The following is a 57,671-nucleotide window of genomic DNA, read 5'->3' as shown; positions in this document are numbered from 1 at the left end:
AGCACCTGTCGGATGGTTTATACCACTCACTCCGGACAATACAACGATTCAGATAATGTTCGAGTGGCATTCTGACCCATGCACTCAGTTTGAGGGATGGTACATTGATGATGTTACACTTATGGCACAGTGTGGCGGAATGCAGCCGTTGGTGTGGCAGGAATATAAGCCTGTAGATGAGGCAATGTATCTTGGGGCATTCAATGAAACAGCGTTCCAGAAGCAGGTCCAGTTTATGTTGCCATTCACGCCAAAGGACGATACGACATACTTCTTTGAGGTGTATTCAGAACTTATAGACGACGATGATGTAGATGGACACTATGATTTTGAGGGAGATAACGAGTTTACGACGCAAAATATCACATGGCTCGGCATACCCGATACACCAGAGGGATGGTTTATTGATCCAATGACCGGGGCACGCTACTGGAATCCAAAGAATGGTGTCAATGAGAGTGTTTACTTCGGTGATTGGCATGATGGTGCAGGTATCAGTGTATACTTCGGAGCAGATGGCAATGAGATAGTGCAGATAGAAAAGACCACTGAATGCATAGATGTACCAATTTCTTATGTCGTTGCCAATGAGGGAACAATAGAAGAGCCAATACCATACCAGATAGAAGTGCACAAAACGGCAGTTGAAAATGTCTTCTACGATGATTATGAGCAGGGAGATACCGATTATTACCTCGACCAGGGATATGAGATAGGTTACTTTGCCAATCCCAATTGTGTCCTGCCGCATGTAGAAACAGAGATGCTTGCCCACTCCGGAACAAATGCATGGTACTTCGGTGATGCGGTCTGTCCCGACCAGAATGAAGGTTACTACGGCAGCAATATGTACTGTGCTTTCAGAACACCGGAAATAGACATGAATGAGTATATCGGTGTGACGACAACGCACCTTAACTATTGGGTAAACTTCAATATCAACAATGAGTTAGGTCCAAGTCCAGGTTATACAGGCCACTTCGATCCAGGATACTCTGATAAGTGGTACTTCGGTGTTATAACTGATGCAGGCATCTATTTGTTCCTCTCAAGTACAGCTACATCCGGAACCAGTGGTGGCTGGCTTCCAGTTGAAAGCACTAACACCCCAGGAGAAATTTCGGGTTACAATGCAGTACATCCAGGTAACCCATGGTATCCAATTATCATTACTGCGGGACCGGAAACCACTGAACCTGACCTTATGACGTGGCTCAGAAGCATTGGATACGATGCTGATGGGAAGATAGCATTCTTCTGGGCAATGGCAACCGGTGACGCAAACAACAACTATCCTGATGAGCCGTGGAGCGGATTGTATGTCGATGATGTCCAGCTCTGGGGAGCCGGTCTGGGAGAAACAATATGGAGCAGCGATATGATGTATGAAACCCTCGAACCCGGTGAACAATCCGACGAGCTGACCATTCTGTGGAACGCTTGCGACTATTGCGATTATACCCCTGTAGTTAAAACACACGTTGAAGACGACTGGAATACGCACTTCAAGGGAGATCCAGACCTTGGATACATGTACAACGATGAGGCACAGGGCAGTAATCTGTACATTTACACGGAACTTTATGATGAAGACTTTGAAGGCGGCGGTTGGATGGGTGATGTAGGTGAATTCGGATCGGAATGGAGCACTCATGATAATACATTTGGCGAGCCGGGACAGTGGGTTATTTGCGATGACGGCGCTCCGGGATGGCAGTTGAATCATTTCCTTTATACTGGTGACGGAGATGACTCATATGAAAACTCGTACGATAATAACAGGAACGACCTCGTTGTGCCTGCGGATGGAGACGGTATTTTGGCATTTGACTTAACTGATATGGTAATGGCACAATTGAGATTTGACCTGTGGAATGAAATAGAAACCGACTGGGATTATCTGACACTTGAAATCAGCAACGATTCAGGCGATAACTGGTGGACGATCGCTCACTGGAACAACGTGACTAATTATGGATACAACATGGAGGAATGGGTACACTATGACATGGAACTGTTCAACGGAACCGATTACATAGTAGCATACAATCTGTATGTACCCGCATGTCCGTACATTGATCCGTACCCACCTTGTGAGTACTTTATAAACATATCTTATGTCAACGTGAGCATAACAGAGGACATGCATTTCCGCTTCCACTTCATGAGCGACAGTGGTTACGCGTACAAGGGTGCATACATAGACAATATTGAACTCGTCAGCCTGACCAACGAAACAGTTCCATACGATGGTACTGACCAGCCTTGGAGATGGACAGAAGAAGTCCTGTTCGAAGATGACTTCGAGGATGGCATGGGCAAGTGGCATACTCTTGAACCGTGGACGGGAAGCATGTGGCACGTATCGGATACATGCAGTTATCCAGATGATGACGAGCATTGTGCAGCCAACTTTGATCCATATACATACAGCAGCTACAACAAGCAGCTGTACCCGGCGCAGTGTAACCTTAGTGGTTGGGGATTGCCACCAGCATACTGGCACTACACTACCGCAATGTACTTTGGCTATGACAGCAGCTACATGAACTATCGTAACAATGCAGACGATAAGCTCATACTGGACCTAGACCTCTCAGGTGTCTACCAGGCATGGCTGAGGTTCTATACCAATTACACAGTGATAGCGACAGGTGACTTCCTGTATGTGGAAGTAAGCACTGACGGCGGAGAAACATGGAATACAATAGCGACATACCAGGGTGATTCCGGCGGATGGGTTGCTCAGTCAGCATTACCGGCGCTTGGATACACGTATAACTATGGTATCAGTCTGACGCCATTCACCGGTGGCGAAGCTTTGATACGATGGAGACTTGTATCCGATGAAACAGATGTTGGTGCGATACAGATAGACGATATCTTAGTAACAGGCAAGAGAGACACAGAAGCTCCGGTGACAACAGCAATTGTAAATCCACCAGAACCTGATGGATGCAATGGCTGGTATACAAGTGATGTCACAGTAACGTTGACCGCAGTTGACCGCGAGATGGGAACAACATACTACAGCATAGATGGCGGAACATGGCTTACATATACAGGACCAATCACGATAGGCATTGATGGCGAGCATACCATAAGCTACTACAGCGTTGATGCAGTCGGCAACGAGGAAACAGCCAAGTCGGTATCGTTCAAGATAGACAAGACAGCACCAACTGGAAGCATAACTTCACCAGAAGCTGGGTATATATACTTCTTCGGAAGACAGATCATGCCAAGGATACTCGACAAGAGCAAGGCACTGATAATCGGTGGATTGACTGCTACAGCGACAGCAAGCGATGCAACATCTGGCGTTGGATATGTAACCTTCAGCACCAGCAAGGGAAGCGTAGAAGATGCAGTAAGCCCATATGAATACAACCTACCGTTCTACTTCCCATTCGGAACCGATACATTGACAGTAACAGTAACGGACAAGGCATGCAACACAGCCAATGCAGGCTCAGTAGACTACATAAAGATACTGTAAAACACAACAACACCCTTTCCCCTTTTTTATTTTTTTAATTTATGTTTTTTTAGAATGCAGGCATTTCCAAGTCGGCGGGTGATAAACATGTTTTATAATTAGATGTTATCTTACCCGTATTTAAATCTCCTCTCATAATCTTTATGGGGGAACCACTCCAAAATAAGGTTTACAATCACTACTTTATCTGCCACAATCGTATAAATTAGCCTCCATGCATTAGGAAGGTCATATTTCCATAAATTGTTTATTCTGTATTCCCTGACATATTTTTTTTGGCCACAATCTCTTAGGGATTTTAATTCCACATCCCAAATCTTTTTTTAAATCGTTTATCGCTCTTCCAATTAATCTATAGAGATTTTTGTCCTCCGTTTTACCTTCCTTTAATTTTTCATATTCTCGTTCTAATTCTGGCGTGATAAAAGAAACATAGATTTCTCTGTTATTCATCGTAGTTTAGTCCCAGATGACAAAATCTCCTTCACTATCTCTGGATTCCAAATCCATACTATTCTTCTATCACTATCTATGAGAATTTTCCCAGAATCCTCAAGGTAATCAATTATTAAAGAAAATGTTTGGTACATTACCTTTTTTGGCAATGCTTTCCAAAGCTCTGTTTTCCTTGGATAATCCATAGTCTTTATACAAAACGTAAATTGTGGCAGCGATAAAAAGGGAATGGAACTAAAGTCATTGAAATTGTTGAAACATGTCAATCGATACACTTAAAAAGTAATTTAATATATTGATTATCAAGGTGCAAAAATGCATGTGAAAAAATGTAAGAAAGCTTCTTTTGCAGTTGTGCTTACTTCAATATTAATCTTGACTTTTTTTTTATCTCCATCCCTAGCCACGGACGGAAATACTCCACCCAGCGTCGATTTTCACTGGGAGCCAATCGATGACCTTAAGACCAATCAGGAAATAAATTTTTATGACGATAGCGTTGATGAAGACGGAGAAATAATTGCATGGGAGTGGAGTTTCGGTGATGAGACATATGCAATAATACAAAATCCCACTCATGCATACTCAAATGATGGAATATATACAGTTACACTTACAGTCATCGACAACAACGGCTCAACGAACTCTACTTCAAAGCACATAACCATTCACAACCGCCCCCCGGTGGCAGATGCAGGTCCAGACCAAGTTGTTAACAATACGCTGGTTTCATTTGACGGTACAGGCTCAAATGACCCAGATGGAACCATCGTTACCTACAAATGGTATTTTGGGGATGGAGGAAGTGCAACAGGTGCTGTTGTCACACACAACTATAGTCAGGACGGAATTTACACCGCCACTCTAAATGTTACTGATAACGATGGGGCAAAAGATGAGGATACCTGCCAGATTACCATAGATACAGTTGCGCCAAAAACCAACATTTCTATTGGCGGCACAAAAGGGGATGATGGGTGGTACATCAGCAATGTCACTATCACCCTCCTGCCGAGCGATGCAACATCTGGAGTTGACAAAACGTACTATTTACTAAATAATGGTACGTGGAAGACTTACACCACCCAATTTGTCATTTCCAATGAAGGGAAAAACATCCTGAAATATTACTCCATTGATGAGGCAGGGAATGTAGAGGCAGTTAACATAATCACTATAAAAATAGATAAAACATCCCCTACCATAACCATTACAACGCCGACGAAGGGGTATATTCATTTCTTTGGAAGGTCTATCATGCCTACACTGGGAAATAAAACAATTATTATCGGAAGAATAACCGTTGAAGCTAATGTAACTGATACGCATTCAGGAATAAAAGATGTTAAATTTTACATAGACGATCACATGAAATACAACACCTCAGAACCGCCATATACTTGGAGATGGGGAATGGCATTTGGAAGGCACAATCTAAAAATCAAGGTGTTTGACAATGCGGGTCACAATGCTAGTGACGAAGTTGATGTAACAATATTCAGTATCCTTCCAGGCAGGAATGATAATGTCTATACCCAGGACGATGTACCGTCAGACCTTAAATTTTCATAGGCTGCCATCAAATAACCAAATTTTTAATAGTAAATGCATTATTCCATGGAAGGGCCCGTGGGGTAGCTTGGTATCCTTGTGGCTTCGGGCAACCTTTATAACCTGATTTGGGAGAAGGTTAGAAAAAGCCATTGACTCGAGTTCAAATCTCGACGGGCCCATGCAATATTTTTTTAAATCGCTTTTGGATAAGCATTGGAGCGGGCGTGATCTAGCGGTCAAGATTCAAGCTTCCCAAGCTTGCTGCCCGGGTTCGAATCACAACTTGTTTGGCAAGTTGCATTTCCAGGCAAGTGTGCTCGGAAATCCCGGCGCCCGCATTTTTTATATCATTACATTTGAAGCACTGAAATACCGAAAAGACCTTAAATACAAAAGATATAACTTCACATGAAAAAATTTGTATTAATTATGATTTCCATCCTTGTTCTAGCAAGTTTGATAAATGTTAATGGAATTGCTACAGGAGTAGGTGTTGAGATAGTGGAGCCGGAAGATGGCACTGTTTTTCACCAAAGAAATGTTTCAATTCGTTGTGTAGCCAGTGCATGCTGCGGTGACACACTAGCAGAGTATGGATGGACATGGAGATGGGATAATGGGAGTTACAGTGAATCCAGTCCAATCAATGATAAAACAAATTTTTCCTTTTACATAAATATATCTCTTTACCCAGGATGGAATAAAGTCGATGTTTATGTAGCGAGCACCAGCCTTGGTGTAAAAGGATTTGATAATATAACCTTGTATTATGACGGACCGCTAGCAAATGCGAACGGGCCCTATAAAGGAAGGGCCGGAAAAATTATAAATTTCCATGGGTCTGCATATGGGGGGCATAGGCCCTATCAATGGCATTGGGATTTTGGGGATGGGGAGCAGCAGTAATGAGCAAAATCCATCATATACTTACGCAAATATGGGAAGATATGAAGTAACCTTGACTGTAACTGACAGCATGGGATACAGTGATACAAATTATACGTGGACCCTGGCAGACAAGGAAGATAATAATCCGCCAGATGTTGAAATAACCACGCCGTCTGGAGGAATCTATCTCAAAGATAGGAAAATTTTACCGTTTTTCATGCCAATAATCATTTGGGGAATAACGATAGAAGCAGAAGCATCGGATGCTGAAACAGGTATAGCAGCTGTTGCATTTTATTTTGATGACGAGCTACAATTTAATGATACTGTAGCCCCTTATACATGGCCGCTTAATGAATATGCTGGGGGTATGCACGAAATAAAGGTGATAGCATACGATCTTGCAATGAATTTTGCTGTAGATTCAACAAAAATAGTTACTTTATGACTTTTGTACTTATAACCTGCTTCTACTCCTACAAAATAAATAGGTTACTGATAAAAACGGCGGCAACACTGCTTAAGTAATCATAAAAATTTTTAATACAGGTGATGAATACAACTTCATGGATTACAGAAAGCTTATGGCTGGTATGATACTAATCATTCCATTTTTCTACATATACGGCTTATCCATTTTATCATTATCAATACCTATTGGTAATGGATCGTTTATAACCCCGTCAACGATATTCTTCTCCCTTGTCATGAACCTGGTGGTGATGGCTGGCTCCTCCATGCTCTGCATTTATGTATTGTACGGGGGCGGATTGAAGGCAATCGCTCGAAGACTTTATTTTAGAAAGGAAAGGGCATTCCAATCAGTAATGGTGGGAATTTTTACGGCAGTAATATTCCTTTTCATAATCACTGCTTTTGTCTACTTTTTGCAAGCCATGGGATATGGGACCGAGAATGAGCTGGCCGAAAAAATAGTTGAAAATATTAATCTTCCCCTATTATTCGCCATTCCTTTCCTGTCAGCGCTGAGCGAAGAGACTTTCTTTCGGGCGTTTATCCAGATGAGGACGGCAAAATATGGCCAGCCTTTTGCAATATTCCTTTCTTCATTGCTATTCGGCCTTGCCCACATGTCATATAAAAATCCCCTTCAAATTGCCATTCCATTCCTGCTGGGCATTGCCCTGGGCTATATAATGATGAAAAATGAAAATATCCTGGCCCCGTTTTCTGCCCATTTTGCGTTCAATTTCGTTCAGCTTGCAGCAGCATTTTCCATGTAGCACTTAGAAAAAATGATAAGCAGTATTGATAACAATGAATGCGCTTGTTTTGGGCGGAGGGAAGATGGGCCTGGCCATCGCGTATGACCTTATAAGAAGTGATGTCGAGCGAGGAATGCATTAAAAACATGCTACAGCTTTCCGGTAAAGTTGATTTTGTGCACGTTGATGCGGGCAATTCAAGATGCAATGAAGAATGGCTTTAATTACGGTATAGCAAAAACGGCGATAAAATGCAAAACGAATTTCTGTGACCTTGGCGGAAACATTGAAATTGTGGGGAAAGAGATTTCCCTGCATGATCGTACCGGACTGCGGGCTCGCTCCCGGCATGACCAATATACTGTCCTCGTATCTCATCAAAAAATCACATGCTCAAGAAATGCATATCAGGATGGGGGGACTTCCGCAGAAGTTGAATCCCTTACATATTGTTTCCGGGGTTTGAAGAGCTGGAAGCTTTTTATACGTCCGGAGGCGCATCAACCCTGCCGGAAACATAGAGAGTTGGATTACAAGACCATACGCTATTCAGGTCATTGTGATAAAATCAGATTTTTGAAGGACACGGGCTTTTTTGACTGCATGGCCAGGCAATTCTGGAAAAGGCATTGAATAAAAAGACAAGGGACGTTGTTCTGGCAAGAGGGGATAGAACTGCCGGGATAGACATGGTTGCGGCATTTCTGCCATGATGAGAATGACCGGCTTTCCAACTTCTGTTATAGCCCAGTGGGGACATAGAAGAAAAGGGCTCTCTGCCCCCTGAGAGATGCGTGCCACCAGTATACGCATCAAAGAAAGTTAAGTGCGGTCATCAAAATTTCCCTTACTTTTCCCACCAGGTAGAGAGAGCCCGTTATGCATATCATGTCATTTTCATCTGCCATCTCTTTCGCCTTTTTTATGGCATGACGAACATTTTTTGTTTTAATGCATTTTCTCCCATCTTTTTCAAGCATGATGGCAAGTTTGTTTGCATCTGCCGCCCTCTCTCCCCCTATGCTTGTAGCTATGATAAGTCCTTCTGGAAGGAATTTTATTATTGAACGCACATCCTTATCTTTCATGACTCCGAATACGATGAAAAGGCGGTTGTAATCAAAATCTTTTATTGACTCATTTAATGATTTCATTGCTTCCGGATTGTGCGCCCCGTCCAGCAAAAATTGCCCTATCCTCTCCATTCTTCCCGGCAATCTTGCTTTTTTAATCCCTTTTACTATGCTTTTTTTTCCGATGCCGAGCAGCTCCGCAATTTTGACAGCTATAGCAATATTTTCTCCCTGAAACATGCCGTCCAGGTGTGTTTCAATTTCATATTGTCTGTTGCTTTTAATTAAAAACTTTCTCGGAGATATGCGCTCCCATTTTACATCTCTGCCAATTGCATATAGTAAAACGTTGCACTCTTCAGCCTTTTTCTTTATGACATCCAGTGCTATCCCACGGCATGCTGTAATCACTGCATCGCCTTTTATAATCCCCGCTTTTTCAGATGCTATCGCCCCGATATTTTTTCCCAAGTAATGTCCATGCTCCATGGAAACGTTTGTTATCGCGGTTATGGAAGCATTGACAATGTTTGTGGCATCATACCCGCCGCCCATCCCCACTTCCAGGACGGCAAAATCGACCTTCCCTCTAAAGTATATCAGTGCTATGGCAGTCATGGCTTCAAAAAATGTAAGCCCTTCATCTCTCTTCATCAGCATGCCGGCAATTTCGGACATTTCCTCATCACTTATTTCCTTGCTATTGATAGTTATGCGTTCATTGATTCTTTCGATATGGGGGGACAAATAAATTCCGACCCTATAACCCTCTTCTTGCAAAATCCTTCCGATAAACTGGCATACCGAACCCTTCCCATTAGTCCCTCCAACGTGTATAACTTTATAATTTAAAGGAAATGCGGCCATCACTTTTTCCATTCTTTCCAGCCCGAGATTTATCCCCCTGCCCTTCAATTTTTCCAGCCATTTTATTGCATCCGGTGCCATTAAAATCCTTCCGAATACAGGACGTCGGGCAGTGCATATTTCATCCAGGAATCACCCGGCAAAATTCTCACTCTCCTGCCTTCTATTTCAAGCCTGCCCTGCTCAAATAAATCGATACTTCTGGGCAATAATTGATGCTCCACGTTGAGTATGCGTTTCGCAAGTTCATTTCTGTCATCATGTCCATGAACACGGACAGCAGCCTGTAGTATGATTGGTCCGTGGTCGGGCTTTTCATCAATGAAATGCGTTGTGCATCCAGTTATTTTCACCCCGTACTCAAGAGCATCCCCCTGCCCATTCGTTCCTTTAAACGAAGGAAGCAGTGCTGGATGAATGTTTATAATCCGTCCGTACCATTCCCGGATAAATTGCGGGCAAAGTATTCGCATGTAGCCAGCTCCAACAGCAAGCCCCACTCCTTTTTCGCTGAATATTTTGTTTATCTCTCCTTCATGCCTTTTTTTATCTGATGCATCTGAAAAATAAGCATCTATTCCATGCTTTTTCGCTCTTTCAAGTGCAAATGCGTTTTTATTGTCGCTTACAACAGCGACAACTTCAGCATTTATTCTGCGTTGCTCGCATGCATCAATAATGGCCTGCAGATTCGTTCCCCCGCCAGATGCAAGAATGCCCACTTTCAGCATGATGGTAAATCGTTAAAAGATATAAGGATTTAACTGATTTTGATGGGCATCATCCCGTTCATAAAGATTTATAATATATCTCCTTCATGTCTTCGGGAGTAGCAGAACGGGGATTTATCTTCACTAAATGGCTTTTACGTGCATCTTCCACAAATATATCTATCATATCCTTCTCAACTCCAATGTCAGCAAGCCCAAGATTCATGTCTACTTTATCCAGAAGATTTTTCACTCCCCGCACGCTCTTCCGGGCAGCTTCTTCCATCGGTAATTTGTCTATCTCTTCTCCCAACAGCCGGGCAATTCTCGCAAATTTTTCCGGGCAGGCAGGATATGTGAATTCCATATATGCCATAGATAGGGCAGCCAATCCTTCTCCATGCGATATGCCAAGGTGACCGCTTACGGGATGCTCCAGTGCATGCAGCAATGTAGTTCTGCTACCGTCTATTGCCATCCCGGCCAAAGTGCTTGCCAATGCCATTTTTTCTCTGCCATCTATATCACTGCCATTTCTGTAGGCATTTTCTATATTTTTTGCTACTAGATTCATTGCTTCTTTTGCATATAGCTCGCTAAAGGGTGTGGATATCTTCGAAACATAGGATTCGAGCCCGTGGAAGAAAGCATCTATGCCGGTTGATGCAGTAAGTCTAGGGGGCATAGTTTTCATCAGGGATGGATCTACTATTGACGCAACCGGATATGTGTATCGATATCCCCGCCCATGTTTTTCTTTTGTTTCCGGGTTTGTCAGCACAAAATATCTGTCAGCTTCACTTCCTGTGCCAGCAGTAGTGGCAATTTCTATTACAGGTATTGCCCCTGTCGGCTCTTCGCCCGAATAAAAACTGGAAATCGGTAGATTGTTTGATGCGGATATTGATATCGCTTTTGCTGCATCCATGGCACTTCCGCCTCCAAGTCCTATAACTATGTCGCATTTCCTTGCCATGCTCGCTCCTCTATCCACTGTCGTGTATGAAGGGTTGGGCTCCACTTCATCAAAAATATCTGTCTCCACTCCCGAGATGTTGAGATAGTGCAAAAGTCTATCCAGGGCACCGCTTTCTTTCATGCTGTGCCTGCCTGTAACAATCAAAGCTTTATTTCCGTATTTTTTCGCAAGACCACCAACTTTTTCCAGAGTTCCAGTACCAAAATACAATTCAACTGGATTATAATGCCCAAATATTTTCATAGCCTATTAATTATTTTTACAATATAAGTAGATAACGGATGGCATGTTTTATCACCATAATCCTATTTTTCCAGCATTTTCCAGACTTTCTCGTCCTTTTTGGTCCGGTACCGTAGAATCTTCAGCATCGAGAATCCTGCCTTTATGAGGCGAATGTCGAACCTCGATATGAATTTGCGAAGTTCATTTGCAATATACAACGGTCTGAAGTAGAAGTTTTTGTATGCAAGATTTTTCCAGTGTATCAGCTCTTCTCTTGTAAAATTTCCAAGCCCCTTCCTGCAATCACTTTCCACTAGATATTCGTCCTCCCCGATTTTCCCGCCCTTCAAAGCTCTCTCCCACAGTTCCGAGCCGGGCATGTACCGGAGTATGAAAAACTCAGCCATGTCAAGGGGAAGGGAGGACGCAAACTTTATGGTGTTTTTGATTTCTTTTTCTGTTTCGATAGGTGCACCAATTATGAAATTCCCTATGGTGAAAAATCCTGTTTTGTTACTAATATCGACAGCTCTCCTTATCTGATCAAGTGTTATGTCTTTGCGGTAAAAATCAAGTATCTCCTGATTTCCAGATTCGAGCCCGAACGATATGAGCCTCACCCCTGCATCCCACATTTTTGAATATACTCTCTCATCCGCAGAATCCACCCTTGCCCCGTTGACCAGCAGTGTCAGTTCGATCCCCCTTTCCATTATCATGTCCATTATCGTGTCAACTTTTCTCATGTCGCTGGTGAAGTTGTCATCTGCTATTATCACGTTTTCATACCCCCTTTCATAGAGCATCTCGATTTCTCCAACCACGTTCTCCGCATTCCTCTTTCTGTAAATTCCCATGTAAAGCAACCGCCTGCTGCAGAAGCTGCATCTTCTCGGGCACCCCCTGCTGGCAAGCACAGCTGTTGTCTTGCCCTTGAAAAGTTTGAAGCCATAGGAACTGCCATAGTCGTATTTTTTCACCAGATCATGAGCAGGAAAAGGAATGGAATTCAGGTCATCTATAATTTCCGCCTTCTTTCCCACATGTATTCCATCATTTTCTCTGTAGTACACCCCCCGCCCCTCCTCCGCTCCCTGCTTTCCCTCCAGGATTTTTGTCACATCCAGAATACTGTTTTCGGCTTCTCCCACCACGGCAATGTCTGCATTTATTTCCTTCAGGGATGCATGCGGATAGAGTGTCGGATGGGGTCCTCCCATCACAATAGGTATGGAAGAATCGATGTCTCTGATCATACCAACGATTTTCCTTGAATTGTTCAGCGCAAATGTGGGCACCGTGATTCCTATGGCATCTGTATTTCTAATTTCATTCTTTATCGCCTCGCCCGGGTTTTCCTCTCCGCGGATATCTATAACCTTTGCTTCGTGCCCGTTATCCCTCAGCACTGAGGAGAGGTAGAGGATACCAAGAGTGGGTGCATACATGAAAGATTTCTCACCGTCATCAAGAGAAAAAGAATCTGTTGTAGGATACAGAAAAAGGAATTTCATATAGTAGTTAATTATATTCTTTCGATATAAGTAAGTATCGGCATATTCTGCCGTGTCGAATAAATCATAGCACTGACATCAGTCTTTCAAAGTGAGAAATGGGATGCCGTAAGTATCTAATAAAAAGAGGGCAGGTACAAGCCCCTGGATTATCTGGCTATTACTTTTACTGTAAGCGTGTTTCTGGTGCGTTAGGCATAGGGGCAAGAATTGAATGATGGGCATTCTCCCATCAACAAGCATAAGCCTTATAAACAATGCTATATTATCAGCCAGGATGAAAAAGAGCAATCCGCAGATTACAGAACTGGTCAGTTACCTTTATGCATCGGCAGAAAAGCACAATGCGGGCATATGGAAGGCTATTGCAAAAAGGCTTGAGAAATCGTCCCGCAGCAGGGCCGAGATAAATGTTGGCAAGATAATGAAGCACATAAATAAAGGAGAGATAGCCCTTATTCCCGGAAAAGTGCTTGGGGATGGGGAGGCAGGAAAATTTGAAGTAGCTGCCCTTGGCTTTTCTGGACAGGCGAGAAAAAAGATTGAGAATGCAGGAGGCAAGTGCTATTCCATTAAGGAAATAGTGGAGAAAAATCCTGCGGGAAAAAACATTCGTATTCTTGGTGGTTAAATGGCGGCGATAATAGATGCAAGTGGGGCATCCCTTGGCAGGCTTTCATCCGTTCTGGCAAAACGTCTGCTAGAAGGAGAAGAAATTGCGGTGGTGAATGCGGAGAAGGCAATAATTGTTGGCAGTAAAGACGAGATAGAGAAGAGATATAGGAAAAAAAGAGAAGTCGGAGGGACGAAGAGAAAGGGCCCGTTTTTCTCCAGAATGCCCGACAAAATTTTGAAAAGGACGGTAAGGGGAATGCTCCCGTACCAACGGCCAAGAGGCAGAAAAGCATATAAAAATCTGAAGACATACATAGGTGTGCCCGAGGAATTTGAGAAAGAAAAATTTGAGAAAATTAAATCAGGAAGTTCATCACGCTGTATTACTCTCAAAGAACTTTCGGAATATCTGGGGGTGTCATGGTAAAAGCAGTGATTCAGTCCGGCAAAAGAAAAAGCTCTATTGCAAGGGCAGTGGCAAGGAAGGGAAAAGGCGTGGTCAGAATAAACAGCATCAACCTCAATGCCTGTCAATCCAAGTTTGTGAGGGACTTCATGGCAGAACCGGTGAAGATGGCAGAAAAATACATGGACAAAATTGATATAAACGTAATCGTGGAAGGTGGCGGCCCAATGGGCCAGGCGGAGGCCGCAAGAACAGCCATTGCGAAAGCCATAGTGAATTATACAGACAGCGAGGAACTAAAAAAGATGTTCATGGAATATGACCGCACGCTTCTTGTGAGCGATACCCGCCGCAAGGAACCCAAGAAGCAGCTTGGGCGAGGGGCCAGAAAGAAAAGGCAAAAATCGTATAGATAAAATGATAATACCTATAAGATGTTTCACATGTGGAAAAGTGCTCGGTTCCCTATTTGAGGGATACAAGGAAAGAGTATATATCAATGGGGAAGAGCCGGAGAAGGTGCTGGACGATCTGGGCATCAAAAGGTACTGTTGCAGAAGAACTATAATATCTCATCCTGTTACAGTTAAAAACGGCAGGGTGGAAGAACTTATAGACGAATCGGCCAGATACGAATGATTTTATTATCAAGTGCACTTTCTTACGTTGGTGCTACAAAGTGGGCGTGTGGCCTAGCTAGGATATGGCGCTGGCCTTCTAAGCCAGCAATCGTGGGTTCGAACTGCAACTTGTTTGATAAGTTGTGCGAAAATCCCACCACGCCCGCTTATTTTGGCATGAAATTTTTAATGAATGGCAATTTTTTTTCTCATCAGCGTTTCCTGCACCATCCCCCTTAGGCCGCTAAAGCCCATGCTTCTCGGGATGACCTTTTTTGCTCCTGCCTCAAGCATCTGAGATGCCCATATCGGACTGGAAAATGCGGTAAAGCCGTATATAACAGCCCAGGGATCAATCTTCATTATCCGTTTTATTGCCTCTATGCCGTCTATGCCCGGCAGCTTTAAATCCATGATGACCAGATCAGGCCTTCTTCCCGCATCAAACATGTTTTCATACATCTTGACCCCATCCTCGCCGGTGAATGCTTGATATACTTTTACGTTTAGCGGAGATAGATACACCTTTATCAATTCCTGTATCGGCTCCTCATCATCCACCGCCAATACCCTTTTTTTCATTTCATTCAGCCCCAATTTGATAGCTTTTTGCTAACAAAGTGTATTGATATAATTATATTTAAAACTTTCTTTTATTTTCGATTTTTGCAATTTTATGAGCCAAAATTAATATATTCTCCTCTATTTTCTATTTGCTCCGGGCCCATGGTCTAGCTGGTTATGACGTCGCCCTCACACGGCGGAGATCCGGGGTTCAAACCCCCGTGGGCCCATTTCTCTAATTGCAACTATATTTTCATTCTTTGGTTCTATTGATTAAGGGAAGTATGTTCTCTAACTTTTCATCCTTGAAGTAGCAAATCATATTCCCTATATCCTTTTTTAGTATGTCTGCCTTGTTAGTTTGTTTATCTTGGTCTTCTTCACTTGTTCATTCTCTATAAATCTAATCATAAAAGTTATAAAGGAAAGTTTAATTCACCCCTCATGATAAAAGAATTTACTTCTTCATCAGGAGACATAACGATAAAGATAGATCATGACAAATGTAACGGTACCGGAAAGTGCATCGAAGATTGTCCCGTGGATGTGTACGAGCTGGTGGACGGGAAGGCAGTGGCGTCGAAAATTGATGACTGCATCGAATGCTGTGTATGCATTGAGTCCTGTCCCAATAACGCCATTGAACACAGCTCCTGCTGAACGTAATACCCCTGGTTGTTTCACTCGGCCATGGGGCTATCACAAATTATATATTCAGTGGATTATTACTTGTTAAATTATAAGGTGTTGAAATGAAACCACAGATGGCATATGATAGGGCTATTACTGTCTTCTCGCCGGACGGCAGATTATTTCAGGTAGAATATGCAAGAGAGGCGGTGAAACGGGGCACAACAACGGTCGGGCTAAAATTCACGGATGGAGTCGCCCTGATAGTTGACAGAAGGATAACATCAAAACTTGTCGAACCATCGTCCATAGAAAAAATATTCATGATAGATGAGCATGTTGGCTGTGCTACCTCAGGCTTAGTGGCGGATGCACGTGTCTTGGTTGACAGGGCAAGGATAGAGGCCCAGATAAATCGTATAACGTACGACGAAAAAATCCAGATAAAAGCACTGGTTAAAAAAATATGCGATTTTAAGCAGACATATACACAGTACGGAGGAGTCCGGCCATTCGGTACAGCTCTCATTATAAGTGGCATTGATAACGACCATCCTCGTCTTTTTGCCACGGATCCTTCCGGGGCAATGATGGAATATAAGGCAACTGCCGAAGGTAACGGAAGAGATATAGCAATAGAATTCCTTGAAAAGAAATATGAAATGACCGGAAAAGAAGAGGCTATTGTGCTCGGGATAGAAGCATTATATGAAGCAACTGATAAAAAACTTGGGAAGAGTGCTGTCGAGGTAGGTATTGTCACTAAAAAGGAGAATTTCAGGATTCTCTCGGAAAAGGAATGTGAAAAATATTTTTTAAAGGTGGTAGGTAAATAATGGTCTCGTTAGAAGATGCAGTAGTCGCACGATATGAAAAAAAGGGAATACATTTCGAGATATTGGTAGACCCTAAGGCTGCAGAAGATTTTTTGGATGGCAGGGACATAAATTTATCGGAAAACCTGGCCACAGACCTTGTTTTTAAAGATGCCAATAAAGGAACAAAAGCATCAGAGGAGTCAATAAGCGAGGTGTTTGGCACAACCGACATTAACAGCATAGCGAAGATAATCGTAAAGGAAGGAAAGATTCAGCTAACCACAAGCCAGAGGAGGGAGATGCAGGAAAGAAAAAAGAAAAAAATAATTGATACCATAGCTCGCAATTCAATGAATCCACAGACAAAACTACCCCATCCGAAGGATAGGATAGAGTTGGCAATCGAGGAAGCCGGCGTACATATAGATCCTTTTAAGCCGGTGGATGTACAAATTAAAGATATTATCAATGCAATCCGCCCGATAATCCCCATATCGATTGAAAATGTGGAAATAGAAGTGAAAATACAGGGTAAGTATGCAGGCAGGGCATACGGGGAAGTAAAGTCGTTCGGGACCATACTAAAAGAAGAATGGCTGCCTGACGGCTCCTGGAAATGTAGGATAGAAATTCCGGCGGGAATGCAGACGGAGTTTTATGATAAACTCAACAACATGACAAAAGGTGATGTGGAAACAAAAATTTGTAAATAATTTTGGAGGAAGTAGCATGGAAAGAAAAATAGTTATACCCGGAACTTTGTTAGGAAAAATAGACGGCAATAAGCAGGGAAGAGGTACGTTTAGGGAGGGGAAAAATATATATTCTTCTCGACTCGGCATTCTGGAAGAGAAGTCAGGATATCTCAATGTCATTTCTCTCTCCGGCGTGTACGACCCATCCGTGGGGGATACAGTTATAGGAGTAATAAAAGAAGCATCAAAAATGAGCTGGATGGCGGACATAAACGCCCCGTATCCGGCGTTGCTGCGAGCTGATGAAGTTCCGTGGAGAGTGGAATTCGGTGAAGCCTCCCATTTTTTGAACACGGGTGAGGTCATCATAGCAGACGTGATGTCGATAAATGAGGCGAGGAATATAGAAATATCTATGAGGGGCAAACACTGCAGGAAAGTGGAGGAAGGCGTAATAGTCGAAATTCAGCCGTCTAAAGTCCCCAGAGTCATAGGAAAAAACGGATCGATGGTATCGCTGTTGCGTCAGGGCACGAGATGCTGGATATTTGTTGGGCAAAACGGAAGAGTTTGGATTAAGGGAAAAGACGATAAAATGGCAATTCTTGTTGAAGCCATACATAAAATAGAAAAAGAAGCCCATACAACAGGGCTTACAGATAAAATATCCAAGTTTTTGGAAAGTAAGGGTGATTAAATGAATTTGATAAAAGATGGAAAAAGACTGGACGGCCGTGCACCGGATGAATTAAGGCCAATAAAAATAGAGGCAGGTCCTCTTTATAGGGCAGACGGTTCATGCTATCTAGAATGGGGTGGAAATAAAATAATGGCGGCGGTGTACGGGCCAAGAGAGGCCGTGCCCCGTCATATACAGAATCCAACCAAGGCAATTGTAAACGCAAGGTATAATATGGCATCCTTTAGTGTTGACGACAGAAAAAGACCGGGACCGGATAGAAGAAGTCAGGAGATATCAAAAATTACATCGGAAGCACTTGAGAATGTGATATTGACCGAGATGTTTCCAAGAGCGGTGATAGATGTGAATATAGAGGTTCTGGATGCTGAGGCAGGGACGAGATGCGCCGGCATAACCGCTGCGGCTGTCGCCCTTGCGGCTGCGGGCATTCCAATGAGGGATATACCTGTTTCATGTGCTGCAGGGAAGGTGGACGGGATTGTGGTGCTTGACCTTATAGGAGAAGAGGATAAGAAAGGGGATGCCGATTTGCCAGTGGCAATAGCCCCCAGAAATGAAGATATTTTGCTGCTCCAGATGGACGGGCATATGACGGTCAAAGAGTTTGACGAGGCGATAGATCTTGCCATCAAAGGATGCAGGAAGATATCGAAATTGCAGAAAGAAGCACTGCTGAAAAAATATAAAACATTCGAGGAGGAATAAAATGGGAATTTCATCTGTAAAGAAAGATTATCTTTATCGACTGGCAAAAGAAGGTAAAAGGCCAGATGGACGGGCTTTCGATGAATACCGCCCCATAGAAATCGAGAGGGGGCTGATAAACATGGCCGAAGGCTCAGCAAAAGTTAAGATAGGGAATACGACCGTCCTTGCCGGAATAAAAATGGATGTGGGGGAGCCATATCCTGACACACCCGGGGAAGGTGCAATGAGCACTGCCGTTGAATTAATCCCCCTGGCATCTCCAGATTTTGAGTCCGGGCCACCCAGAGCCAATGCCATCGAACTTTCACGTGTTGTTGATAGGGGCGTAAGGGAATCAAAGCTCATACAACTTGAAAAACTCTGTATAGAGCCTGGAGAGAAAGTATGGATCGTTTTTATTGATATACATGTCCTGGATTATGACGGCAATTTATTCGATGCATGTTCACTTGCTGCCTCTACTGCACTCCTGAATACCGTAATTCCCAACGAAAGATTTGAGATGGGCGAGAATGTTCCAATGCCTCTCTCTGACCCGCCGATAAGCTGCACATTTGTTAAATATAATGGGGTAATAGTGGTGGACCCTTCACTGGATGAAGAGGAGGTGGCAGAAGCAAGATATACTGTTGCAATTGATAAAAAGGGGGATATACGCGCCATGCAGAAGGGCCTGAGCGGGAGTTTTACCGTTAAAGAAATAAAAAATAATATAAATACCGCCAGGGTGCTGTCAAAGGATATACGAAAAATATTGGAGGGTTAGAATGGCAAAAAGAACGAAAAAGACAGGAGTTACTGGAAAATTCGGTGCAAGATATGGCGTTAAGGCCAAAAATAAGCACAGGAAAATAGAGGAGAAACAGAGAAAATATCATAAATGCCCCAACTGCGGCCACTTTAAATTGAAAAGGGAGAGCACGGCCATATGGGTGTGCGGTAAATGCGGCGCAAAATTTGCTGGAGGGGCTTACATACCCCAGACAGATGCAGGAACGGAGGTTAAAAAAATTATTAAGGGGATAGTTGGAGGGGAATAATGGCATCATATAAATGCGGCAGATGCGGCAGAACTATTGATATAGACCCTGAGAAAATGGGCATAAAGTGCCCCATTTGTGGGGGTAAACTATTTTATAAGGAACGGGGCACGGTGGCCAAAAAAATAAAGGCAAGGTAAATGCACCGTGCGATTATAACAATAGAGAGTCAAAGAAACGATATAATATACAATGTAATAAAACTGGAGACTGCACCCCGTGCAAACGTTGATATATGCAATGGAAAAGCCCTGGAGATAAAAATATCATCGAAAAATGCTGCAAATTTAAGGGCTGCCCTCAATTCCTTTCTGAAATGGATAGATCTCATCGACAAAATAGGAGATGCAGTAAATTCTGGAGTGCATACTTGACATTCCATATGGTTCTTCAGGAGAAGTTTTATTCTATTGTGATACCTCTCAGCTCTGTTGCAGGAAGGTAAAAAGTATCACATCATACATCTAGGAACAGCAGGCTAAAGAATTTAAAAGAAAAAGGGGTTAGAGGTTGAATATCCAGACCTCTTGCTCATCGCTTGCAGTGTTACCAGAGTTATCATAAGCAATAGCATTTATAGTGTGTTTACCAAAAATGGTTTCATCCCAAGTCCATTCATAAGGAAGAGAGGTATCGTTCCCTTTATATCCGCCATCGATATAAAACTCCACACGATCTATACCTGATTTATAATCTGTTGCAAAGACTTCTATGTCTATTTTTCCGATTATCAAAGTAGAAGACAAAGGCATTATCTTTTTATTAAAAATGTAGAGAGCTTTTTCTGGTTTTATAATTTTCACGCTCGGTGTAGTAGGCGGACAAACAACAAATTCATCAAACGCAATTCCATTAGTATACCTAGCTGAGCATGTCATTCGCATCTCCACTAATGAAACATCTAAAACGCAGTAATGATATGCTTTCTTGCTATTATTCATAAACCATGCATCTTCTGGAGTATATAATGGTGCTCCAGCCCCTCCACTAACGATATAGGTTATTCCCTTTATAGGGTCAGTACGCTGGTAATAGTGATTATGTGATTGAAAGACCAGGTCAACGTTATAGTTGTTGAATAAAGACTCCCACGCTGCTCTCACATCAGTCCTAGGTTCGTGACCTCCACTACAATATATGGGCTCGTGGAAGCAAACAATCTTGAAAGGAGCCATGCTTGAAGACAAGTCATCTTTCAGCCACTCATATTGAGGTGAACCAACATCCCATGATTCATAATTGTCCAATATTGTAAAATGGCACGGTCCATAATCAAAACTATACCACATTTCATTATTTGGAAGGGCAAAAATTTCATAGTATCGACTGCCGTTGTATTCATGATTGCCCAGTATGCCAAAGACAGTCGAGTTCTGCATTAATGATTTCATTAACCCAAGCCAGCTATCCCATTGGGTTTGAACTCTTCCATCATTCACCATATCACCTCCATGTATAACAAAGTCTGGGTGTTCGGCATTAACCGCATTTGCTACTTCAGTTGCGTGCCTCCAGCGATCCCATACTCCTCTGCTATCACCGAATATCACGCACTTAAATTCTTGAGTGCTATAACAATGACCAGCCAGTTTAAATTCAAAATCATTGCTTTCTATACCATCCGATACCACTTTGTAATGCCCAGATGTAAAAGGAGGATATATCGTTATTTCGTGATGGCGACCACCAGACGGCCCATATTCAATACACCCATAATCTGTGTTTTCACCATACTCCACACTATTATTAGTGGCAGGAATGTTTGTTTCCCACGCTATTGTTATGCTATCATTAGTAACATTTTGAGTATATGGCCCTACTACAATTTCTGGTTGTAAGGCTATGATTTGCTTTGACGTTGAGAAGCTAACCCCTATAATAAGTAGTATTATTCCAACAACCAATCCTTTTTTCCATATTGCATTCTTCATTTTTTGCCTCCAAGATTATAATGCAATTTACGCCTTAAAGTTTTTGGCGAACGAATTTTCATCAAATTGGATTGTACAAACCAAAAACAAAGCTCACAGCATGATGACTCTTCAACATCCATCCAGAATTTGAGACCTACTTTGGATCCAGAATTCGGGGCATATCTTTTCTTCATTTCGACTTCAGCACAAGCAGGGCTAAATTCATAATAAACTTGGTTGTCAAACCAGGCATATCTCATCTCTTGAGAAAATGAGAATTCTAAAAGGTGAACAAAAAATCAAAAAATTTAATTGAGATATGTATATACAAGTAGATGGAAAAACAAAAAGAGATAGAAGAAATATTAAAGAAACATAAGGCCTTTCTTAGGAAAAAGTTTAAGGTGAAAAAAATTGGTGTTTTTGGTTCCTATATACGGGGAGAGGAATCAGAGGAAAGTGATATAGATATCCTCGTGGAATTTTATGAACAGATAGGGTGGGAATTTATTGATCTCAAAGAATTCTTGGAAAAAATTTTAGGCAAAAAGGTGGATTTGGTCACAGTAAAAGCTTTGAAACCCCAGTTGAAAGATAAGATCCTGGAAGAGGTTGTGTACATGTGAGGCGGAACTCAATATTTATCGAGGACATACTAGAAGCAATGGATAAAATCGGGCGTTATATCGAAGGTTCGACTTACGAGACATTTGTAGGAAATGAGATGGTTATAGATGCGGTTATTAGAAACCTAGAAATCATTGGTGAGGCAGCAAAAAACATCCCGGATGATGCCAAAGAAAAATATCCCGATATTCCTTGGAAAAGAATGATTGGGTTACGCAATATCACAATTCATGAATACTTTGGAGTGGACTTGAGCATCATCTGGAAAATCATAACTGAGAATCTACCAGAAACTAGGAGCATGATTAAGACAATGCTGAAAGGTTTGAGGAAAGAGGAAAAACGATAAGAATCATGCCTCTCCGCCAGGTTATTGAGCTTTCATAAGTCTTGGTATCAGTGGGGCTAAATTCATAATAAACTTGGTCGTCAAACCAGGTACATCTCATACTTTCTTTCCAAGGACATAGAAGTTCTGAACAATAAGCCAGATGCATAAAGATAAAGCTGGGAGTTGACTTTATTCCTGTTTTCCTTCCTTGCTTCAGGCTTAAATCCAAAGTATATATTTCACTTTGCCCTACCTGGAAGAATTGCGAAAAGTCAACAAAATATCTTTAAATCGTATGGGCATTACATAACACATCATGAAGAATGCTGTTGGAAGGGAAATTCCAGATGAAATTGCTGGAAGAAAGCTGCAACCATACAATGGGCCTTTTTCATTTAAGCCGAAAAAAAGGAGATATCCTCCTCCTCTAAAAGCAGTGTTTCCTGATGAAAAGAAAGTGCTGGGCTCAATAAAGGAGGCAATAAAAAAGACGGGCATCGAGAACGGTTCAACTATCTCTTTTCACCACCACTTGCGCAATGGAGAAGGGCTTGTAAATATGGTGGTTGACGAGATTGCGAAAATGGGAATAAAAGATATTACGCTGGCGCCCACCGCCCTCTTTCCTGTTCATGAGCCCATAATAGAGCATATAAAAAATGGGGTTGTTACAGCCATACACGGAAGCCTGAACGGCCCTGTCGGTGCATTCGTTTCCGAAGGGGGGAAATTGAAAGAGCCCGTTACGATTCGCTCGCACGGGGGAAGGGCAAGAGCAGTTGCATCCGGCGATTTGCATATAGATACTGCTTTCATTGCGGCATCGACGGCTGACGATTACGGAAATTGTAATGGCTCATTTGGTCATTCTGCTTTTGGAGCGTTGGGGTTTGGCGTTGCAGATGCCATACATGCCGACAACGTTGTTGTTGTAACAGACAATCTTCGTCCGTATCCCGTAACGCCCGTCTCGATTTCCCAAACTCTGGTAGATTATGTGGTAAAAGTGGATTCAATCGGTGATCCAGGCGGTATAAAAACGGGCACGATGCAGATTACGAGAAGTCCTTCCCGCCTTATGATGGCAAAAAATCTGGTTAAGTTCTTTGCTGAGGCAGGCGTATTGAAAGACGGCTTTTCATTCCAGGCGGGCGCGGGCGGCACGAGCCTTGCGGTCACCAAGTTTCTACATGAATACATGAAAGAAAAAGGAATTGTTGGTGATTTTGTTATGGGGGGAATAACCGGCTTTGTCGTGGATATGCTGGAGGACGGGACAATTAAAAAAATTCTGGATGCCCAGAGTTTTGATTTAAGGGCGGTCGAATCAATGAGAAAAAATATTGACCATGTTGAAGTTTCCCACGTAACATTTGGCGACCCACATACATGCGGGTGTATTGTCAACAGACAGGATGCATGTTTTTTGGGGGCAACAGAAGTTGACCTTGATTTCAATGTAAATGTTAACACTCATTCAGATGGTTTGCTGTTGCATGGAATAGGGGGGCATCAGGATGCTTCAGCCGGCTCAGACATTACGGTGGTGCTTGTTCCTCTCCTCAGAGGAAGAATACCTGTCATAAGGGAGAAAGTTACAACGGTTTCAACGCCCGGGGATGTTGTCGATGTTATCGTTACCGAAAGAGGCATTGCGATCAATCCGAAAAGGGAGGATTTGATTGAAAATGTGAATATGCCTATTGTGGACATAGAAGAACTTTACAAAAAAGCCATTAACATGCGCGGGAAACCGAAAAAACCAAAACTAGGGAAAGATGTAGTTGCAGTTGTGGAATACAGGGATGGCACGGTGCTGGATACCGTGAGGAGCGTGAAGGGATGGTAACCGTAGCCGAAGATGTCCTTGCCAGGGCTTCTGGAGAAGAAACAGTAAAGCCAGGAGATATTGTAGATGCCAAGGTCGATTATGCAATGTCCCACGATAACGCTGCCCTTGTCATAAAAAAATTCAAAGAAATTGGAAAGGAAAGAGTGTGGAATAATAAAAAAATAGTTATCATACTCGACCATCGCGCTCCGGCAAATACCATCAAAACTGCGGAAGGCCATCAATCAATAAGAAAATTTGTTAAAGAGCAGGGAATAAAAAATTTTTATGATATAAACAGGGGTATATGCCACCAGGTAATGATAGAAGAGGGGTATGCCTCCCCTGAAAAGTTGATAGTTGGAACGGATTCTCACACCACGTCTTACGGTGCCGTGGGGGCATTTTCCACGGGTATAGGGGCAACTGAGATGGCTGCCGTTTGGGCAACAGGAAAAATATGGCTTCGCGTTCCTGAAAGCTACAAAATGGTTATTGAAGGAGAGATGCCGGAGATGGTCTTTTCTAAAGACATCATACTCCACGTGATAAAACAGTTGGGGTCGGACGGGGCAAATTACAAGGCATGTGAATTTTACGGCATTGTAGAAAACATGAGTCTGGCCAGCAAAATCGTAATTTCGAACATGTCCATGGAAATGGGGGCCAAAGCAGCCGTCTTTCCCTTAAAAAACTACGATGGGCCATATGAAAAGGAGTTTGAATTTGACATAAGTGATCTTTCCCCACAGGTAGCATGTCCCCATACGGTGGATAACGTAAGGGATGTTGAAGATGTGGAGGGAAAAGCGATAGATCAGGCAGTGCTCGGATCATGCACAAATGGCAGGCTCGAGGATTTACGGATCGCTGCAGGCATCCTTGAAGGCAAGAAAGTGGCAGATGGTGTGAGAATGCTCGTTTTTCCTGCATCCATAGAAGTTTACAAGGATGCATTGAATGAAGGCTTATTGAAAACGTTTGTTGAGGCCGGGGCTTTAGTGCTAAACCCTGGATGCGGTCCGTGTCTTGGGGCGCATGAAGGCATACTTGCAGGCGGCGAAGTAGCAATAGCCTCCACCAATAGAAATTTCAGGGGGAGGATGGGTTCCCGTGATTCCAAAGTATATCTTGCATCACCGGCAACTGTGGCATCATCGGCTCTGAAAGGGGAGATTACAGACCCAAGAAAGGCGGTATAGCCATTGATGAAGAAATTGGTTAAGATTGCGGCAATCATTGCAATCATTGCAATCTCTGGCTTTGCGGGCTATGAATATTATGCAGATGTTTCAGCTATTGGAGACAGTGAGGTAACAATTACAGATGCCAGCATTTCTGAAATAGGCATAACCTATTGTAAAATAAAGTTGAAGTTGGAAATACATAACCCGGCTGGCAGAGACATTTCCGGCCTTTCAGTGAAATTTGATATGTATCTCACCGCCAATTATATCGGGGACGGACATTTCCCAGAAATTTTCATTTCCGCTCATTCTACCAGAATCAGGGAGATGACCATCACTTTATATTATGCAGATTTGACGGACGCTGTTATAAATATGATACGTATGGGTGAATTCGTTCTTACGTTGAAAGGAGAAGTAGAAGGGGATGTTCTCTACGGCCTTACAAAATTTTCACAGCGATTTGAAGCATCCTATTCATTCCCTTAAATCCTCCAGGGGGTTATTCCACCATCGATGTCCCTCGTAGGACGCTTTATAAACGGATGGCAGGGTTTTCTCATGAACACCGATACCCTGGCTGTTAAAAAACTATAAATTTTTAATATCAGGAAGAGCATTATAATCATGTATCATCTGCTGTATCCATTGAGGACATTTCTGATTGTGAGCGGGGAAGAGGAAACAGATGTGATGGCCGCAGACTGGGTCATTCCTATCTCCTGCCATCCTTTCATGGTGGGCGTGGCAATATCTGCGAAACGTTGCACACATAAGCTCATCAAGCAAAATGGCGAATTCGTCATAAGTGTGCCAACCCTTGAAATGTTAAAGGATGTATGGATTGCCGGTACAAGAAGCGGGCCGGGCAAGATAAAGGATATGGGTATAACACTAATCAAGTCAAAAAAGGTGAAAACAAAGAGCATAAAAGAGGCGGCTGCAAACCTGGAGTGCAGGGTTGTTGACGAAAGGGATTATGGAGACCATACATTTTTTACTGGAGAGGTGATCAATTTTACATATGACAGGAATACTTTCAGTGACGAAAAACCAAACAGGCAGGCCGACTTTCTTGCCCATCTGGCAATGAATGAGTTTGTCACATTTGGTAAAGAAACGCAAAGGATGTAAAATTCAAGGTATTCAGACAGCAAAGCTGTCAAGCATCGTCTGTCCTTCCCTGTCCATTTTGTGCATGGCTTTTTTTTTCTCCGCCCCTTCTAGCTCTTTCTTCAGTTTGTATATTTGCTGGTACATCTTTTTTTCTTTATTGATGCTACTCCAGTAATATGCTTCATCCCTCGACCCCTTCATTATCAAAATTATCACACTTCCTGGCAGGCCGTCACGAGCCGTCCTTCCTCTCCGCTGTATATAGCGTATGGCCGAGGGCACGGGCTCATAAAATAGAACAAGGGTTGTGGTGGGTATGTCTATTCCTTCTTCTCCTATACTTGTTGAAATTAAAACATTGAATTTTCCGTCACTGAAATCCTGAAGCGTTTTTTTCTGTTCTTCCTGGCTCATCCCTTTTGCCTGCCCTATGAATTTTTTTGCCCTTATCCCATCCATTTTTTCAAGTTCTGAAGTCAAAAAGTCAATAGTATCTCTGTATTCAGCAAATATCATAACCCTTCCGTTCCTGTTATTGTCAAAATGATTCCCGAGTATTTTTTTTGTCATATCCAGCTTGGGCTTTTTTCCATTTGAACTCAAAATATCTCTTCTTATCTGCCTGTATAGTTCGTTGCTCCTTATTTTTGCTGCGGATTTTGACCTGTCGATTTCTATTTTTTCTATATATTTTCCCGCTACTTCCGCACCCTGGCTTGTAAGCATATCCCTTAAATGAGAAAGCTTTATGGCGGCTGATACAATGCTTATTGCCGTGTACATCGTCCCGCCCCTGCTTTTCAAATTTTTCTGCATCCTGCGCTGAATGTCTATCAAAACCTTCCTACTCAATTTTTTTGAGGACAGATATCTTGCCTGTTTCGTATAATTTTTTAATTCCGAGATAAATTTATCCAGCATGCAGTCAATCTTTCTTGCTGCTCTTTTTACATCGTCGGGCATGTCGGTTACAACCCATTGCATCTTTCTTCTGGAGATATAGGGTATGACGTCCTCATCACCCTCTGTTCTCAGCTCAACGTGCTCTATACCTAGGTTTTCGGCCACTTCCTTCAGTTTTTTGTAATCACTTCCCGGGGATGCTGTCATGCCGAGTGTTTGTGTTTGCCTCCTTAGATAACGCCTTGCCACACCAACATACGCATAATTCCCAACAGCTCTGTGTGCCTCATCGAATATAATAAGACTGAAATCCCCTATGTTCATTCCCCTGTCGAGGTCGTTCTCTATCGTCTGCGGTGTTGCCACGATGACCCCAGCATTCTTATATATCTCCTTTCTTTTTTCTGGTGAAAAAAGTTCTCCCGTTACAAGCACGGCATTTTCGATGGTGGTGAATTTTTTTATGGATTTTGCATGTTGCTCGCACAACGGCTTCGTGGGTGCAAGAAAAAGAATTTTTCCTTTTTTCAATTTATGTGCAATGACCATTAAGGCTATTATGGTTTTTCCAAGGCCGGTAGGCAAAACGATCATGGAATTCCTATCCTTCACGGCCTCAAAAATATTTGACTGGTAGGCTCTCTTTTGTATCGTCTCCGTCCTTATGAAATCCATCTCCAAATAACTCATTACTTTCTCCCCAAAACAACCATATTTGCCAGCAGGGCCTCTATCTGAATGCGTTCATTGCTTCCCTCGACAATATGGAATTCCGCATCACCGATCTTTTCAACCATCACTGCCTTTGTTTTTTCCGGGATGGGCAGGTCGAACAATGCACTGTACATTCCTTTTATTATATCCTCGCCCGACAGCCCGTAATCGATGAGCATCTTATCAAGAATCTCTCTTGCAGCCATAAAATTTCCCCTGAGAGCGGTTTCCATCACCTTCTTTGCCTCCTCGGGTTTGGCAGTGGCCGTTGTCCTGTAAACAATTTCGGCATCTATCCTTTTTGAAAGAGTCGCAGAGGTTTGAAGAGCGTTTATTGCCTTACGCAGGTCTCCCCTCGCGACATACAGCAACGCTTTCATTCCATCTTCTGTAATTTTTAACCCCTCAATGTTGGCAATTTCTTCAAGATACTTTTTTATATCCTCCTCGCCTATGGTAGAAAACCGGAAAACAGCACACCTCGACTGTATCGGGTCTATTATCTTGGAGGAGTAATTACATGAAAGTATAAAACGGCATATGCGTGCGTATCTCTCCATCGTTCTCCTTAAAGCTGCCTGGGCATCTGGCGTTAATGAGTCTGCCTCATCCAGAAAAATAATCTTGAATGGAGCCTGACCGAGAGGGGCAGTCCTGGCGAAATTTTTTATTTTTCCTCTCACTATATCTATTCCCCTTTCATCGCTTGCATTTAACTCTTCAAAATTGTCATGCCAGCCCTCCCCGAATATTTCTCTTGCGAGGGCTATAGCGCATGTGGTTTTTCCTGTACCGGCAGGGCCTGCAAATAGCAGATGGGGAATGCCGCCGGAGTTGGCATACGCCTTCAGACTATCGACGATGCCCTGCTGCCCCACGACTTCATCTAGTTTTGAGGGACGATACTTTTCTATCCATAAGTCATTCATGCTTTTCCCTTTCCTATTGCCTTTAACTTTGATTCCATGGTCGCATCTTTATCGAGACGGTGGTCTATACTCAGGGCTATCTGAATGCGTTTCGCCCCCATTTTTACGATTGCATCATGAGCCTTCTCAACAGCATCAAATATGCTTTCCAGGTCTGGTGATTCTATGCATGTGGACATAGCCCCACTCTCGTATTTCAGCCCCGTCTTCTCCAGAGCTTTCAATGCTTCCCTGACATATTTGCTTACAGATGTACCTTCCGAGATTGGAAAAATTGCCAGTTCCGCAATTATCATAATGGGAAATATGTTTCATTAATAAATCTTTATCTCCCGATTGGCGAAAAGAGTTTTAAATCCTTTTGTTCAATGTCCTTCCATGTGCAAACCTATCTCTTTATTATAAACAATGAATCAACCAGCACTGCTATTATTCCCGCGAGGAAAACCATGTCAAATATCGCAGCTCCGCCGATAGAGGCCATCACAGTATTGGGTGTATACATCCTCAAAATTTCCGGGAGATGAAAAAAATCTGCGCCTATCAATACTCCCAGCGTGCCCGTTACATAGGCAAGAGGGGCAGCCTCCTTCGGTCTTTTATATGATGTCATCAAAGAAAAAATGCTTGCCACTACAGGGGGAAGAAGCCAGAATGGAAATGAAGATGTAACCCCTTTGCTGCTCACTTCCGTGATATTATACGTAAAAAACGAGACAATCAGTATCCCTATTATCGCTTTTCCCATAAACTCTTTTTTCATTATCAAGTAAATGCTTATAATAATTGGAATTGCCGCCCCTCCTATATTTATGGCAATTATCCAGTTGTTATAGGTAAAGAGAGGAAGATCCACGAGACCAAATATGATGGAGCCGAAGACGATGAAACTCCCCTCCAACCGCGAAAACCCGACTTCAACAAAGGCAATATGGACTATGGAATACAGTATGTAAAAAAATAGCCCTATGAGAAACAAAACCAGCAGGCCAAATGTTATCATTCTATAACATAAGGCAAGATAAGAGATAAGTTTTTTCCTTTTATGACGACATCCGCATGTCTTATTACCTCATCATCACAAGGATTGAACGCTATGCCCATACCGCTCACCTCAAACATTTTTATGTCATACCTTGAGTTTCCAACCGATATTATCTCTTTCCTTTTAACGTGCAGTTTCTCCGCAAGTTTGGTAAGTGTCACATCCTTCCTTCTTGGAGAAACTCGCAATATCCCTTTTTCCATATCTCCGTCTATTCCATTCGCGGCAACGTGGTCTATTCCTGCATCCCTGGCGATTCTTCTTGCAAGAATATCCAGACCGCCAGAGACAATCGCCGTGATTATGCCTTCTGCCTTTAATTTCCCTATACATTCATGGATACCTTTCATTACAGGTATGCTCTCAAAAATCTTCTCAATATCATGCAGAAATTTCCCCTTGCTTTTCCACAATGCAATGTCTCTATTCATAAATTCATTGCTTCCTATCTCGCCATTAAGATATGCCTCCGCTGTCTTCCGGTTATCCGTTCCAAAGCATTTGTGGATATAACTCCACGAGCTTTCCATATCTACCAGAACCCCGTCCATATCGAATGCAACCATTCTGTAAACATCAACCATTTTCGTCTAAATGACAGGAAAGATATATAAAAATAACGCAGTGATGAAAAAGTGGGCTCTCTGGGATTTGAACCCAGGACCTCCGCCATGTCAAGGCGACGTCATAACCAGCTAGACCAAGAGCCCATTTAATGGATAAGAATATGGTTGCATTTTTTAAAGTTTCTCCATTCTCGCTCCTTTGACTGCTTCCTTAATTAAAGCCTGAAAATCCATTTTTTTTTCTTCCTTATATATCCTGTCCAAACCTGCCCATGTTGACGGTTTCCTTGGGACAAGAAGGCATGGAGCTGCCTTTTTTATTGAAATTTCATACGTCCCTATCCTCTTTGCGATCTTGATTATTTCTTCTTTATCAAGTCCTATAAGTGGCCTGACAACGGGCATTTCCACGCTTTCTTCGAGAACCATTAAATTTTGAAGTGTCTGGGATGCAACCTGGCCAAGGTTTTCTCCAGTTGCAATCATATCTGCCTTTTTTTTCCTTCCAATTTTTTCTGCAATCCTATACATCATTCTCTTGCATATGATACAACGGTATCTTTCCTCGCAGTGTTCGTATATCTCTTTTTGTATGATTCCCCCAAACGGAACGATATATACTATTATCTCTTTATTGATGTCGTGTGCCAGATGCCTCACTATATCAATAACCTTCTGCTCTTCTTCCCTGCCTCCAAAAGGCTCGTTGTTCATATGGAGGGCTATGCATTCCATTCTTTTTGCCATTATATAAAAGGCTACGGGGGAGTCTATTCCTCCCGAAAGAAGAGAAATGGCCTTCATACAATTTCTCCGTTTTTTATTACTCTCTCCACCATATTAACCCCAAAATGATATGGAATAAAAACATGGGATGGGGCATTTATCACTATCAGATCAGCTTTTTTCCCTTTCTCTATGCTTCCTATTTCTCTCTCTATTCCTATCGCTTTCGCGGAATTTATTGTTGCACCTTCTATCGCTTCTCTCGGTGTCATCCCCATTTTAAAGCATGCAAGTTGAATGACAAATTGCATGTTCTCTGTCCAGCAATTGGGGTTCAGGTCGGTTGCCAGCGCCACCTTCACACCTTCCTTAATCATCCCTCTTGCATCGGCATATTCGCTCTGCATCAATGAAAACGGAACCGAGGGTAGAAGAACCGCCGTAATACCGGCTTTTGCCATGGCTCTCATTCCTTCCCTAGATGTCATGAGAAGATGGTCGGCGCTCACAGCCTTCAACTCTGCTGCAAGTTCAGCTCCACCATATGAAGAAAATTCATCTGCATGTACTTTTGGTATCATTCCATATCTCTTCCCAGCATGCAATATCTTTCTTGCCTCTTCTATAGTAAAATAGCCATTTTCACAGAAAACATCGCAAAATATGGCAAGTTTTTTCTCTGCAACCAGCGGGATCATTTCATTTATGACGAGGCTGACATATTCATCTTTTTCCATTTCAGGCGGGATGGCATGCGCCCCGAGAAAAGTAGGGATTATGTCAATGACATGTTTTTCATTAAGCTCGCTTATAACTTCCAGTATTTTCATCTCGTTTTTGGTATCGAGCCCGTACCCGCTTTTTACCTCCGCTGTCGTAGTCCCATGCTCCAGCATTTTGTCAAGCCTTTTCTTTGATTCTAAAAAAAGCTCATTTAATGAAGCTTCTCTTGTCTTTTTTACGGTATAGTTTATGCCACCTCCGCATGAAGCAATCTCTTCATAGTTTGCCCCATTCAGTTTCATTTCGAGTTCGAATTCACGCGAGCCTGCAAAAACAGCATGGGTATGGCAGTCGACAAATCCCGGTAAAATAGTCTTTCCTCTTGCATCAATTATGTCTGCATCATGCCCATCCAGATTTTTTCCGATTTTTTTAATCCTTCCGTTTTCAACCAGGATAGAAGAATTTTTTTGTACTCTGCCCGGCAAAAAAATCTCGGCCGCATCTTTTATGAGAAGCATGATAATGAAAGAAAAGATGGTTTAAAGGTTTATCCCGCTAATTTGGCTATAGGATGGCTTTTTATACACCAATCTATGTAAAGCTAAAACCTGCCGTTTATGGCAAGCATTACTTCTCATAAAAAAACACTTTTTGGATATTTAAATGAATAAAATAATTGCCAATTTATTTTTTTTGCATTAAAACAAGTGTTTAAAGAGGTTGATGCCACCCCTAATAAGAGAAAAATCTTTCTTCTTCACCATATTTCTTATCTGGTTATTCAGATACCGTGGGGTTAAACAAAAGGTACTATAGGCTCTTTTTTGCCATCTCTCTAACTCTTTTAATGGGAGTTTTCCTAGACCTCTCGTTGCGTCACTCATTACCCTGTATTCATCTCTACGTATTTTTCCGTTTTCTACCGCTTCTTTCCATATTTGAGATCCAGCTGAATATTCAAGTATGGAAAACAAAGCAAAGTCTAATTGTAGAGAAGAAGCAAATTGAATAGTATTCCTTATGTGCTGTTCGTTTTCTATAGGAGCACCTATGATAAAATTCCCTATAGTAAAAAAGCCAGTTTTTTTACTGAGGTCAACTGCATATCCTATTTGATCTAAAGTTGTCTTTTTATTATAAAAATCTAATATATCTTGATTCCCAGACTCTATGCCAAAAGCAATTGTTGTCACACCTGCTTTCTTCATCTTTTCATATGTTTCTTTATTTGCCGAGTCTACACGTGCACCTTGTACAAATATCTCGAGCTTAAATCCTTTTTCAATAATCGAATCGAATATTCTATTCGCTCTTTTTCTATTTGCAAGGAAATTATCATCTGCAATGATTACAGAGTTATATCCATCCATATATATATCTTCTAATTCTTCTACTACGTTCTCCGCAGATCTTGTCCTATATTTCTCCATCCCTGTTATTTCTCTGCTACAAAATCTGCATGTGCATGGGCACCCTCTACTTGTAATTGTAGATGTGCATTTCCCTTTAAAAAATTTAAAACCAAACAGATATCCATACTCATATTTTTCAACAAGATGACGAGAAGGAAAAGGTATCTCGTCTAAGTTTTTGATTATGTTTGCGCCTTTCGTTCCCTTTATATTGCCATTTTTATCTTTATAGAAAACACCAGGGATCATTGGCTTCGATCCTTTTTCTAATGCATCCAAAATCATAGATATGATCCCTTCTCCTTCACCATTTACGCTTACATCTACATTAATTTTCCGAATCACGTCTTTTGGATATAGGGAACAATGGGGTCCGCCAATGATTATTGGAATATATGGGTCGATCTCTTTAATAAATGAGCACAGCCTAAATGCATTACGAAGTGAGAAACTCGGTATGGAAACTCCCACAACATCGACCTCAGTCAGAATATTTTCTAGTGCTTCCTTTTTTGTTCCTCTATAACGCAAATCAAAAATTTCTACGTTATCTCCACGATTTTCAAGTGCTCTTGCGAGATAGCATATGCCAAGCGGTGGAGCAAACATAAAAGATCTGCCGCCTTTTGATAGAGGTACGCCATCTTCAGGTGGATAAAATAGAGCTACCTTCATGATAACTCACTTAATTTCAAATTTAAAAAATTTAATGTCTTCTTTATCTCTCTCCTTTTAATCAATCTAGCCTCTAATAGCATCTTCCCAATAGAAAAGATTAGATGCCATTTCCATCTTTTGGCTTTTCCTTCCCGAATAAGAGTACTATAATTAGGTAAGGCAGGATTATATCCATTCTTTTTGATATCAAGATAAAGTGTTAACCACTGGAGACTACAGTTAGTAAGAAGCGGCGTTAAGACGTCTATTAATCTTTTCTTTCTAAGAAAACTTTCAATCTCCTCTACATTGGGGTAATGAATGACATGATATGGGACTAAAACCCTGGGATAGTTGTCCAGTTTATAATTTGAAGGATCCCAGAAATAACTACGATCTTTTTCTGTAAAGTCTTCTAAAAGCAGTTCCTTTGGAACTCTGTTTTTAATTAATTTCTCTCCTGGAATTTCATAAAAATATTTGTTCACTTGATCCGGTGAATATCCAAATACAATGAGGGGAATATCTTTTTCTACTGCTATCTTTGAGGTTGCACTGTGAAACAATTCACTGCATCTACTGCATACTGTATCCATGTGACCATAATTATCAGGATGTTTGATTAAATGTGTGTACAGCTTCCTGTAGAACTCGGATGAAGGTTTTAAAAATATATGATATACACCAAGAGAGTTAACTGCTGTGGCAATATTCTCTTTGGCATATCTAGAGAGTAACCCGTTATCAACGGTCTTTGTCAGGCAACTTAGATGATGCCTTTCTTTCACGAGCCATAGAAGGTAAATGCTATCTTTTCCTCCACTTACGCCAATGACACAGTCGTAATGTTTTCCTTTAGAAGTTCTGACTGTTCTTTCAAAATCTTTTCTTAATTCTTCTTTCTTCTTGATTTTTCTATTAATATCAACTGGTATTTTAGAATCTTGTTCTCCTCTGCAGTAATTATATATCCCTCTTTTATCAAATTGTACATTTGGATAATTTTCCGATATTAGACATCTCTTACATCTTGTCTGGAACATATTTATCGCTATATAAAACCTGTTTTTCTTCGATATTCCTGAAATTTTGTAACGTCTCATTTTTTCTGGCAAGGTGACTATGAATTTTTATCTATCAGAAAAACTTACGATTCAGCAGTAAAAACTACCACGTTACGATTTTGTAGGAATATCTTTCCACCAATAGTTTTATATCCTTTGGTTGTTTGAGCGACGAGAAAATGAAAATAGTTCCAGACACCTCTGTAATCGTCGATGGAAGGATAACAAATCTAATCAGGGCGGGTGAGCTTAAAGGTGCCGACATATTGATACCGGAGGCAGTTATAGCAGAATTAGAGCATCAGGCAAATGAAGGATTTGAAAGCGGTATCAGTGGACTAGACGAAATAGTTCAGTTGCAGAGTTTCCATAAGGAAGGGAAAATAAATCTTCATTTTGTCGGCGACCGTCCTTCTCCCGAGCAAATATCACACGCTGGTGAAATAGATGCAGCAATAAGGAAAATTTCCGAGGAAAGCAGGGCAATTCTTTTTACCTCAGATAGGCTCCAGGCCCACGTAGCAGAGGCAAAAGGTCTTAAGGTATATTACATCCGCCCGGAACAGGAAATTAAAGAACTGCAAATAGAGAAATATTTCGACGAGAATATCATGAGCATTCACCTGAGGGAGGATTGTTTTCCTTTCGCAAAAAGAGGCAAACCCGGCGATTTTAAAATTATAACTGCTGGAAAAAAGAAATTAAAAGAGAAAGATATGGAAATGATGAGCAAGGAAATAATAGAAGCAGCTAAGAGAGAAAAGAACAGTTTTATAGAAATTGAAAGGAAAGGTGCTACCGTTGTACAGTTGGGGGCGATGAGGGTGGTAATAGCCCGCCCCCCTTTTTCAGACAGATTTGAAATAACGGCAACACGCCCCATCATAAAATTATCGCTTGATGACTACAATCTTGATGAAAAAACTAAGGGTAGGCTGGGGGGTTACCGGAGGGGCATAATAATCTCAGGTCCTCCAGGCTCCGGCAAATCAACATTTGCACAGGCGATAGCGGAATACCTCAAGGACGGAGGGGCGATTGTGAAAACCATGGAAAATCCCAGGGATTTGCAGGTCGGGGATGAAATAACCCAGTATGCACCTCTCGAAAGTAACATGGAACTGACATCTGATATTCTGCTTCTGGTAAGACCTGATTTTGTTATATACGACGAGGTGAGAAAAAGCGAGGATTTCAGGATATTTGCGGATATGAGGCTCGCAGGCATCGGGCTTATCGGCGTAACGCACGCAAATCGCGCCATAGATGCAGTGCAACGCCTGATCGGAAGAGTTGAGCTGGGCATGATTCCGCAGGTTGCCGATACCATCATTCACATTAAGGGGGGAGAAATTGAGCAGATACTTGAAATGGAATTTATGGTCAAACTTCCATCGGGCATGGAAGATGCTGACCTGGCTCGCCCCGTCATACTTGTGAGGGACTTCCATACAAAGAAAGAGTTGTACGAAATATATTCCTATGGGGAGCAGGTTGTGGTGATGTCCGTCAGCGAAAAAAAATCGAAAAATTCTGTTGAAAAACTCGCTGAGATGCAGCTTCGTTCCATAATAGAGAGGTATGTCGATGGTGCGGTTAATGTCGAGGTGAAATCGGACAGATCAGCGGTTGTGTATGTCGAGGAGAGGAGTATCCCTCACATAATAGGGAAGGCGGGCAAGACCATATCAAAAATAGAAGATGAGGCCGGTATGAAATTAAACGTGCAGCCAATGGCATCATCATCTGAAATAATCCCTTCCGTACTTAAAAGAAAAAATTATATCGTGCTGAAGGTGAGTGAAATATATGGGAACAGAGAAGCGGATGTAATCATTAACGGGAAAACAATTCTTTCTGGTAATCTTTCCCAGCAGGGAAGTATAAAAATAAACAGGAAAAGCAGGCACGGAAAAGAAATCATAGATGCCATCGCTTCAAACGACAGATTGGTAATGAAAATACGGTGATAGGATGCCGGATGTGGTAACATGTATCATCCTTTTTAGGGGAAAAATGCTTTTACTAAAGAGAAGTAATAAAGTAGGGACACATAAGGGGAAATGGGCTTGTATTTCTGGTTATGTGGAAGAAGGAGACGACATTCTGGAAAGGGCATTAAGTGAGGTAGAAGAAGAAATAGGATTGTCCCAGAATGAAATTAAGTTGCAGGAGGAAGGGAAACCCATCAAATTTTTTGATGAGATTGAAGAAAAAACGTGGACGGTCCATCCTTTTCTTTTTAAGTCAAATACAGATAAAATAGAAATAGACTGGGAGCATGTCGGCTATGTATGGATAACTCCTTCAGAGATAGAAAAGTATGATACGGTCCCAAAATTGAAGGAAGTTGTAAACTCCTTTATTCCATGGCAATAACTTTTATTTCTACCACCCACTTTGCCCACAACTTGGATGAGGTTATTGAACCATATTCGTTAACATAGGCAATTCTTAAAGGTCCATCATCAAAATCATAGTTGCCATTCTCAGAGTATGCAAGAAGAGATCACCTAATTAATGCAAGAGCAGGAGAAATTGAATAGAGCGGTGTTGGCATAGGTCTGGCAATTAGTGGAACAATATGGCGGAAATATTTTCTGTTTTTACCGTACTTCATTAGGGAGTAGTTGTGCTCTCAGGACAATTTTGTTAACAGTTCATAATAAATATAACTTCGAACATTATAAATACTAGGAAACAATATTGAAATACATGGGGAGGATAGACTATTCCATGTATGAAGAGGTAGGGCACCTCTTAAAGTTGATAACCTATTCGGGTTTGAGGGCAAAAATGATGATGAGTCTGATGGAAGGTCCAAAGACGTCAGGGCAACTAAGGGATGAAATTGGAGTAAGTTCACCAAATGTTATTCATGCTGCAAGAGAGCTCGAAAAAGAGAAGTTGTTGATAGGGAAAGAAGATGGGTATCATCTCACGTCTATCGGGAATGTCATTTCTTCAAAATTATTAGATATGGTAAGTACAATGGCTGTTCTTGAAAAAAATAAAGATTTTTGGCTGGCACATGACATGCAGGGCATACCAAAAGAATTTTTGGACAGAATTGATGAATTGGGGGAAGCAGAAATAATAAAATCCACACCAACGAATGTAATAAAAGGTTTCACTTACTATTTTCAACTGGTTAGAAACGCAAAAAAGGTCATGGGTGTTTCTCCTATATTACATCCGCGTTTTCCACCGATTATAGAGAAGATCGTTACAAGGGGAGTGGATGTTAAATTAATATTAACAGAAGAAATATTTGAGATAGGAAAGAAAAAATACCATCGTCTTTTCCAAGAATTAATTAATAAAGAAAACTTTCAAGTGTGGATAAGCGAAGATCCAATTAAAGTTGCATTCACTGTTACAGATTCCCTTCTCTCATTCGCTTTATTTAATTTAGATGGCACTTTCGATTCAAGTAACGATTTGGTAAGTAAAAACAAAGGGGCGATAAATTGGGGTAGAGAGCTATTTGAACATTACAGGAAGAGGGCACATAAAATTAGAGAGGGAACTTGAAAGGGCTATCATAGTCGGAAGGAAGGTTATTTCCTTCCTTGTGTCGAGTTCTCTCTTTGTAGCCTTAGCTCTTTTCTCGGTTGTATATTTTTCCTTCTCGTCTTTAGGGATATCCCCGGATTTGCCCTTATTATTTGCTTCCTTCCTTGTTACCTTCAGTCTATATAGTATAAATAAAGTAACAGATAAAGAGGAAGATAGGTTTAATAGTCCTGAGAGGGGTAAATTTGTAGGCGATAGGGAGAATTCACTCATCGTTTTATCTGTTATTGCCTATGCTGTTGCTTTACTTGTGGGAATTTTTTCGGGAAAAATTCTGGCAGTCATTGCCTTAATCAATCCTTTTTTGGTAGCAATATCATACAGTACTAAAATTACTCCTAATCTCCCAAGATTGAAAGATATTTTTATTGTAAAAAGTTTGTCAGTGACAATAGGCCTTGTTTCTTCGACATCTCTCCTTGCTTATATTTACTTCCAAAATCCATATATTATCTTATTCTGGGTATATTTCCTTTCTATAAAGTTGTTTATCAACGCTGTCCTCTTTGATGTGAGGGATGTATCTGGTGATAAAAAATTTGAAATAAAAACAATACCTGCTGTTTTAGGTATTAAAAAGACAAGAAATCTTCTTTTCTTTTTGAATTCTCTTCTTATACCCTGGATTGGCATATCTTTATATTTGAATCTGTTTGTTCCCGCTCTTCCAATTCTTATATTTTGTATTTTTTATGGATACTGGTATATTCTTCGCTTCTGTAACCCAGAAAAAAAATTTTCATTATCATACGATTTGCTCGTGGATGGGGAATGGATAATTCTCTGTATTATGTTTGTTTTTCTTCAGCATTTTGTGTATCTATGAGGAAATAATAAAATATGGAAATGTATTACCCTTATTATGGCCTGGGTAGTGTAGCGGTAACATAGGGGACTGTGGATCCCCTGTCTCGGGTTCAAAATCGCATTGCGGATGAAAATCCCGGCCCGGGCCTCTTTTTGCATTTCATATGATAAAACAGCCAATCCCCATAAAATAAATTTTAAAAGGGGCGGGGGGAGAGGCGGCATTTCAACCACCTGGAGTAGAGAGCTAATCTTTTCCTCCCCCCAGTTTGCTATCCTTTTGCTATCATATTGATAATGTAATTCCTATATATAAAACAATCGATTTTTTTTCACTTCGTTCTCTCTGTATACCATTTTTTCAAGAAAAAATATAAAATTTCTTATAGAACCTGGGTTATTTATGAACATTAACAATGAAAGAACTGTATTTACTTCCGTCGCTTATTGCTTCTTTATTCCTCATTTCTATTGCAATTTATCTTTTATTCAAAAAACCGAGAAAGAGGTATATTTTTCCTCTTGTATTACTGTGCTTAGTGGATTCCCTCTGGAATATTGGGGTTGTATTAACAAATGTAACCGATGGCGGGATCGTATGGGCGGAATTGACAGCGGTGGGATTGATATTTTTACCTGCAGCCATTTTTCATTTTACCGTCGAATACACCAAATTTTTTAAAGATAGATACTATCTTCTTGCATACGCACCTGCTTGTCTACTAACTATTTTGCTTCCCTTAGGGTATTACGTCACAGGCGTTGAATACAAAAGTTATGGATTCGAGGCGATGTATAGCCCTCTCCTCTTTTCTATAAATTCTTGCTTCGGTCTTTCCCTTACACTATTTTCTGTATTTATGCTACTTAAATATTATAGGGCGAGCGTGGGAATTAAAAAACAACAGATTCTTTATATTCTTTTTGCAATTCCAGCAAACTCTCTTCTTTCTTTTATAAGCTATGAAATTATGGTAGAGATCCTTCATATCGCTCAATTTCCCGTTGGTGCAATACTGGATTTGATCATGATAAGCTTGATAGTCTATGCTATTTTACGTTTCAAGTTACCAGTTGAAACTGCTGCAGAGATAGATTTTCGAATATTATCAGAAACTGCCAGTGAGGGCATATGTATCGTCGATTCTTCGGGCAGCATAGACTATGCAAACTCTCATTTTTCTGACTTGGTGGATACGCCAAATAAAAAAATAATAGGCAAACAATTTCAAAATTTTATTTCCGAAAAATTTTCTGGTGATACTAAAAGAGTTATCAACAGGACAATGAAAGGAGAAAAAACCACCAATTTTGAAATTGAACTGATGCAGGGAGATGGAACACTGAATGTGGAAATAAACACCTCGCCCATTGTATGGAATGACAAGATTATCGGTGGCTTTGTTACGCTCAGGAATGTAACAGAACGAAAAAAAACTGAGAGAGAGTTAAAGGAACAAAAAACGTATTTTCAGGCATTATTTGAAGGATCCCCGGAGGCGATTGTATCACTGGATGGAAAACATCGTGTCATTGATGTGAACCCATCATTCGTAAAATTATTTGGTTACAAACTTGATGAAATGAAAGGAAAAAATATAGATGATTTCATTCTTTCTGACGAAAAAGAAAAAGAAGGAAGGGCCATAACAAAAAAAGTTCTCGGCGGAGAAACCGTGATGATAGAATCTCTCAGGAAGAGAAAGGATGGTTCTCTGGTTCCAGTTTCCATAATTGCTGCCCCTATCTTTATAGATGACCACCAGGTAGGAATTTTTGGCATATACAGGGATGTCACTGAAAAGAAGGAGGCTGAGGAGGAAAAGGAGTTTTACAATTCGCTTCTAAGGCACGATGTTGCCAATAGAAATATGGTGGTACAGGGAAATCTTGAGATTTTAGATAGCATATCCTTGAATCCGGAACAAAAAAGTCTGGTATCCAATGCATTAAATGCAGCGGTGGCAAGTACCGACCTTATCAAAAAAATAAGGGAGCTGCGTGCGGCGGAAGGGGAGAGCAATATTTTCCCTGTGATAGCTGATGAAAGTTTATCGAGGGCGATAAAAGTGAATTTACAGCAGGCAGAAGGTTTTGCCGTCGAGATAAATTATGGGGAATGTGATGCCGTGGTAAAGGCAGGCTCCCTAGTAGATAATATATTTTCAAATATTATACAAAATGCAATTGTACATGCACAGTGCAAAAAAATTTCTATATGTTGCAACGAAGAAAAAATCAATGGTAAAAAATTCTGTAAGGTATCTGTAAAGGATGATGGTAAGGGCATCCCCGATGATCTAAAAAAAGAAGTATTCAAGCCGGGGATAAAAAGAAGGGGTAGCCCTGGGAGCGGCCTGGGGCTGTATCTGGTAAGAAAATTAGTTGAAAAATACGGTGGATGGATAGAGATAGAAGATAGAATGGAAAACGGAGAAAAAAGAGGCACGATATTTAATATTTATCTGGAATTGATATAAACCTTTTCAACGGCTTTGATAGATGCCTTCTTGCAACAACGGGTACTTCATAAAATCCTGGTTTTATCCATCTCTCCGCTTTTTTAAAAATAGCATCTTTTTCTTCCACCCTCTCGCCGCATTTGGTACAACGGTATCCTTTTCCCTTGCCGATAGATTTCATGTGCTTGCCGCACTTTTGACAGATGGGATTTTCTTTTTTTTCACGGATTTCCGCAAGTTCATGGATTTTAATCTTTTCAACATTGAGGGTTATCGGTTTCTTTCTTACGCCCCCGTATACAGTTATCCGGTCTCCAATGCGGAGTTGACGCACTGTTTCCCTGAAATTCTTGGTGGGCTCGTAGGCAGCACATTCCATCTCATCGCCGTCGCAGATGGAAAAAATAACATGTCCTCCTTTTATCGTTCTGGGTTCTCTGCAGACTTTCCCTGTTATAATCGCTGACTCATAAGGGATTACATCGCCTATCCTTTTTTTCTGTAAATGCTCATCCGTACCCTGATTTGTCTCGAACAGCAGCCATCTTTTTATTTCTCCTGATATAACCGTGTTCATGGCTCCCACGAGTTTATCTTCATTGTCGCCTCTTATCCCGTACATGATAGGGCATGGTGAATTCGGTGTTATCTGGATGTGGCTGTTCTCGTAATCATAGTTATCGAATGTTATCTTGAATTTCTCGTCCATTTCTTTGACAGAGTATTCATCAACCCATCTTTTCCCCCCGTTTCTGTAAGTTATGAGTTCGTACGTTTTGTCATATGGGTGCCATGCTATTGCTGCGGTTGCCCCTATGACTCCTCTCCCGTTTTTATAAGGGATATATGAGGCGTTCATTTTTTCCAGGATATTTTTTGCTTCATCTATGGATACTACACTTTTCACAGCCTTTTTGTATATCCAGTACGGCGGCTTTTTTTCGGAAATCACAAGACCGGGGTTTGTCTGTTCGCTTTCAATCATCGCCCTTTTTCTCACTATTTTGTCCACTCCTTCTGTTATCCCTTTTATATCCTCATCTGTCCCATCTGAAATTTTTTTGGCGTAACAATATCTATCCCCATTCACATATCCGATTCTCTTTCTTTTTCCCTTGCCCTTTCCAAATTGAATCGCAATCGCCCCGTTGCCCCTGGTTTTCCATGGAATGTTGGGATTCAGCCTTACAAGCCGGGGCATGCCTATTATGTCCATTCCATGTTTGTTTATCTCCATTATTATGTCTCCTGCCAGATGGGTTGTGCACATGCCTTTTCTGGAGTCGGTATCATCTATTCCAAGCCACACAAATTTTTTATATATGCAAGTAGTATTTTAGTTTGATGAAAAAAGAATTGCTGGCAAATACAATGGGCCTGTTAGCACGGGCTGGATTTTATGTATCAGAGATATGCACTATCCGGCCGTCAAGCTTTGACTTCGTTGCAAGAAGGGATAACACCCTTCTCATGGTGAAGGTACTTAACAACATAGATGCCCTCAGTGAGGATGTTGCGAAGGAACTTCTGCTTCTCGCAAAGTATCTTGATGGAATTCCGGTTCTCATAGGCAACAGGACAAGTTCCGGCCCGCTTGAAGATGAAACGTTATATTGTCGTTATAAAGTCCCCATAATGACATATGAAACCCTGAATGACTGCCTTCAGGGGGTGATGCCCATCATATGTGCGGCCCCAGGAGGATTATATGCGAACATGGACGGCAGTAAAATAAAGGAATTGAGGGAGAAAAAGAGCATCTCCCTCGGGCAGCTTGCATGGGCGGCAGGTGTATCAAGAAGAACGATAAGGATGTATGAGATGGGAGAGAGAGCGACAATCGAAGTGGCAGAAAAAATAGGTGCATTTCTTGGAGAAGAGATTTTGAAGCCCATCGATTTGATGGAATTTATAAGCAATTATGAACTAGAGATAGAGAGAAATATTAACGATGACATGCTGTCAATGATAAAATCCATGGGAATCTCAATCCTTCCTACGTCAAGGTCCCCGTTTAATGCAATATCCGAGCTTGTGGATGAATTGCTTTTAGTAAGCGTAAATGATAGAAGAATTATTGAAAGGGCGCACATCATATCAAATGTTTCTAAAGTGGTCGAGAAGCATTCTGTTTTCTTTATCGAGTATTCATCGAAAAAAAATATCGAAGGCATACCGGTAATAGAAAAAAAAGAACTTTACAGAATAGATGAACCGGTTGGGCTGCTCGATCTTATCAGGGAGAGGGAATAACTTTGAAAGTCGAGCTGCTGGCATGCACACCTGAAAGCGAGATGCTGTCCGCCATGGCTGCAAAACTCACCCATTCCGCGAGCAGTATGGAAGAATTGAAGAAAAGTGATGAAAAGGAACTCAGAAGCATTTTGAGGCATGTAATAAAAATTGGACATGAGAGCGTTATTGAACATGCCTACTTTACGTTTGCAATATCGGGGGTTTCCCGTGCCTTAACACACCAGCTTGTGAGGCACCGCATCGCATCTTACTCCCAGCAGTCGCAGCGTTATGTGGAAAACGAGATGGAATATATTGTGCCTCCTTCCATTAAAACGGCTGGAATGGAGCAGAAGTATAAAGATGCCGTAAAGAAAATATGGGATATGTATGATGAGCTTAAAGAAAAAGTGCCTGTGGAGGATGCACGCTACATTCTTCCAAATGCGGCGTGCACAAAAATAATGGTGTCAATGAACGCCCGCTCTTTGCTGAATTTTTTTGAACTGCGATGTTGTCTGCACGCCCAGTGGGAGATTCGCATGCTCGCATGGAAAATGCTTAAGATGGTTAAAGGTGTGTGCCCTGTCATATTCGAAAATGCTGGCCCTCCATGCAAAACGAAACATATATGTCCGATGAACAAAAAGGAGTGCAGGTGGTATCCGAAAGAGCAGCATAAATAATTCTTGTAATGTCACATATTTGGGACAGAAACACCATCTTTTTTACTTCAGCATCCTTTTGTTATTCATCATTTCCATTACTTTTTCCCTCAAACCGTCTTTACAGACCTCAGCCACGCTTTTATATCCAAATTCAGGATTTTCCCTTATAATTCCTTTTACCAGATCATGCAATTCTGTTGGCAATGAAACGGTTGTATATCCTTCCATGTTTTTTATTATACAGAATTGATATATAAAATGTTGTGCTAACGCAACAATTTTGTCCTCACAAGACAATAAAATTAAACAAGAGGGGGACAAAAAGCTAATTTAATATATATATATATCATAAAATTGTTATTAGTAACATTTAAATATAGAGTTTGTATTGTATTATTGTAAAAACGGAGCAGGGCGGGGGCATTTGCCCAAAAGCTGAAAAGGAACCTAACCCTGCAGGTCAAAAATGGAGGACAAAATGAAAAAAATAACAATAGCATTACTGATAGCAGGGCTATTTGTTTTGCCAGTTTCGATAATACCGTCAACAAATGCAGCTACTGAAATAAAGATAAGAGGAGATGTTATCTATGGTGAAATGTACTACCCAATACAAGGTATCCCAGAATGGCATCATGCATGTTTCTACAGGGGCCAAAGTTATTCAAAGGAGATTATTCAATCAGATCCACACTGGGAAAATTGGACACCAGCAGAAAAACTTTGGTTTTTGTGGGCGAGAGCAACTGGTAGTGGCTACTATTTCTGGAAGGTCCACAACTCAATCTGGGATCGTGGAGTTGGGGGAGTAGAATACGAAACTTTGAGTTACATACACAATACTTATGCCGATGTAGCTTATGGTCGGGTAAGTGTTCAGTATGATTGGCAGAGGGATCTTGCTGTCAGTTTTGCGGAAGATAAAGAAGACGACTACTATAATGGATATAGAGGAAGACCATTCGACATTGTCTCCTATTGGGTTTATAATAATAAACAGATAGGAAAAGATGTGAGTCCGAACAATCACAACCCTGCGTATGGATACTATTGTGCTGAACTTGTATGGGCAGGTTACAAGGATCGAGGTATAGAGCTTGATTCAGATGGTGGACGTGTCACACCAAAAAATATCTATGATAATACTTGGAACTACTATGACAATGTTAATTGGTGATCGGTGACAAGTGTTATGCGTTCTTTCCTTTCCCTCTTTTATTTTGATCTCGTTCCTAGCAGAAAAAAATAAATAAAGAAAAGTAATAAGATGAGTGAAAAGATGAAAAAAATAGTTATTATCGTTACCGTAATTATCGCCGTAGTTGTTATTCTTTTACTTTCAACTGGCCTGTCCCAAGATCTACATGATGTGAAAGAAAGAAAAAGCAATGATGGAGAGTGGAATAAAAAATTAGGGGACAGCAATCACGATGAATCAGCAATGGATATCATACAAACAGATGATGGAGGATATATAATAGCAGGAGTTATAATGTCTCACGGAGTTTGGAAAGGGGATGTTTGGCTAACCAAAATAGATAAGGAAGGAAATGAAATATGGAGCAAAACATTTGGAGGAAGAGAAGATGATGCTGGATCTTCTGTTATACAAGCGGATGATGGATATGTAATGGCCGGATATGCTCATTCCTACGGGAAAGGAGAAGCAGACTACTGGCTTATAAAGACAGATAGGAGTGGAAATGAAGAATGGAATAGGACGTATGGTGGAAAATATGATGATTTTGGAATGAAGGTTATTAAAACAAAGGATAGGGGATATGCTATCGTTGGAACCACGCACTCATTTAATTTTCCTGACGATGACATTTGGATAATAAAGACTGATAAAGAAGGGAATATGCTTTGGAATAAAACATTTGGAGGAAACAAAACAGAGTTTGGAGATGACATAATAGAAATAGAGGATGGGTATTTAATTTCAGGAATAACTTATTCCTATACAACTTACGGAGGGTGGGATATATGGCTTGTTAAGGCGGATAGACAAGGAAATGAAATATGGAGCAAAACGTACGGATGGTGGGATTTTGAAATGAATGCCCATATAATTGAAGTAGAAGAAGGTTACATAATTGCTGGAACTACAATATCTACTCCTACCGGATGGGGAGATGCATATCTTATACAAATTGATAGACAAGGAAATGAAGTATGGAGCAAAACTTATGGAGGATGGGATAGTGATCATGTATCTAGTATCAAAAAAACAGATGATGGATATATCTTAGCAGGAGCTACCGAAACATATGACGTTGGTAATCTTTTTGATGCTTGGCTTTTGAAGGTAGATAACAATGGAAACGAGGTATGGAATAAAAGTTTTGGAGGAAGAGATAGAGAGGTTGCAAACGCCGTTATACCGACAAAAGATGGAAGCTATATTATTGCAGGGGGAACTGGTCAATATCCTAGAGATGCAAATGCAATGGTTATAAAATGTGCGGATTATTCTCCACCCAAAATAAACATTGTAAGGCCAGAGGAGAATTATCTTTATCTTTTTGATAGGGAGTTAATGCCGGCAAAAAGAACGTTAATTTTAGGGAGCATAACTGTAATTGCGGAAGTTAATGATCCTATGGAAAAGGTGGATAGAGTCGAATTTTACTTGTGTCATATAGGACATAAATATGAACTTCAGCCAAGAGCAGTTGTTTATTCCCCGCCGTATGAATGGAAATGGAATGAAAGAGTTGCAAGATTGTATGAATACGAAATAACCGCAGGAGTATATTATGGAAATGCAGGAGGTGTTGCAGCAGATAGGATAGAAGTTTATATATTCAATTTATTTCCTATTTCTTCTCCTTCTGTACAAGCCCATGCAAAGAATTTATAATGCCGTTCTCATTTGTCTGGGGAGATGCTTATTGAAAAACGAAGGAGATTGATAAAGGCGGAGGCCGAGACAAACCCGAATTACGGAAAAGAACCTTCCAAAAGAAGCGTTGAAGAATTAATTGATAATGGTGTTACCGTTGTTGATAAACCGGCGGGTCCAACATCCCATCAGGTGAGCGCGTGGGTCAGGGACATTTTTGGCATAAATAAGACGGGGCATGGAGGGACGCTCGATCCCAATGTCACGGGCATTTTGCCAGTCGCTCTCTCAAATGCTACAAAAGCCATCGGCTTGATGCATTCAGTAGGCAAGGAATATGTATGCGTTATGCGTCTTCACGGTGATGAAAGCGAGGAGAGCATAATGCAGGTGTGCAGCCAGTTTATCGGAAAGATAAGGCAAACACCGCCAAAAGAGGCCGCTGTGAAAAGAGAGGAAAGGGAGAGGGAGATTTACTATCTTGATATTCTGGAGATAAATGGAAGGGATGTTTTGTTCAGGGTAGGATGCGAGGGCGGGACATATATACGGGTTCTGTGTGGGGATATAGGGAAAAAACTGGGGTGCGATGCCCATATGCACGAGTTAAGGAGAACGAGAAGCGGTGTTTTCGAGGAAAGCGAAGCCCATACACTTCACGATGTGCTTGATTCATACATATTCTGGAAGGAAGACGGAGACGAGGAAATAAAAAAAATTATAAGGCACATGGAGGATTTACTTATCCACCTTCCCTGCATTGTGATAAGGGATTCCGCTGTCGATGCTATCTGTCATGGGGCATATCTGACCCTGCCGGGGGTGCTGCAGATTGATACAGGAATAAAAAAGGAAAGTGTGGTTGCCTTAAAAACTTTAAAGGGCGAAGGGGTAGCAATAGGAACGTCTCTCATGTCGACGAGGGACATTATGGATAAAGACAAAGGCATTGTAGTTGATGTCAATCGCGTACTGATGAGGAAAGGAACATACCCGCCCATGTGGAAAAAGACATAACAAATGCTGAGGTAGCCCAGCTCGGAAAGGCGCAGGCCTGGAAAGCCTGTGGGGCTTTGCCCCTCGAGGGTTCAAACTGCAACTTACTGAAGCAAACACCTGCTCGATAAGTTGCTTGAAAATCCCTCCCTCAGCGTTCTTATATTCCACAGTTGAAAAAAACGCAAAAGATTTCAATTTCCTCATAAAATCGCAAGAAAAAAATATATGAGTACGAGCACGTTTACAGTTACCTGCTTTGACTTACGAAACGGGCTAGTGGTCTAGGGGTTATTAAAAATCGAGAACTCCGGATAAAAGCGACAATATTTTCGACGGACTTTTTTTCCCTCTTTTTTTCTTTTTTTAATACGCTAGGTGAGTTTGAGAGTCTGAATGTTACCTCCTTGAGATATGGCAACAGTGTAAGCCATTTGATTTCAAGGAGGTGGTTTTTTGCTCAACATTTTTCCGGTTGAGACATTGGATCATTCGAATAAAACGCCGTTTTCTGAATTTTCTCGTAAGGCATTTGAGGAGAAGGTTTTGCCGAATGTTGATGACAAATATTTATTCAGTTTGTATCAGCGATGGCATAAAGAACAATATGGTGTGTCCCCGGCTGATCCACCGGATGCATACCCTAACGAAGTATTCGGCATGGTCAAAAAGGATCAGCGGCAGCTGCGGAATGAGGCTCTATTGGATTTTGTAGAATATCGGTTTGATATTTACATGGATTGGACGCGTGATAAGAATAGGTATATTTATTGTCGTGATGGGGATGGTAACGACGGTGCTATTCGCCTTTCAAATCGGTTTAGTTATGATTATTGCGAGAAGGTTGAGAAGCGGATGCGTCATTTGATGGATGATTTCAGGGATGCTATGACGGTGATGTGTACGTTGACGATTGATCCTGCGAGGTTTGAGTATGATAAAACCTCGATGTGGGAGAACATCAAGCCTGAGTTGAACCGGTTTTTGACGAATGTTCGTAATCATTTCAAGCGTAAGGGTCAGGATATGCCGCCGTATTTGGCGACGATCGAGGCTCAGAGCGGCGAGGCTAATCATTGCTTGGATTGTAGCAAACGGTTTTCTAAGAAGCTGTCGAGCTGTCCGAAGTGTGGCAGTAAAAATTTTGAGTTGCGGGTGAACATGGCTTCGCGTGGTAACCCGCATATTCATATCTTGTTTTTTAACGCGGCACGTCTGATGGATTGGCGGCAGGCCCGGCATTATTGGAAGTTGGGCGGCGTTTATCTGAATAAGACGCCGGATGGTTATGATGTGCGGTATCCGGTGAATTATGTTTTGGAGTATGTGTTGAAGACGTATACTGATCCTGATGTTTCGTTTAGCCCGTTGACGCAGGCGTTATCATGGTTTTTCGGTGTTCGCTCGTATTCGTGTAGCCATGGGCTTGTCCCTCCGTTGAATTCGCCTGAGCCGTCTGGATGGATCGCTCTTGCCTTTGTCATGTTTCCCAGCAGTAAGCCAGATGGCAATCCCACCCGCTATGCTGATTATGCCGATGCTATCCGTGATTACGTTGATAATATTATGCTTAGCAAACCACCAACTTGACATCAACTCATCGGTTCATGGGCTTTCCAGGGGAGATGACCCGAAGGGTCGGGATAGTCTAAACTATCCCTGTGGTCTCCCCACACACTCCCAATTTTTTCTATGAACTTGGGCTCTTCTGTTGAAAGAAGCGACCCGCCCAGCGAGAGTACCACGCGCATACTGGTTAAATGTCTCGCCCGTTAAAGACTTTTCGAGAGCACTTATTCCTTATAATTCTTTTTTTCTTAACCACAGCACAGCAGCAAGAGCAGCAAGGAAAACAATGAGCTCAAATCCCGGGATACCTCCTTCTCCTTCTTCATTATTTACTTTCACCATCACTGAATCAATAGATGAATAATCTTCTCCATCATAGCTACGCGTTTGTAGGATATAGTCACCGTTATCGACAGTGGTCGTGTCCCAGCTGTGGTTCCATGATGTTATTCCATTTGTAACAGTCCAGTTTCCATCTCCGATCTTTATCTCAACTTTTTGTATGGTTTCATCACCATCTGCATCACTGGTTGTCCCGTGTATGGTTATCGTTTTCTTTACTTCAGTACCATCCAGCGGGAAGACTATGTCCACCATCGGCTTGTGGTTGTTGAACACGTTTACTGTTACAGATGCAACATTGGAGTAATCCTCGCCGTCATAGCTTCTCGCTTTTATTGTATGATTTCCATTCTCAGCACCTATAGTATTCCAAGCGTAAGTCCATGAAGTTGTCCCTGTAGCTTCCTCCCATGAATCATCATTTATCTTTACCTCAACTTTCTGAACTGTTCCATCGCTGTCATCCGCTGTCCCCTGAACGTTTACGGTTCCTGAAATGGTAGTGCCTTCAGATGGAGAAGTGATATTTACCGTCGGAGGTTCATTTATTTCCACAAAATTAGCAGTTATGCTTTTATCGCTGTCCATCGTGATTTGGACAGATGTGCCCGTTCCGCTTGCATCTCCGTTCCAGTTGTCGAATGTATAGCCAGAATTGGCATTGGCTATTGCAGTAACAACCGTCCCTGCATCGTATGTACCGCCAGATGGATTGAGAGATATTGAGCCGCCTCCAGATGGAGAAACCGATGTGGAGAGTGTGTACTGTGGAGGAGTCCGGGTGGTAAAATGCCATAGTCCGCTGATGTTTTTCGCTCCATGCTCATCCCATGCCGCAATGCGCCAGTAATAGGCGGTTGAATACTGCAGCGTTGGATCATATGTCGTCGCTGTTTGATTGGATGAAACTTTTGGTGGTGTTTCGGTTGTACCAAAGTAGACGTCATAGGTCAGTGAATCTCCATCTGAGTCTGAACATTGCCATGATAAATCAGCAGTTACAGCCGCATCTGTTGTACCATCAGCTGGAGATGGGTTGTCTGGTAGGGTGGGAGGATTGTTTGGTAGAATGGTAAACGTTGCAACGGGAGAAGTGTTAACATTGCCGCTTAAATCAGCAGCATATATATGGTAGGAATATTCTCCTGTCATGGTAAATGTGGCATTGTAATAGTACGAGTTTCCTTCCTTGCTCATCTCAAATGAGTGATTTGATGCATCAGGATAGGTGAGATTGACGTAAACATGCTTAATTTCTATATTGTCTGTAACAACGCACGAGACATTGGTATTACCTCCTTCTATCTGACTCTGTGGAGAAGCGATAACATCTGTTATCTCCGGTCTGTCATCGTCCGTAATCGCCACCGTCTTCTCACCAGTGTTATTCCAGTTGCCAGCATCATCAACAGCGGAAATGATATAGTGCAGGGGCTGCAGTGTATGTGCAATGCTTATCTCTTCTTGCCCCACATTCCCTATGTGTTCCATGCTGACATTGATGTGGCTACCAGTGCCGTACCAGTATTCGACATATGAAGAGTTGATATCATTGCTATCAGTTATGCTGGCATTGAAAACGAGTGAATCGCCGGTGGTCGCTGTCTCTGGAGTATAGTCTGTGAGTTCTGGGGGCGTTGTATCAATAGATATCTGGATGGTCTGTTCGTCCTCGGTGTTCCCCAGACGGTCCACGGCATGATAGCTCAGGTTGTATACACCATCCTCAGTAAACTCAAGCTCTAGGGTACTGTTATTGTGTTCCTGCATGCCGCCTCTCTGGTAGTATATGGTTTCAGTGCCGCAGCCACCATCGCTGGCGTTCAGCCATACGGTGACCGTGCTACGATACCATCCGTGTGAACCTTCTAGACCAGTCATTTCTCTAGCAGTGTCCGGAGGAGTATTGTCCACATACACTGTCCATGTCTCATGTCCTTCCTCGTTTCCCACCTTGTCTACAGCCCAGTAGGTGATCGTATGGCACCCGTCTGTGGCGTTGAGAAGAGTGAAAGTAGTAGCGCTACCGGTCACTTCCTGGATACTTCCATTATGGAGCTGATAATATACTGCTTCTATTCCAGTTCCCCCCCGGCATCCTGAGTCGGTGGCATTTATGTAGATAGGGGTGGCAGTGGTAACATAGAGCGTGCTGTTGTTCTGGTGGCTGGGCTGGCCATTTTCTATCGTCGATATCGGTGGAGTGTGGTCCACGGCATAGGTGGTGTTGTGGTAGCCAACTGAAGGCTGGCGGTTGCCCAGCGGGTCCTCTATCCAGTAACCCAGGGTGTGGTTGCAGGATTGGTTGATAGAGAGCGTGACGTTAATAGCGGACTGGCCGTGGTCGTACACGCCAGTGTCGTTCCATATCCGCCAGTAGATAGTGAAGGAGGCAGTGCCTACATCACTAGCGTTAAGGAAAAATGTCGTGGTGGAGGAAATGAAGTCTCCATAGGTGGGGCCAACACGTTCCATAGTTACCGTGGGCGGCGTCTCATCCACTTGCAACGTTTGATTATGTGTCTCTTCGGTGTTACTGGAGTTATCAACGCTGTAATATTCAACATAATGAACGCCTTCGCCGCTAATGGTGAATGAGCCCGTATAATTGAGCCAGCCAGTCCAGCTTCCATTCCATATGCGGTAGTAGGTAGTATTGACGCCTGCCAAGTCATCGGTGGCGTTGAGATATACCGGCGTGGTGGAGGTAACGATGTTCCCGTAGCTGGGGCTGCCCGTCTGCATGGTTGTTGCAGGTGGTGTTTCATCAATGAAGATGAGCTCGATGGTGTCGGACATAATTGGTGAGGTGAGATCCGCTTCGTCCTTCACCTGTCCGTAGACGGTTTTCATACCATAACCGGTGGCTAACGTCCACACCGCATACTGGGAGTAAGGCATCCAGTCAGTCCAACTGCTGTTGTCGTTGGAGAGACGGTAGAATGAGAGGAGATTATCTGCGTCTATTTGGAATGAGATGTTGCAGGTGCGGGCGGAGGTGTTGGTGTCTCCTTCATTTATGGTGAGATTTCCAGAGGGAGGACGGGTGGAATAGACAGCAACAGACCGGAACGCTTGGTTGTTATGTTCATTAACTTCGTCAATACTGTCGTTTCTGTCCACGAGCACATATATCTTGTGATACCCCTGCTGGGATGTCCAAGTTGCATTGATAGTTTTATTGCCATAGGACGCTATGGATGAAATTACCGTTTGGGAGCCAATAGGTATACCGCCTTTCTCTGGATCGTTATCAAAAAACTGTACGGTGACATTGTCTACATTATCTTTGCCCAGGTTTCTGACAGTGGCATTGATGGCAACCTCCTCACCCTCATTGGGCGTGGTATTAGAGATTGCGATATCATTGACATATACTGCCGGGTCCACTCCTTGCCACACGCCGGTGGACAGTGATTTAACGATGCTGTCTGCACGGCTCTGGTTGAGAGCCACCACAGGCATATCCACATAGCTGAGATGGAATATGAGCGTTTTGTTGGCAGAGACAATGTAGTTTCCCTGGGGTAAACCCATTACCTGCATCCCTATATCGACGGTTGTATGGCTGTAGTTAGTATAGGTGGGGTCCACCTCGAAGAGGTACGTGCCCTGTGGGACGGTGTCATTTAGAAAAGCCACAGGGTGCCCCTCCACCGAAATTTGGACGCTATGGGGAGGATAGATTTCGGCTGGTTGTTGTAAGGCAAAATCCATCTCTAAGTATACGTCCATGACGTTGAAATAGCCCCGGGGGAGCCGGCGCATTTCCAGCCAGTCGTTACCGTCCCGGTAGTAGAGCAGGTCATCGCCGGTTCTGTTGTCGTGCCAGAGAACCCGAAGTGTGTTGTTCCTTCCCGACATGATGACCGGATATTCGGAATAATAGATATCCTGGGACAGCCTGAATTCCGTTTCCCAGGTGCTTCCCCCGTCAATGCTGTAGCGGTAATATATTTCGCTTTCGCCGTGTCTGTTGTCCCGCCATACCACGTGGACTCTATCGTCTTGAGTCACGGTGATGGAGGGTTCTCCAGCATTGCTGCCAGATGGAGATACGGCTTGCCCGGAGCTCCAGGAATCGCCGCTGTCGGTACTTTGAGCGTAGAATATCTGGCCATAGCCATTCCGATAGTCCTCCCAGACCAGGTGAAGGTTATCATTGGAGTCGATGGCGAGCGACGGATATTCCGAGTTTTCAGTAGCAGTGGTCAATCGGTGCTCAGCGTTCCATGACTGGCCGCTGTCGGTGCTGTTGGCGTAATATATCTCGCTGTCCCCGTACCTGAAGTCCTCCCAGACGAGATGGATGACGCCGGTGGAATCCACGGCGAGGAAGGGGTCGTCCACTCCCGAGGAGGCAGGGGTGATACACATGGGCTGACTCCAGTTGACACCGTTATTCGTGCTGCGCGAGAAATAGACTTGGGAGTGGCCGGTTTCGTTTTCCACCCACGCAACATATAACTGGTCCGCATAGCCTGCTATCATAGGCCACCTTGAGTCTACAGGAGAGTGGGAGAGATTATGCACGATTTCGATGTCCTCCCCGGGATGCAACTGCAGGTAGTACATGTCGGTATGCTCGCCTGGTGTGGTCTGCCACACTACGTGGAATGTATTATTGACATAGAAGAATGGCGCATGGAGCAGATTGTCGGTGGCAAGATTGGGTAGATACTGAGCCACGCTGGGTCGAATGGTAGAACCCCTTACACCACAAATCGCTTGGGGTGGCTGTATTTTGAGATCTTCGGGGCCTAGGTTTCGGACTCTGCTAAACAGTTCATTTTGAAATTGCTGCAGATGTGAGTCCCCGTCGAGAGGTTCAGGTGGGTCCGGGGGCGGACTCGGGTCATCGGGGCCAGGCGGCAGCGGCAGAGGTTCGCCCCAGGATACCTTGTTGGTGCAGTAAGAACCGGTTGATGAGCCTGACGTAGAGTAGTCGGCATCGCCGAGGAACACTGTATATCCCTCCGGCACCGTAAAATTGACGGATACATTGACTGTGGTAGTATACGCCCCAGCATGGAGTGTGCCATTCAGCTCGGTGAAGCCAAGAGAGAGAACTGGTATTACCTCAAATTCCAAAGTGCTGCCATTGCCCAGCATGGTATGATGAACCAGCGGGTTGAAAGTCACTTTTCCTTCCAGGTTTGTGCCGGGCCATACCGTGAAGTCCGTGAGAGAGTCACCATAATTGTGGACGGTGAACGTCTTGGCCAGCGTATACGGGTTAGTACCTGTCTCCGTTATGGTGAAATTGACATCAACGTCGTAAATATGGATATTGGCGATAGCGTAGTCATGGCTGGTCTCGTTCGACTGGTTGGTAGCCATACTGCTCACGTTGAGGTGCAGCCGGTAATCTGGTTGAAGGACATCCTGGGCATGCATCGCCAGGGCAACAAGCCGATGTTCTCCTGCGGCCAACGCGATGATTTTGTCCTGTGAACCATTGCCAACGAAGCTAGTCATCAGGTCATCATAGGGATTTTTCAAAGTAACAAGCAACCGGTGGGGAATGGAATCATGGTTTATCATCTCGATGTACCGTGTCTGATTGTAATTCCTTTGAATGGTAAAATTGTAGATTTTCTGTGAAAAGCTGATGCCCGATTTGACGGTGAAACAACGTTCTTCCGATTGAGCGGTACCGGATATGCCAGTGCTCCGCACGTAGTAATAATAGGTGCCTGCCGACAGATTGGAGATGGTGATCACATGGTGGGTCCCGTTTGCGCCATAATATGAAGTATATGGAGCCGTAGCGTTCCGCAGGTAAACCTCGCTGGTGCTGTTATCGTTGGTGTCCCAGGTGATAATCACGGTGCCGGAGCTCAGCATGCTGCCATCAGCCGGCAAAAGATTGGAGACGAAGAGACCTATGGTGAAGTCCTGTGCGGACGACGTAGCGGTATTGCCGTTGACATCCTCCGCCCATATGTGGTATGTGTAATTTCCTTCAGCAGTGTATGTTGCGTTGTAGTAGTAGCGGTTGGTACCGGTAACATGCTTCATGGACTGGTTGATACCGACAGGACCGTTGATAACCACGCGGATGTCATCCATGGCGACGTTGTCTTCTGCCTTACAGGATATGTTGATCCACCCGCCGCTGTAGGTAGAATCAGGAGTGTTGCCCACGCCATATATCTCCGGAGGGTAGGTATCGTTCATGGTTACCATGATAAGCGGCAGCCAGTCGCCACCTTCCGCTATTTCACTCGATGAGTTGTAGGGAAGGAGCGTGTCACCGAGCTTGTCACCGTCGGTGTCAATACCAGTGTAGTCATGCCAGTAATTGCCGCCGAGGTAGGGCCCACCAACAATGTTGATGCCCGCTTGCTTGGAGATGTTCCAGATATTTTGCCCAGAATTATGGGCATTATTGGTGTTGTTGAAGTAGTTGTTATAGATGAGGTTACCGTTGCATAAAGCATCAACATTAATTCCATATTCATTGCTCCATATAGTGTTATTAAAAATGGAATTGTTGTTACTACACCAATCCAACTCTATGCCTTCATAGTTGTCATACAGGTTACAATAAGAGATGTGCACACCAGTGGCATATTCATCAAGACGAATGCCTGCATCACTATTGTTATAGGAGGTGCAATTGTTCACCAGG

56 protein-coding genes and 7 tRNA genes (1 of these 63 cut by a window edge) are annotated in these 57,671 nt (G+C 42.4%); 42 read left to right on the top strand and 21 right to left on the bottom strand.

Translation table 11 applies throughout. The features are described from left to right. Positions 1-3,499, top strand: the 3' portion of a protein-coding gene (locus U9O96_06020; protein MEA2054650.1) for a chitobiase/beta-hexosaminidase C-terminal domain-containing protein. Its footprint begins 890 nt before the window's first position; only the last 3,499 of its 4,389 coding nucleotides appear in the window; its start codon lies off the left edge, out of view; it ends in the stop codon at positions 3,497-3,499. Between the two features lie 228 nt (positions 3,500-3,727). On the opposite strand, the gene U9O96_06015 is transcribed toward U9O96_06020, so the two are convergent. Continuing rightward, positions 3,728-3,952, bottom strand: coding sequence for a hypothetical protein (locus tag U9O96_06015; GenBank protein MEA2054649.1), 225 nt, complete (start codon positions 3,950-3,952; stop codon positions 3,728-3,730). Between the two features lie 318 nt (positions 3,953-4,270). Between U9O96_06015 and U9O96_06010 the strand changes: the two genes are divergently transcribed. From U9O96_06010 to U9O96_05980, 7 genes are all read left to right on the top strand, one after another. Next, positions 4,271-5,527 carry a PKD domain-containing protein gene (locus U9O96_06010; GenBank protein MEA2054648.1) on the top strand — a complete coding sequence of 419 codons (1,257 nt, stop codon included), beginning with the start codon at positions 4,271-4,273 and terminating at the stop codon, positions 5,525-5,527. A 51-nt stretch (positions 5,528-5,578) separates the two neighbouring features. Beyond that, positions 5,579-5,688, top strand: a tRNA-Pro gene (locus U9O96_06005). A gap of 39 nt (positions 5,689-5,727) precedes the next feature. Beyond that, positions 5,728-5,847: transfer RNA gene (locus U9O96_06000), tRNA-Gly, on the top strand. A gap of 70 nt (positions 5,848-5,917) precedes the next feature. Further along, entirely contained in the window at positions 5,918-6,415 is a 498-nt protein-coding gene (locus U9O96_05995) for a hypothetical protein (protein MEA2054647.1), read from the top strand. Continuing rightward, positions 6,345-6,845 carry an Ig-like domain-containing protein gene (locus U9O96_05990; GenBank protein MEA2054646.1) on the top strand — a complete coding sequence of 167 codons (501 nt, stop codon included), beginning with the start codon at positions 6,345-6,347 and terminating at the stop codon, positions 6,843-6,845. The genes U9O96_05995 and U9O96_05990 overlap by 71 nt, the downstream gene beginning before the upstream one ends. Positions 6,846-6,963: 118 nt before the next feature. After that, a complete protein-coding gene (locus tag U9O96_05985; protein MEA2054645.1) occupies positions 6,964-7,641 on the top strand; it encodes a type II CAAX endopeptidase family protein in 678 nt (225 codons plus the stop codon). A gap of 168 nt (positions 7,642-7,809) precedes the next feature. Then, on the top strand, positions 7,810-8,256 hold the full coding sequence (locus U9O96_05980; protein ID MEA2054644.1) for a hypothetical protein: 447 nt from the start codon (positions 7,810-7,812) through the stop codon (positions 8,254-8,256). A 179-nt stretch (positions 8,257-8,435) separates the two neighbouring features. Here the strand turns inward: U9O96_05980 and U9O96_05975 are convergent, their stop codons facing one another. The 4 genes from U9O96_05975 to U9O96_05960 form a co-directional block, all read right to left on the bottom strand. Beyond that, a complete protein-coding gene (locus U9O96_05975) occupies positions 8,436-9,644 on the bottom strand; it encodes a folylpolyglutamate synthase/dihydrofolate synthase family protein (protein MEA2054643.1) in 1,209 nt (402 codons plus the stop codon). After that, on the bottom strand, positions 9,644-10,294 hold the full coding sequence (purN, locus tag U9O96_05970) for a phosphoribosylglycinamide formyltransferase (GenBank protein MEA2054642.1): 651 nt from the start codon (positions 10,292-10,294) through the stop codon (positions 9,644-9,646). The genes U9O96_05975 and purN overlap by 1 nt, the downstream gene beginning before the upstream one ends. Before the next feature lie 58 nt (positions 10,295-10,352). Beyond that, entirely contained in the window at positions 10,353-11,495 is a 1,143-nt protein-coding gene (locus U9O96_05965) for an iron-containing alcohol dehydrogenase (GenBank protein ID MEA2054641.1), read from the bottom strand. Positions 11,496-11,557: 62 nt separating this feature from the next. Then, positions 11,558-12,991 carry a radical SAM protein gene (locus tag U9O96_05960; protein MEA2054640.1) on the bottom strand — a complete coding sequence of 478 codons (1,434 nt, stop codon included), beginning with the start codon at positions 12,989-12,991 and terminating at the stop codon, positions 11,558-11,560. 277 nt (positions 12,992-13,268) lie between these two features. On the opposite strand from U9O96_05960, the gene U9O96_05955 reads away from it, so the two are divergent. The 5 genes from U9O96_05955 to U9O96_05935 all read left to right on the top strand — a co-directional run bounded on the left by U9O96_05955 (position 13,269) and on the right by U9O96_05935 (position 14,798). Beyond that, positions 13,269-13,622, top strand: coding sequence for a 50S ribosomal protein L18e (locus U9O96_05955; GenBank protein ID MEA2054639.1), 354 nt, complete (start codon positions 13,269-13,271; stop codon positions 13,620-13,622). Then, positions 13,623-14,033, top strand: coding sequence for a 50S ribosomal protein L13 (locus U9O96_05950; GenBank protein MEA2054638.1), 411 nt, complete (start codon positions 13,623-13,625; stop codon positions 14,031-14,033). Next, positions 14,027-14,428, top strand: a complete 402-nt coding sequence (locus U9O96_05945; GenBank protein ID MEA2054637.1) for a 30S ribosomal protein S9 — start codon at positions 14,027-14,029, stop codon at positions 14,426-14,428. Before U9O96_05950 ends, U9O96_05945 begins: the two co-directional genes overlap by 7 nt. A 1-nt stretch (position 14,429) precedes the next feature. After that, on the top strand, positions 14,430-14,651 hold the full coding sequence (locus U9O96_05940; GenBank protein ID MEA2054636.1) for a DNA-directed RNA polymerase subunit N: 222 nt from the start codon (positions 14,430-14,432) through the stop codon (positions 14,649-14,651). Between the two features lie 42 nt (positions 14,652-14,693). Further along, positions 14,694-14,798: transfer RNA gene (locus U9O96_05935), tRNA-Arg, on the top strand. Positions 14,799-14,818: 20 nt separating this feature from the next. On the opposite strand, the gene U9O96_05930 is transcribed toward U9O96_05935, so the two are convergent. Continuing rightward, positions 14,819-15,214 (bottom strand): response regulator, encoded by a 396-nt coding sequence (locus U9O96_05930; protein ID MEA2054635.1) that lies wholly within the window; start codon positions 15,212-15,214, stop codon positions 14,819-14,821. A gap of 138 nt (positions 15,215-15,352) precedes the next feature. Between U9O96_05930 and U9O96_05925 the strand changes: the two genes are divergently transcribed. From U9O96_05925 to U9O96_05880, 10 genes are all read left to right on the top strand, one after another. Beyond that, positions 15,353-15,426 (top strand) — tRNA-Val (locus U9O96_05925). A gap of 214 nt (positions 15,427-15,640) precedes the next feature. Beyond that, positions 15,641-15,856 carry a 4Fe-4S dicluster domain-containing protein gene (locus U9O96_05920; GenBank protein ID MEA2054634.1) on the top strand — a complete coding sequence of 72 codons (216 nt, stop codon included), beginning with the start codon at positions 15,641-15,643 and terminating at the stop codon, positions 15,854-15,856. Positions 15,857-15,948: 92 nt separating this feature from the next. Beyond that, positions 15,949-16,662, top strand: a complete 714-nt coding sequence (psmA, locus tag U9O96_05915) for an archaeal proteasome endopeptidase complex subunit alpha (GenBank protein ID MEA2054633.1) — start codon at positions 15,949-15,951, stop codon at positions 16,660-16,662. Further along, positions 16,662-17,357, top strand: coding sequence for a ribosome assembly factor SBDS (locus U9O96_05910; GenBank protein MEA2054632.1), 696 nt, complete (start codon positions 16,662-16,664; stop codon positions 17,355-17,357). The genes psmA and U9O96_05910 overlap by 1 nt, the downstream gene beginning before the upstream one ends. Positions 17,358-17,373: 16 nt before the next feature. Further along, the gene (gene rrp4, locus U9O96_05905; protein ID MEA2054631.1) at positions 17,374-18,036 is read left to right on the top strand and encodes an exosome complex RNA-binding protein Rrp4; all 663 of its coding nucleotides are present in this window, start codon (positions 17,374-17,376) and stop codon (positions 18,034-18,036) included. Beyond that, entirely contained in the window at positions 18,037-18,747 is a 711-nt protein-coding gene (gene rrp41, locus U9O96_05900; protein MEA2054630.1) for an exosome complex exonuclease Rrp41, read from the top strand. Position 18,748: 1 nt separating this feature from the next. Then, entirely contained in the window at positions 18,749-19,516 is a 768-nt protein-coding gene (gene rrp42, locus U9O96_05895) for an exosome complex protein Rrp42 (protein MEA2054629.1), read from the top strand. Position 19,517: 1 nt separating this feature from the next. Beyond that, positions 19,518-19,790: a 50S ribosomal protein L37Ae gene (gene rpl37A, locus U9O96_05890; GenBank protein MEA2054628.1), complete on the top strand. Its 273-nt coding sequence runs from the start codon at positions 19,518-19,520 to the stop codon at positions 19,788-19,790. Further along, positions 19,790-19,930 (top strand): DNA-directed RNA polymerase subunit P, encoded by a 141-nt coding sequence (locus U9O96_05885; GenBank protein ID MEA2054627.1) that lies wholly within the window; start codon positions 19,790-19,792, stop codon positions 19,928-19,930. The genes rpl37A and U9O96_05885 overlap by 1 nt, the downstream gene beginning before the upstream one ends. Continuing rightward, the gene (locus tag U9O96_05880) at positions 19,931-20,164 is read left to right on the top strand and encodes a KEOPS complex subunit Pcc1 (GenBank protein ID MEA2054626.1); all 234 of its coding nucleotides are present in this window, start codon (positions 19,931-19,933) and stop codon (positions 20,162-20,164) included. 129 nt (positions 20,165-20,293) lie between these two features. Here U9O96_05880 and U9O96_05875 read toward each other — a convergent pair whose 3' ends face one another. Beyond that, positions 20,294-21,721, bottom strand: coding sequence for a metallophosphoesterase (locus tag U9O96_05875; protein MEA2054625.1), 1,428 nt, complete (start codon positions 21,719-21,721; stop codon positions 20,294-20,296). Between the two features lie 317 nt (positions 21,722-22,038). Here U9O96_05875 and U9O96_05870 point away from each other — a divergent pair, with 317 nt between their 5' ends. The 6 genes from U9O96_05870 to U9O96_05845 all read left to right on the top strand — a co-directional run bounded on the left by U9O96_05870 (position 22,039) and on the right by U9O96_05845 (position 26,813). After that, complete coding sequence (locus U9O96_05870; GenBank protein ID MEA2054624.1) at positions 22,039-22,329, top strand: nucleotidyltransferase family protein; 291 nt, start codon at positions 22,039-22,041, stop codon at positions 22,327-22,329. Further along, positions 22,326-22,679, top strand: coding sequence for a DUF86 domain-containing protein (locus U9O96_05865; GenBank protein ID MEA2054623.1), 354 nt, complete (start codon positions 22,326-22,328; stop codon positions 22,677-22,679). Before U9O96_05870 ends, U9O96_05865 begins: the two co-directional genes overlap by 4 nt. 298 nt (positions 22,680-22,977) lie before the next feature. Beyond that, positions 22,978-24,510 (top strand): citrate lyase subunit alpha, encoded by a 1,533-nt coding sequence (citF, locus tag U9O96_05860; protein ID MEA2054622.1) that lies wholly within the window; start codon positions 22,978-22,980, stop codon positions 24,508-24,510. After that, the gene (locus U9O96_05855) at positions 24,504-25,694 is read left to right on the top strand and encodes a 3-isopropylmalate dehydratase large subunit (protein MEA2054621.1); all 1,191 of its coding nucleotides are present in this window, start codon (positions 24,504-24,506) and stop codon (positions 25,692-25,694) included. Before citF ends, U9O96_05855 begins: the two co-directional genes overlap by 7 nt. A 3-nt stretch (positions 25,695-25,697) precedes the next feature. After that, a complete protein-coding gene (locus tag U9O96_05850) occupies positions 25,698-26,168 on the top strand; it encodes a hypothetical protein (GenBank protein MEA2054620.1) in 471 nt (156 codons plus the stop codon). Positions 26,169-26,300: 132 nt separating this feature from the next. After that, positions 26,301-26,813, top strand: a complete 513-nt coding sequence (locus U9O96_05845) for a flavin reductase family protein (protein MEA2054619.1) — start codon at positions 26,301-26,303, stop codon at positions 26,811-26,813. A 12-nt stretch (positions 26,814-26,825) separates the two neighbouring features. On the opposite strand, the gene U9O96_05840 is transcribed toward U9O96_05845, so the two are convergent. The 10 genes from U9O96_05840 to U9O96_05795 form a co-directional block, all read right to left on the bottom strand. After that, positions 26,826-28,388, bottom strand: coding sequence for a helicase-related protein (locus tag U9O96_05840; protein MEA2054618.1), 1,563 nt, complete (start codon positions 28,386-28,388; stop codon positions 26,826-26,828). Continuing rightward, the gene (locus U9O96_05835; protein ID MEA2054617.1) at positions 28,388-29,341 is read right to left on the bottom strand and encodes a replication factor C small subunit; all 954 of its coding nucleotides are present in this window, start codon (positions 29,339-29,341) and stop codon (positions 28,388-28,390) included. The genes U9O96_05840 and U9O96_05835 overlap by 1 nt, the downstream gene beginning before the upstream one ends. Further along, the gene (locus U9O96_05830; protein MEA2054616.1) at positions 29,338-29,637 is read right to left on the bottom strand and encodes an MTH1187 family thiamine-binding protein; all 300 of its coding nucleotides are present in this window, start codon (positions 29,635-29,637) and stop codon (positions 29,338-29,340) included. Before U9O96_05830 ends, U9O96_05835 begins: the two co-directional genes overlap by 4 nt. Positions 29,638-29,729: 92 nt before the next feature. Further along, a complete protein-coding gene (locus U9O96_05825; GenBank protein ID MEA2054615.1) occupies positions 29,730-30,344 on the bottom strand; it encodes a DUF1614 domain-containing protein in 615 nt (204 codons plus the stop codon). Next, the gene (locus U9O96_05820) at positions 30,341-30,970 is read right to left on the bottom strand and encodes an HAD-IB family phosphatase (GenBank protein MEA2054614.1); all 630 of its coding nucleotides are present in this window, start codon (positions 30,968-30,970) and stop codon (positions 30,341-30,343) included. The genes U9O96_05825 and U9O96_05820 overlap by 4 nt, the downstream gene beginning before the upstream one ends. 52 nt (positions 30,971-31,022) lie before the next feature. Continuing rightward, positions 31,023-31,096 (bottom strand) — tRNA-Val (locus U9O96_05815). A gap of 30 nt (positions 31,097-31,126) precedes the next feature. After that, positions 31,127-31,756, bottom strand: coding sequence for a hypothetical protein (locus tag U9O96_05810; GenBank protein MEA2054613.1), 630 nt, complete (start codon positions 31,754-31,756; stop codon positions 31,127-31,129). Continuing rightward, positions 31,753-32,922, bottom strand: a complete 1,170-nt coding sequence (hutI, locus tag U9O96_05805; protein MEA2054612.1) for an imidazolonepropionase — start codon at positions 32,920-32,922, stop codon at positions 31,753-31,755. Before hutI ends, U9O96_05810 begins: the two co-directional genes overlap by 4 nt. Positions 32,923-33,102: 180 nt before the next feature. Then, positions 33,103-34,425: a radical SAM protein gene (locus tag U9O96_05800; protein ID MEA2054611.1), complete on the bottom strand. Its 1,323-nt coding sequence runs from the start codon at positions 34,423-34,425 to the stop codon at positions 33,103-33,105. Between the two features lie 62 nt (positions 34,426-34,487). After that, positions 34,488-35,588, bottom strand: coding sequence for a hypothetical protein (locus U9O96_05795; protein MEA2054610.1), 1,101 nt, complete (start codon positions 35,586-35,588; stop codon positions 34,488-34,490). 128 nt (positions 35,589-35,716) lie between these two features. Here U9O96_05795 and U9O96_05790 point away from each other — a divergent pair, with 128 nt between their 5' ends. The 6 genes from U9O96_05790 (at position 35,717) to U9O96_05765 (ending at position 42,400) form a co-directional block, all read left to right on the top strand. After that, positions 35,717-37,507, top strand: a complete 1,791-nt coding sequence (locus U9O96_05790; GenBank protein MEA2054609.1) for a PINc/VapC family ATPase — start codon at positions 35,717-35,719, stop codon at positions 37,505-37,507. Between the two features lie 4 nt (positions 37,508-37,511). After that, positions 37,512-37,916, top strand: a complete 405-nt coding sequence (locus U9O96_05785; GenBank protein MEA2054608.1) for an NUDIX domain-containing protein — start codon at positions 37,512-37,514, stop codon at positions 37,914-37,916. Between the two features lie 357 nt (positions 37,917-38,273). Next, positions 38,274-39,071 (top strand): winged helix-turn-helix domain-containing protein, encoded by a 798-nt coding sequence (locus U9O96_05780; GenBank protein MEA2054607.1) that lies wholly within the window; start codon positions 38,274-38,276, stop codon positions 39,069-39,071. Then, positions 39,025-39,939: a UbiA family prenyltransferase gene (locus U9O96_05775; GenBank protein ID MEA2054606.1), complete on the top strand. Its 915-nt coding sequence runs from the start codon at positions 39,025-39,027 to the stop codon at positions 39,937-39,939. Before U9O96_05780 ends, U9O96_05775 begins: the two co-directional genes overlap by 47 nt. A 39-nt stretch (positions 39,940-39,978) precedes the next feature. Further along, positions 39,979-40,068: transfer RNA gene (locus U9O96_05770), tRNA-His, on the top strand. A 268-nt stretch (positions 40,069-40,336) separates the two neighbouring features. After that, a complete protein-coding gene (locus U9O96_05765) occupies positions 40,337-42,400 on the top strand; it encodes a PAS domain S-box protein (protein ID MEA2054605.1) in 2,064 nt (687 codons plus the stop codon). On the opposite strand, the gene U9O96_05760 is transcribed toward U9O96_05765, so the two are convergent. Continuing rightward, the gene (locus U9O96_05760) at positions 42,375-43,691 is read right to left on the bottom strand and encodes a tRNA(Ile)(2)-agmatinylcytidine synthase (GenBank protein ID MEA2054604.1); all 1,317 of its coding nucleotides are present in this window, start codon (positions 43,689-43,691) and stop codon (positions 42,375-42,377) included. The genes U9O96_05765 and U9O96_05760 overlap by 26 nt on opposite strands. Before the next feature lie 35 nt (positions 43,692-43,726). Here U9O96_05760 and U9O96_05755 point away from each other — a divergent pair, with 35 nt between their 5' ends. Together U9O96_05755 and thyX are read left to right on the top strand one after the other, a co-directional pair. Continuing rightward, positions 43,727-44,635, top strand: coding sequence for a transcriptional regulator (locus U9O96_05755; GenBank protein ID MEA2054603.1), 909 nt, complete (start codon positions 43,727-43,729; stop codon positions 44,633-44,635). Between the two features lie 2 nt (positions 44,636-44,637). Further along, complete coding sequence (gene thyX, locus U9O96_05750; protein MEA2054602.1) at positions 44,638-45,303, top strand: FAD-dependent thymidylate synthase; 666 nt, start codon at positions 44,638-44,640, stop codon at positions 45,301-45,303. A gap of 42 nt (positions 45,304-45,345) precedes the next feature. Here thyX and U9O96_05745 read toward each other — a convergent pair whose 3' ends face one another. Further along, positions 45,346-45,513 (bottom strand): hypothetical protein, encoded by a 168-nt coding sequence (locus tag U9O96_05745; GenBank protein MEA2054601.1) that lies wholly within the window; start codon positions 45,511-45,513, stop codon positions 45,346-45,348. 250 nt (positions 45,514-45,763) lie between these two features. On the opposite strand from U9O96_05745, the gene U9O96_05740 reads away from it, so the two are divergent. From U9O96_05740 to U9O96_05720, 5 genes are all read left to right on the top strand, one after another. Next, positions 45,764-46,462: a hypothetical protein gene (locus U9O96_05740; protein MEA2054600.1), complete on the top strand. Its 699-nt coding sequence runs from the start codon at positions 45,764-45,766 to the stop codon at positions 46,460-46,462. A 102-nt stretch (positions 46,463-46,564) separates the two neighbouring features. Next, entirely contained in the window at positions 46,565-48,148 is a 1,584-nt protein-coding gene (locus tag U9O96_05735) for a hypothetical protein (GenBank protein MEA2054599.1), read from the top strand. 24 nt (positions 48,149-48,172) lie between these two features. Further along, entirely contained in the window at positions 48,173-49,147 is a 975-nt protein-coding gene (locus tag U9O96_05730; protein ID MEA2054598.1) for an RNA-guided pseudouridylation complex pseudouridine synthase subunit Cbf5, read from the top strand. Positions 49,148-49,152: 5 nt separating this feature from the next. Beyond that, positions 49,153-49,283: transfer RNA gene (locus tag U9O96_05725), tRNA-Ser, on the top strand. 299 nt (positions 49,284-49,582) lie between these two features. After that, positions 49,583-50,716, top strand: a complete 1,134-nt coding sequence (locus U9O96_05720) for a hypothetical protein (GenBank protein MEA2054597.1) — start codon at positions 49,583-49,585, stop codon at positions 50,714-50,716. A 2-nt stretch (positions 50,717-50,718) separates the two neighbouring features. Here U9O96_05720 and U9O96_05715 read toward each other — a convergent pair whose 3' ends face one another. After that, positions 50,719-50,877 carry a hypothetical protein gene (locus U9O96_05715; protein ID MEA2054596.1) on the bottom strand — a complete coding sequence of 53 codons (159 nt, stop codon included), beginning with the start codon at positions 50,875-50,877 and terminating at the stop codon, positions 50,719-50,721. Between the two features lie 49 nt (positions 50,878-50,926). Then, positions 50,927-57,667: an Ig-like domain-containing protein gene (locus U9O96_05710; protein MEA2054595.1), complete on the bottom strand. Its 6,741-nt coding sequence runs from the start codon at positions 57,665-57,667 to the stop codon at positions 50,927-50,929. Positions 57,668-57,671 lie beyond the last annotated feature (4 nt).

Source organism: Candidatus Thermoplasmatota archaeon (genome assembly GCA_034660695.1).
Taxonomy (GTDB): Archaea; Thermoplasmatota; E2; order UBA202; family DSCA01; genus JAYEJS01.
Note: the sequence above shows the minus strand (reverse complement) of the source record. Positions and strands in the feature narration are given on the sequence as shown.

Excerpts from the sequence above, each read along its gene's own strand:
- U9O96_06015 (MEA2054649.1), bottom strand. The coding sequence starts at position 3,952 with ATGAATAACAGAGAAATCTATGTTTCTTTTATCACGCCAGAATTAGAA.
- U9O96_06010 (MEA2054648.1), top strand. The coding sequence starts at position 4,271 with ATGCATGTGAAAAAATGTAAGAAAGCTTCTTTTGCAGTTGTGCTTACT.
- U9O96_05995 (MEA2054647.1), top strand. The coding sequence starts at position 5,918 with ATGAAAAAATTTGTATTAATTATGATTTCCATCCTTGTTCTAGCAAGT.
- U9O96_05990 (MEA2054646.1), top strand. The coding sequence starts at position 6,345 with ATGGGTCTGCATATGGGGGGCATAGGCCCTATCAATGGCATTGGGATT.
- U9O96_05985 (MEA2054645.1), top strand. The coding sequence starts at position 6,964 with ATGGATTACAGAAAGCTTATGGCTGGTATGATACTAATCATTCCATTT.
- U9O96_05980 (MEA2054644.1), top strand. The coding sequence starts at position 7,810 with ATGCGGGCAATTCAAGATGCAATGAAGAATGGCTTTAATTACGGTATA.
- U9O96_05975 (MEA2054643.1), bottom strand. The coding sequence starts at position 9,644 with ATGGCACCGGATGCAATAAAATGGCTGGAAAAATTGAAGGGCAGGGGG.
- purN (MEA2054642.1), bottom strand. The coding sequence starts at position 10,294 with ATGCTGAAAGTGGGCATTCTTGCATCTGGCGGGGGAACGAATCTGCAG.
- U9O96_05965 (MEA2054641.1), bottom strand. The coding sequence starts at position 11,495 with ATGAAAATATTTGGGCATTATAATCCAGTTGAATTGTATTTTGGTACT.
- U9O96_05960 (MEA2054640.1), bottom strand. The coding sequence starts at position 12,991 with ATGAAATTCCTTTTTCTGTATCCTACAACAGATTCTTTTTCTCTTGAT.
- U9O96_05955 (MEA2054639.1), top strand. The coding sequence starts at position 13,269 with ATGAAAAAGAGCAATCCGCAGATTACAGAACTGGTCAGTTACCTTTAT.
- U9O96_05950 (MEA2054638.1), top strand. The coding sequence starts at position 13,623 with ATGGCGGCGATAATAGATGCAAGTGGGGCATCCCTTGGCAGGCTTTCA.
- U9O96_05945 (MEA2054637.1), top strand. The coding sequence starts at position 14,027 with ATGGTAAAAGCAGTGATTCAGTCCGGCAAAAGAAAAAGCTCTATTGCA.
- U9O96_05940 (MEA2054636.1), top strand. The coding sequence starts at position 14,430 with ATGATAATACCTATAAGATGTTTCACATGTGGAAAAGTGCTCGGTTCC.
- U9O96_05930 (MEA2054635.1), bottom strand. The coding sequence starts at position 15,214 with ATGAAAAAAAGGGTATTGGCGGTGGATGATGAGGAGCCGATACAGGAA.
- U9O96_05920 (MEA2054634.1), top strand. The coding sequence starts at position 15,641 with ATGATAAAAGAATTTACTTCTTCATCAGGAGACATAACGATAAAGATA.
- psmA (MEA2054633.1), top strand. The coding sequence starts at position 15,949 with ATGAAACCACAGATGGCATATGATAGGGCTATTACTGTCTTCTCGCCG.
- U9O96_05910 (MEA2054632.1), top strand. The coding sequence starts at position 16,662 with ATGGTCTCGTTAGAAGATGCAGTAGTCGCACGATATGAAAAAAAGGGA.
- rrp4 (MEA2054631.1), top strand. The coding sequence starts at position 17,374 with ATGGAAAGAAAAATAGTTATACCCGGAACTTTGTTAGGAAAAATAGAC.
- rrp41 (MEA2054630.1), top strand. The coding sequence starts at position 18,037 with ATGAATTTGATAAAAGATGGAAAAAGACTGGACGGCCGTGCACCGGAT.
- rrp42 (MEA2054629.1), top strand. The coding sequence starts at position 18,749 with ATGGGAATTTCATCTGTAAAGAAAGATTATCTTTATCGACTGGCAAAA.
- rpl37A (MEA2054628.1), top strand. The coding sequence starts at position 19,518 with ATGGCAAAAAGAACGAAAAAGACAGGAGTTACTGGAAAATTCGGTGCA.
- U9O96_05885 (MEA2054627.1), top strand. The coding sequence starts at position 19,790 with ATGGCATCATATAAATGCGGCAGATGCGGCAGAACTATTGATATAGAC.
- U9O96_05880 (MEA2054626.1), top strand. The coding sequence starts at position 19,931 with ATGCACCGTGCGATTATAACAATAGAGAGTCAAAGAAACGATATAATA.
- U9O96_05875 (MEA2054625.1), bottom strand. The coding sequence starts at position 21,721 with ATGAAGAATGCAATATGGAAAAAAGGATTGGTTGTTGGAATAATACTA.
- U9O96_05870 (MEA2054624.1), top strand. The coding sequence starts at position 22,039 with ATGGAAAAACAAAAAGAGATAGAAGAAATATTAAAGAAACATAAGGCC.
- citF (MEA2054622.1), top strand. The coding sequence starts at position 22,978 with ATGAAGAATGCTGTTGGAAGGGAAATTCCAGATGAAATTGCTGGAAGA.
- U9O96_05855 (MEA2054621.1), top strand. The coding sequence starts at position 24,504 with ATGGTAACCGTAGCCGAAGATGTCCTTGCCAGGGCTTCTGGAGAAGAA.
- U9O96_05840 (MEA2054618.1), bottom strand. The coding sequence starts at position 28,388 with ATGAGTTATTTGGAGATGGATTTCATAAGGACGGAGACGATACAAAAG.
- U9O96_05835 (MEA2054617.1), bottom strand. The coding sequence starts at position 29,341 with ATGAATGACTTATGGATAGAAAAGTATCGTCCCTCAAAACTAGATGAA.
- U9O96_05830 (MEA2054616.1), bottom strand. The coding sequence starts at position 29,637 with ATGATAATTGCGGAACTGGCAATTTTTCCAATCTCGGAAGGTACATCT.
- U9O96_05825 (MEA2054615.1), bottom strand. The coding sequence starts at position 30,344 with ATGATAACATTTGGCCTGCTGGTTTTGTTTCTCATAGGGCTATTTTTT.
- U9O96_05820 (MEA2054614.1), bottom strand. The coding sequence starts at position 30,970 with ATGGTTGATGTTTACAGAATGGTTGCATTCGATATGGACGGGGTTCTG.
- U9O96_05810 (MEA2054613.1), bottom strand. The coding sequence starts at position 31,756 with ATGAAGGCCATTTCTCTTCTTTCGGGAGGAATAGACTCCCCCGTAGCC.
- hutI (MEA2054612.1), bottom strand. The coding sequence starts at position 32,922 with ATGCTTCTCATAAAAGATGCGGCCGAGATTTTTTTGCCGGGCAGAGTA.
- U9O96_05800 (MEA2054611.1), bottom strand. The coding sequence starts at position 34,425 with ATGTTTGCTCCACCGCTTGGCATATGCTATCTCGCAAGAGCACTTGAA.
- U9O96_05790 (MEA2054609.1), top strand. The coding sequence starts at position 35,717 with ATGAAAATAGTTCCAGACACCTCTGTAATCGTCGATGGAAGGATAACA.
- U9O96_05785 (MEA2054608.1), top strand. The coding sequence starts at position 37,512 with ATGCCGGATGTGGTAACATGTATCATCCTTTTTAGGGGAAAAATGCTT.
- U9O96_05780 (MEA2054607.1), top strand. The coding sequence starts at position 38,274 with ATGTATGAAGAGGTAGGGCACCTCTTAAAGTTGATAACCTATTCGGGT.
- U9O96_05765 (MEA2054605.1), top strand. The coding sequence starts at position 40,337 with ATGAAAGAACTGTATTTACTTCCGTCGCTTATTGCTTCTTTATTCCTC.
- U9O96_05755 (MEA2054603.1), top strand. The coding sequence starts at position 43,727 with ATGAAAAAAGAATTGCTGGCAAATACAATGGGCCTGTTAGCACGGGCT.
- U9O96_05745 (MEA2054601.1), bottom strand. The coding sequence starts at position 45,513 with ATGGAAGGATATACAACCGTTTCATTGCCAACAGAATTGCATGATCTG.
- U9O96_05740 (MEA2054600.1), top strand. The coding sequence starts at position 45,764 with ATGAAAAAAATAACAATAGCATTACTGATAGCAGGGCTATTTGTTTTG.
- U9O96_05735 (MEA2054599.1), top strand. The coding sequence starts at position 46,565 with ATGAAAAAAATAGTTATTATCGTTACCGTAATTATCGCCGTAGTTGTT.
- U9O96_05730 (MEA2054598.1), top strand. The coding sequence starts at position 48,173 with ATGCTTATTGAAAAACGAAGGAGATTGATAAAGGCGGAGGCCGAGACA.
- U9O96_05715 (MEA2054596.1), bottom strand. The coding sequence starts at position 50,877 with ATGCGCGTGGTACTCTCGCTGGGCGGGTCGCTTCTTTCAACAGAAGAG.